Annotated in this window: 47 protein-coding genes, 4 tRNA genes and 1 other annotated feature; of the genes, 6 read left to right on the top strand and 45 right to left on the bottom strand. The window is 39.4% G+C overall.

Annotated features, from left to right (window positions below; translation table 11 throughout):
* Positions 1–387 precede the first annotated feature (387 nt).
* The 4 genes from AB1721_01465 to AB1721_01450 form a co-directional block, all read right to left on the bottom strand.
* Positions 388–675, bottom strand: coding sequence for a hypothetical protein (locus tag AB1721_01465; protein MEW5805380.1), 288 nt, complete (start codon positions 673–675; stop codon positions 388–390).
* A gap of 202 nt (positions 676–877) precedes the next feature.
* On the bottom strand, positions 878–1,096 hold the full coding sequence (locus AB1721_01460) for an NUDIX hydrolase (GenBank protein ID MEW5805379.1): 219 nt from the start codon (positions 1,094–1,096) through the stop codon (positions 878–880).
* Positions 1,097–1,101: 5 nt separating this feature from the next.
* Complete coding sequence (locus AB1721_01455) at positions 1,102–1,992, bottom strand: M15 family metallopeptidase (protein MEW5805378.1); 891 nt, start codon at positions 1,990–1,992, stop codon at positions 1,102–1,104.
* A 269-nt stretch (positions 1,993–2,261) separates the two neighbouring features.
* The gene (locus AB1721_01450; protein MEW5805377.1) at positions 2,262–3,068 is read right to left on the bottom strand and encodes an L-threonylcarbamoyladenylate synthase; all 807 of its coding nucleotides are present in this window, start codon (positions 3,066–3,068) and stop codon (positions 2,262–2,264) included.
* Positions 3,069–3,423: 355 nt separating this feature from the next.
* Here AB1721_01450 and AB1721_01445 point away from each other — a divergent pair, with 355 nt between their 5' ends.
* Entirely contained in the window at positions 3,424–3,606 is a 183-nt protein-coding gene (locus AB1721_01445; GenBank protein ID MEW5805376.1) for a hypothetical protein, read from the top strand.
* Between the two features lie 235 nt (positions 3,607–3,841).
* Here AB1721_01445 and AB1721_01440 read toward each other — a convergent pair whose 3' ends face one another.
* From AB1721_01440 to AB1721_01410, 7 genes are all read right to left on the bottom strand, one after another.
* Complete coding sequence (locus AB1721_01440) at positions 3,842–4,546, bottom strand: hypothetical protein (GenBank protein MEW5805375.1); 705 nt, start codon at positions 4,544–4,546, stop codon at positions 3,842–3,844.
* Between the two features lie 8 nt (positions 4,547–4,554).
* Positions 4,555–5,028, bottom strand: coding sequence for a hypothetical protein (locus AB1721_01435; protein MEW5805374.1), 474 nt, complete (start codon positions 5,026–5,028; stop codon positions 4,555–4,557).
* 12 nt (positions 5,029–5,040) lie between these two features.
* Positions 5,041–6,522 (bottom strand): PQQ-binding-like beta-propeller repeat protein, encoded by a 1,482-nt coding sequence (locus AB1721_01430; protein MEW5805373.1) that lies wholly within the window; start codon positions 6,520–6,522, stop codon positions 5,041–5,043.
* Between the two features lie 50 nt (positions 6,523–6,572).
* Positions 6,573–6,854 carry a DUF134 domain-containing protein gene (locus tag AB1721_01425; GenBank protein MEW5805372.1) on the bottom strand — a complete coding sequence of 94 codons (282 nt, stop codon included), beginning with the start codon at positions 6,852–6,854 and terminating at the stop codon, positions 6,573–6,575.
* Between the two features lie 81 nt (positions 6,855–6,935).
* The gene (locus AB1721_01420) at positions 6,936–7,169 is read right to left on the bottom strand and encodes a DUF5320 domain-containing protein (protein MEW5805371.1); all 234 of its coding nucleotides are present in this window, start codon (positions 7,167–7,169) and stop codon (positions 6,936–6,938) included.
* A 271-nt stretch (positions 7,170–7,440) separates the two neighbouring features.
* Complete coding sequence (locus AB1721_01415; GenBank protein MEW5805370.1) at positions 7,441–9,276, bottom strand: cation-translocating P-type ATPase; 1,836 nt, start codon at positions 9,274–9,276, stop codon at positions 7,441–7,443.
* A 105-nt stretch (positions 9,277–9,381) separates the two neighbouring features.
* Positions 9,382–9,453 (bottom strand) — tRNA-Asn (locus tag AB1721_01410).
* A 253-nt stretch (positions 9,454–9,706) separates the two neighbouring features.
* Here AB1721_01410 and AB1721_01405 point away from each other — a divergent pair.
* Both AB1721_01405 and AB1721_01400 read left to right on the top strand, forming a co-directional pair.
* A complete protein-coding gene (locus tag AB1721_01405; protein MEW5805369.1) occupies positions 9,707–11,800 on the top strand; it encodes a cohesin domain-containing protein in 2,094 nt (697 codons plus the stop codon).
* A gap of 2 nt (positions 11,801–11,802) precedes the next feature.
* Complete coding sequence (locus AB1721_01400) at positions 11,803–14,502, top strand: HAD-IC family P-type ATPase (protein ID MEW5805368.1); 2,700 nt, start codon at positions 11,803–11,805, stop codon at positions 14,500–14,502.
* A gap of 54 nt (positions 14,503–14,556) precedes the next feature.
* On the opposite strand, the gene AB1721_01395 is transcribed toward AB1721_01400, so the two are convergent.
* From AB1721_01395 to AB1721_01385, 3 genes are all read right to left on the bottom strand, one after another.
* Positions 14,557–15,915 (bottom strand): sigma-70 family RNA polymerase sigma factor, encoded by a 1,359-nt coding sequence (locus AB1721_01395; protein ID MEW5805367.1) that lies wholly within the window; start codon positions 15,913–15,915, stop codon positions 14,557–14,559.
* A 27-nt stretch (positions 15,916–15,942) separates the two neighbouring features.
* Positions 15,943–17,730, bottom strand: coding sequence for a DNA primase (dnaG, locus tag AB1721_01390; GenBank protein ID MEW5805366.1), 1,788 nt, complete (start codon positions 17,728–17,730; stop codon positions 15,943–15,945).
* A gap of 243 nt (positions 17,731–17,973) precedes the next feature.
* Positions 17,974–18,117, bottom strand: a complete 144-nt coding sequence (locus AB1721_01385) for a hypothetical protein (GenBank protein ID MEW5805365.1) — start codon at positions 18,115–18,117, stop codon at positions 17,974–17,976.
* 85 nt (positions 18,118–18,202) lie between these two features.
* On the opposite strand from AB1721_01385, the gene AB1721_01380 reads away from it, so the two are divergent.
* Complete coding sequence (locus AB1721_01380) at positions 18,203–19,165, top strand: hypothetical protein (GenBank protein ID MEW5805364.1); 963 nt, start codon at positions 18,203–18,205, stop codon at positions 19,163–19,165.
* A 111-nt stretch (positions 19,166–19,276) separates the two neighbouring features.
* Here the strand turns inward: AB1721_01380 and AB1721_01375 are convergent, their stop codons facing one another.
* From AB1721_01375 to AB1721_01340, 8 genes are all read right to left on the bottom strand, one after another.
* A complete protein-coding gene (locus AB1721_01375) occupies positions 19,277–20,107 on the bottom strand; it encodes a DUF1189 family protein (protein ID MEW5805363.1) in 831 nt (276 codons plus the stop codon).
* 148 nt (positions 20,108–20,255) lie between these two features.
* A tRNA-Ser gene (locus AB1721_01370) sits at positions 20,256–20,342 on the bottom strand.
* A gap of 6 nt (positions 20,343–20,348) precedes the next feature.
* Positions 20,349–20,987 (bottom strand): GGDEF domain-containing protein, encoded by a 639-nt coding sequence (locus AB1721_01365; protein MEW5805362.1) that lies wholly within the window; start codon positions 20,985–20,987, stop codon positions 20,349–20,351.
* A 5-nt stretch (positions 20,988–20,992) separates the two neighbouring features.
* Positions 20,993–21,925 carry a M48 family metallopeptidase gene (locus tag AB1721_01360; GenBank protein ID MEW5805361.1) on the bottom strand — a complete coding sequence of 311 codons (933 nt, stop codon included), beginning with the start codon at positions 21,923–21,925 and terminating at the stop codon, positions 20,993–20,995.
* Positions 21,926–22,044: 119 nt separating this feature from the next.
* Positions 22,045–22,590 carry a LemA family protein gene (locus AB1721_01355; protein MEW5805360.1) on the bottom strand — a complete coding sequence of 182 codons (546 nt, stop codon included), beginning with the start codon at positions 22,588–22,590 and terminating at the stop codon, positions 22,045–22,047.
* Positions 22,591–22,977: 387 nt separating this feature from the next.
* Positions 22,978–23,259, bottom strand: coding sequence for a winged helix-turn-helix domain-containing protein (locus AB1721_01350; protein ID MEW5805359.1), 282 nt, complete (start codon positions 23,257–23,259; stop codon positions 22,978–22,980).
* Positions 23,260–23,319: 60 nt separating this feature from the next.
* A complete protein-coding gene (locus AB1721_01345) occupies positions 23,320–24,171 on the bottom strand; it encodes a glycosyltransferase (GenBank protein MEW5805358.1) in 852 nt (283 codons plus the stop codon).
* Positions 24,164–25,819 (bottom strand): glycosyltransferase, encoded by a 1,656-nt coding sequence (locus tag AB1721_01340; GenBank protein MEW5805357.1) that lies wholly within the window; start codon positions 25,817–25,819, stop codon positions 24,164–24,166. Before AB1721_01340 ends, AB1721_01345 begins: the two co-directional genes overlap by 8 nt.
* A 39-nt stretch (positions 25,820–25,858) precedes the next feature.
* On the opposite strand from AB1721_01340, the gene asnB reads away from it, so the two are divergent.
* Positions 25,859–27,634: an asparagine synthase (glutamine-hydrolyzing) gene (asnB, locus tag AB1721_01335; protein MEW5805356.1), complete on the top strand. Its 1,776-nt coding sequence runs from the start codon at positions 25,859–25,861 to the stop codon at positions 27,632–27,634.
* On the opposite strand, the gene AB1721_01330 is transcribed toward asnB, so the two are convergent.
* From AB1721_01330 to AB1721_01290, 9 genes are all read right to left on the bottom strand, one after another.
* Positions 27,631–28,869: a glycosyltransferase family 4 protein gene (locus tag AB1721_01330; protein ID MEW5805355.1), complete on the bottom strand. Its 1,239-nt coding sequence runs from the start codon at positions 28,867–28,869 to the stop codon at positions 27,631–27,633. The genes asnB and AB1721_01330 overlap by 4 nt on opposite strands.
* Positions 28,870–29,544: a methyltransferase domain-containing protein gene (locus tag AB1721_01325; GenBank protein MEW5805354.1), complete on the bottom strand. Its 675-nt coding sequence runs from the start codon at positions 29,542–29,544 to the stop codon at positions 28,870–28,872.
* Positions 29,541–30,614, bottom strand: a complete 1,074-nt coding sequence (locus AB1721_01320; protein MEW5805353.1) for a glycosyltransferase — start codon at positions 30,612–30,614, stop codon at positions 29,541–29,543. Before AB1721_01320 ends, AB1721_01325 begins: the two co-directional genes overlap by 4 nt.
* Positions 30,611–31,387 carry a glycosyltransferase gene (locus AB1721_01315; protein MEW5805352.1) on the bottom strand — a complete coding sequence of 259 codons (777 nt, stop codon included), beginning with the start codon at positions 31,385–31,387 and terminating at the stop codon, positions 30,611–30,613. The genes AB1721_01320 and AB1721_01315 overlap by 4 nt, the downstream gene beginning before the upstream one ends.
* Before the next feature lie 15 nt (positions 31,388–31,402).
* Positions 31,403–32,107 carry a class I SAM-dependent methyltransferase gene (locus AB1721_01310; GenBank protein MEW5805351.1) on the bottom strand — a complete coding sequence of 235 codons (705 nt, stop codon included), beginning with the start codon at positions 32,105–32,107 and terminating at the stop codon, positions 31,403–31,405.
* 87 nt (positions 32,108–32,194) lie between these two features.
* Positions 32,195–33,109: an FkbM family methyltransferase gene (locus AB1721_01305; GenBank protein ID MEW5805350.1), complete on the bottom strand. Its 915-nt coding sequence runs from the start codon at positions 33,107–33,109 to the stop codon at positions 32,195–32,197.
* Positions 33,088–34,611 carry an oligosaccharide flippase family protein gene (locus AB1721_01300; protein MEW5805349.1) on the bottom strand — a complete coding sequence of 508 codons (1,524 nt, stop codon included), beginning with the start codon at positions 34,609–34,611 and terminating at the stop codon, positions 33,088–33,090. The genes AB1721_01305 and AB1721_01300 overlap by 22 nt, the downstream gene beginning before the upstream one ends.
* Positions 34,612–35,495: 884 nt before the next feature.
* Complete coding sequence (locus tag AB1721_01295) at positions 35,496–35,792, bottom strand: hypothetical protein (GenBank protein MEW5805348.1); 297 nt, start codon at positions 35,790–35,792, stop codon at positions 35,496–35,498.
* Between the two features lie 20 nt (positions 35,793–35,812).
* Positions 35,813–35,884 (bottom strand) — tRNA-Thr (locus AB1721_01290).
* Positions 35,885–36,178: 294 nt separating this feature from the next.
* Here AB1721_01290 and AB1721_01285 point away from each other — a divergent pair.
* Complete coding sequence (locus AB1721_01285) at positions 36,179–36,415, top strand: hypothetical protein (GenBank protein MEW5805347.1); 237 nt, start codon at positions 36,179–36,181, stop codon at positions 36,413–36,415.
* Positions 36,416–36,502: 87 nt separating this feature from the next.
* Here the strand turns inward: AB1721_01285 and murF are convergent, their stop codons facing one another.
* The 14 genes from murF to AB1721_01215 form a co-directional block, all read right to left on the bottom strand.
* On the bottom strand, positions 36,503–37,795 hold the full coding sequence (murF, locus tag AB1721_01280; protein MEW5805346.1) for a UDP-N-acetylmuramoyl-tripeptide--D-alanyl-D-alanine ligase: 1,293 nt from the start codon (positions 37,793–37,795) through the stop codon (positions 36,503–36,505).
* 19 nt (positions 37,796–37,814) lie between these two features.
* Positions 37,815–38,057 (bottom strand): GIY-YIG nuclease family protein, encoded by a 243-nt coding sequence (locus AB1721_01275; GenBank protein MEW5805345.1) that lies wholly within the window; start codon positions 38,055–38,057, stop codon positions 37,815–37,817.
* Between the two features lie 49 nt (positions 38,058–38,106).
* The gene (locus AB1721_01270) at positions 38,107–39,897 is read right to left on the bottom strand and encodes a penicillin-binding protein 2 (GenBank protein MEW5805344.1); all 1,791 of its coding nucleotides are present in this window, start codon (positions 39,895–39,897) and stop codon (positions 38,107–38,109) included.
* An 11-nt stretch (positions 39,898–39,908) separates the two neighbouring features.
* Entirely contained in the window at positions 39,909–40,310 is a 402-nt protein-coding gene (locus AB1721_01265) for a hypothetical protein (protein ID MEW5805343.1), read from the bottom strand.
* Positions 40,311–40,381: 71 nt separating this feature from the next.
* On the bottom strand, positions 40,382–41,260 hold the full coding sequence (rsmH, locus tag AB1721_01260) for a 16S rRNA (cytosine(1402)-N(4))-methyltransferase RsmH (GenBank protein MEW5805342.1): 879 nt from the start codon (positions 41,258–41,260) through the stop codon (positions 40,382–40,384).
* A 143-nt stretch (positions 41,261–41,403) separates the two neighbouring features.
* Positions 41,404–41,835, bottom strand: a complete 432-nt coding sequence (gene mraZ / locus AB1721_01255; GenBank protein ID MEW5805341.1) for a division/cell wall cluster transcriptional repressor MraZ — start codon at positions 41,833–41,835, stop codon at positions 41,404–41,406.
* 236 nt (positions 41,836–42,071) lie between these two features.
* Complete coding sequence (gene ychF, locus AB1721_01250; GenBank protein MEW5805340.1) at positions 42,072–43,175, bottom strand: redox-regulated ATPase YchF; 1,104 nt, start codon at positions 43,173–43,175, stop codon at positions 42,072–42,074.
* 39 nt (positions 43,176–43,214) lie between these two features.
* Positions 43,215–43,288 (bottom strand) — tRNA-Val (locus tag AB1721_01245).
* Between the two features lie 8 nt (positions 43,289–43,296).
* On the bottom strand, positions 43,297–44,487 hold the full coding sequence (locus AB1721_01240; GenBank protein MEW5805339.1) for a hypothetical protein: 1,191 nt from the start codon (positions 44,485–44,487) through the stop codon (positions 43,297–43,299).
* A 99-nt stretch (positions 44,488–44,586) separates the two neighbouring features.
* Complete coding sequence (locus AB1721_01235; protein ID MEW5805338.1) at positions 44,587–45,066, bottom strand: YbaK/EbsC family protein; 480 nt, start codon at positions 45,064–45,066, stop codon at positions 44,587–44,589.
* A gap of 7 nt (positions 45,067–45,073) precedes the next feature.
* Complete coding sequence (locus AB1721_01230) at positions 45,074–45,694, bottom strand: hypothetical protein (GenBank protein MEW5805337.1); 621 nt, start codon at positions 45,692–45,694, stop codon at positions 45,074–45,076.
* 82 nt (positions 45,695–45,776) lie between these two features.
* The gene (gene rplL / locus AB1721_01225; GenBank protein MEW5805336.1) at positions 45,777–46,154 is read right to left on the bottom strand and encodes a 50S ribosomal protein L7/L12; all 378 of its coding nucleotides are present in this window, start codon (positions 46,152–46,154) and stop codon (positions 45,777–45,779) included.
* A 92-nt stretch (positions 46,155–46,246) separates the two neighbouring features.
* Positions 46,247–46,792 (bottom strand): 50S ribosomal protein L10, encoded by a 546-nt coding sequence (rplJ, locus tag AB1721_01220; protein ID MEW5805335.1) that lies wholly within the window; start codon positions 46,790–46,792, stop codon positions 46,247–46,249.
* Between the two features lie 57 nt (positions 46,793–46,849).
* Positions 46,850–46,958, bottom strand: a sequence feature (ribosomal protein L10 leader region).
* Between the two features lie 240 nt (positions 46,959–47,198).
* A partial coding sequence (locus AB1721_01215) for a hypothetical protein (protein MEW5805334.1) occupies positions 47,199–47,697 on the bottom strand: 499 nt, incomplete at its 5' end.

The following is a 47,697-nucleotide window of genomic DNA, read 5'->3' as shown; positions in this document are numbered from 1 at the left end:
TGGGGGGGGGCGCCCCCGCCCCCCCCCCCCCCCCCCTCCTTCAGAAGGAGAAGAAGTGCTGAATAATTATAGCATAAATTAAACCAAATGGAAAACTCCGCCGAAGCGGAGTTCTCCAGTGTCTTCGGGTTCCGGGCCGAAGCCTTTCGCCTGAAGACGTTGTTAGTATAGCAAAGAATCTTTGTTTGTCAAGACCCGAATAATTATACATCTTGGCTGATTAATTGGTTTATTGTCTAACCGGGGATTGTTATTTTTTCTGTTTTTTATTTCTATTTAAATCCCGCGATCGCGGAATTTAAATAGAAATACCTGCATTGGCAAGTTAATCAACTTTATCTATGTATCTATCTACGGAAGTCGGACTTCCTAAATACTTCCTAAATATTATTTTTCTTGATTTTCAGTTTTTGCTTGGTTAATCTCTTTTTCTAAAGAATCAGCCAAACGCAGTAGTTTTAAGAGTTCTTGTTTTTCTTCTTCGCTAATATCATCCGGGCTATGACGCAAAGCTTGAAGCAAGCCGTCCTGCATCCGGTTCATTGATTCAGACATTTTGCCAAAAATCAATTCCGGCGGAATATTTTTTTTGCCTTGATACTTAATTACCCACCACCAATAAGTCAGCTTTACCTTTACTGCTGGCCAGAGCGAGTATTTTATAAAATCAATCATAATCTTTTAATTATTTAAATTTTCCTAAAGCTTTTTTAAAAAACTCTCTGTGCCCCTGGTAAAAATTCAAAGATTCAACTTCTTCCAGAGAAATAAACCTAATTTCTTGGCCTTCATAACAATGAATTGTTTGCTTTTCATCGCAGCGCGCCCAAAAAATTATTCTTTGAATCCGATCTCCCTTCTCGCTTAAATATTTATCCTAAACAAGCAGTTCCAGTTCCCCTTCTCTTACTTTATAACCGGTTTCTTCTTCTAATTCCCTTTTCGCCGCCTGCTTTAAAGACAAATCATTGCCGTCAACACTGCCGCCAACAGTGCACCAAGTGTTCGGCCCGATAATCTCGGGATTATTATCCCGATGCTGGGCCAAAACAAAACCCTTTGAATTTATTAAAATAACACCAACATACTGCCTCATAAATTTTAATCAAATATATTAATCAGATACCTGTCTATTTCCCGCTGGTCTAAATCGTAAAAATGCCTGTTTTGAGTATGAAGTTCGGTTGCCAGCATTACGCCAACAAAACGCCAATGCCATGGCTCAAAAACATAATAAGCGTTATTTTCCGGATAAGACAAGATAAAGCCGTATTTATAAGCATTGTTTAATAACCATTGGTAAGCCGGCGTTTTGGCAAAATCATAAAATTCCGCGCCCAGTTCCGGGGTGGTTAAATCAATTGCGGTGCCGAGCTGGTGCTCGGAATATCCTTGGTCAGCGGAAAACTGATTTGCTCCTGAACCATAAACCATTTTATAACTTGATTTCAAATTGGCTTGGTCGGCAAAAGACCGGTAGGCGGAAATTATTTTTATTGGCATTCCGTCAGAATCAGCCGCTTCAAGCATTTGATACAGATACGGCTTGGCTTGGCTGTGAATCTGATAAACTTCGTTCTGATTATAAGCGTATTTTTTATCAATGATTGAAAGCTGCTGGGGCAGATAATGCTCGTTCAAAAAATAAACCTTGGAATATTTTTTCAAAAGCTCTTCATCAAGCTGGTTTAATTTTTCCAAATCGCTGACCGTGCTCTGGATACCGGAGATTTGTTTAGCAAAAAACTGGTTTTTGCCTTGTTCTGATTTTAATAGATTGGTCAAGTTTTGATTGGCAATCTTAAGCTGAAAAACATCTTTCCCAAACCAATCGGCCAAGTTAGAAAAAGTCTGACTAACAAAAATCAATTTTTTATTGGTTCGCGCCAGCTCCTGATAAACAAGATAATACTGCCAAATTAAATAACTAAAAGCGCTTAAAATTATTACCAACAAAATCAAAACTATGGCCGGTTTAGGAATTTGCTTCATAATGAATAATTTTAGCATTTTTAATTAAAATCTAAAAAATGAGAACTAAAGGAGAACAGTTCTCCTTTATTTCTCATTAAAATGAAAACAGGCGCCCCGTGAGGCGCCTGATGTTTTAGGCGGCCGAACCAAGGAAAGGAGGTGAGACCCTTGATCCGGCCATGGAAAAATAATTGCGACAGCCAACTCAGCCCTTCCAACTGAATTGGCTGTCTATTAAATTGTGTTCTTATTATACTTTAAATCGTCAATAATAAAAGAGTTAGGCGCTATTTTGATAAATACAAAGGTAGCATTTTATAATCAGCACCTTTTCTCAAAACTTCAATTTTGCGATTACTGAATCTAATTAAAGTTGAGGGTTCTTTTGAATAAACTTTCTTTCCGGCATAATAAACAACCGAATTGCCAAAATATTTTCTTGCTTGGTTAATTGTTCCGGCTGGTTCTTTGTCTTCTAAGTTTGCGCTTGGCGCCACTACCGGTCCGGAGATCTTTAAAATCTTTAACAAAAATTTATCTTTGGGCAAACGAAAACTTAAACCGCTGGTTCCCCGATGAAGATAAAATAAACTTTCTTTTTTGTCTTTGTTTTTTATTGGCAAAATTATTGAAATTCTTCCGGGCCAGAGTTTTTTCAGAATTTTAAGTTCTTTTAGGCTTGGTTTAACTCCAAACAAACTAAGCTCTGCTAAATCCGAGATTAAGATAATCATTGGTTTGCCCGGAGATCTTTGCTTTAACTGATAAATTTTCTCAACTGTTTTCCTATTCAAAGCAGAACCGCAGATGCCGTAGATTGTGTCTGTTGGCATTACTGCAATAACGCCCTCTCTTAAAAGCAAACCCAGTTTTTTCCAACCCAACTTATGACCCCCAGAATAACCGCCAACTTCACTATTACTTTTAACCACTCGATGGCAAAAAACAGCTGGATTTTGATTCTGGGCCATAAAATTCCCCACTGCTCTGGCTGCTTTCTTATTCCCTGCCAATTTTGCCACTTGCTGATAACTTAAAAACTCCCCTTTAGGAATATTTTTTACAATCTTTAAAACTTTTTGCTTAAAATCCATAATTTGATTATATCAAAAACAAAAGGCGCCCAATGGGCGCCAGATATCTACTTTTCTATCTGAAAAATAGACTTTAATTGTCTTAATTTACCCCTGTGGACTACAAACATCTGATCGTAAACATACGCTATACACCCCCCATTAGCGCAATAGAGGTAGGATCGATACCCCACCCTAGAGATTTTCACTTTCTGGTTTGATAAAAAAAGTTTCTGCCCACATCGCGGGCAATTGGTATTACTTAATTCAGCCATCTTGGCCTCCTTTTTTAAATTTTTGATTTTCAACTATACCATATTGAAATTTCATTGTCCATAGGATATAGTTTTATTAAATCAATCAAAAGGAGGTTGCTGTGAGCAAAAAAGATGCCCCATTTGTTTTGGGGCTATCAATAATAATCATTGAAGCCATTTTTTGCCTGCTGTTTCCGCAGGCAAAATGGCTTTCGGGAATAGTCTTCCCGATCAGCATTGCAATCGGGTTGACTTTATTTTTTATTTCTATGGCGGGTCATGAAAATGACCCGGAAACATAAGGAGGAAAATATGTCTATAGAAGGGGTTGTAATCATTGCGGTTTTGACCTTCGCCCTTTGGCGAAGTGGGCTTCTAAAATTTATCTTAGAAGCCCGCAAAAAAATCCCCAAATACCCAAATGTAGTTCCACCCTGTCCAGAAAGTTGGAAAGAGGTGGAGTAAATCAAAGCTGTCCCGCTTGCGGGACAGCTTTTTAGTTTTTATTTTATTCCCTGAAAGATAAAACCCAATCACCTACTTTACTTCAAAACTCTTAGCAATGCTTTGGAACAAGTCCTGATATTCCTGCCATTTGCTTTTTGGCGTGTTAAAAGCAATGGTCCAAACATCATCTTGATTTCCTTTTATTATTATCATCAGCACCTTAAAATCAACCCCTTGCTGGTTCAGTTCTGCCTCAAGCGTATAAGCCTCGTAATTATTTATTTTTATTGCTTCCTGACTTTGGAAACTGATCTCGGGAATTACTTGGCCTAATTGGTTCTTTACGATCCCCGCATACTCTACCAAGGCTTGACCCTGCAGAACATCATACTGGACTGAATAATAAGTCTTAAAATTGATTTTCTTGACCGCTGGGTCAGCAATTTGCTCGTCAACATACGACACCATTGCTGATACCCCTGCAGGAGCGCCGGTTTCTTTCCAGCCATCAGGAATCAAAACGGAAAATCCGTTTTTAACAAGCATAATCTCTTGGTTTTTCTCTTCAACCTGGTTTTGAGATTCAGGGAGCGAAGATTTTCCTGTAACCACTTCGGATATTTCAGATGGTTCTGGTTTTCGGGACGCTTCTAGTGGCCCAACCGGCTCAACATTCTGAACTCGCTGTTCAGTTTCCCCCTCTGTTGGCGCTTTCGTTTTTTGAAAATAATAAACTCCCAAACCAGTTGCTAAAACAACCAGGCAAACAATTACAATTGCCAAATATTTAGACATAATAATATTTATTTTTCTGTCTCCGCATAAATCAAAAATCCGATTGCCAAAATAAATCCCAAAATCGCGGTAATCTTGAATTCCAGCATTGGGTTGTCTATCAGATAATACCCAAACAAAACCGCAATCAGCTGGTGAAGCGCGTTGGGCAGAGACAGCAAAGTAATAAAAATAACCAGATGCTTATCCCCGCTGACTTTAGCTTTTTTATCAACAACTCTTATCAGCCATTGGCAAAATTTTGCTATAAACAAGAATCCCAACAAAATAAACGGCAGTGAATAGAGATAATAGTTTTCATAAGCAGTATTGAAAACTCTGGAAAAGCCCAACGCCAAATCATGGACAACCGGATTAGCCTCTTTAACCCGCGGATAGTCAATCCAAAGATACGAATAAAAATAAGAGAAAGCCACAACCGCAGCCATTAAAAAATAAAAAAACCAAAAAGATTTTTGATTTACTCTGTCGCGAATTGGCATATCAATTACTTGTTAATTATTTTTTCGACCCCTCAAATATAAATAAATTATACCAAAAATGCTTATTAGCCCCGCAATAACCACGGCAACGCTCTGCCATTTTAATTTTTTCTCAAAATTGCTCCAAAAGTCAGCTGGTTTTGCTTGTTCTTGTTTCGGTCCAGACATCTCTGGTTCTAACTGTTCTGATTGCCCCGCTTGCTCAACTAATTCAGGTGTTTTTGATTCTTGATTGGGCTTAACTGCTTCAGCGCTCTTGGCCTTATCTGAAACTGCCAAAATAATCCCCTGATCAGAAAAACCTTCCATTGCCAGTGGATTTATGGCTATTAAAATCCCCTCTGCCAGTGCGGCTGAAAAACCGCCCCATTTTTCTTTCCAAATCAACTTACCGGTATTAGCATCCAGGCAGTAAAAATAATCGCCTGCGCCAAAATAAACTTTTTTATCTGCTAAAACCGGGGCTGAATTTGCTTCGCCTGGTTCAGTTGAAAATTCCCAAACAATATCTCCGGTATCCCGCTTCAGGGCAAAAAAATTCCCAGACCAGGTATTAACAAAAACCTTTCCATAGCCCACAGACGGAGCAGTGGTTATTCCAACTATATTGTCTGCACCAAAACCAATCTGTTTTTTCCAAACCAGCTTGCCATTATCAGCCGAAACCGCATAAAAATATCCGTTTTCAGAGCCAAAATAAACTATATTGTTTGATATTGCCGGAGTCCCATGAATCAAATTCAGTTTTCCGGATAAAAAATCAATCTCGTACCGCCAAACAACTTCACCGGTTTGATAATTAAGCGCATACAACCGGCTTGGGTTTTCATTGCTCCGGCTTGAGCCTTCGGTGCCAATATAAAGTAAACCGTTATAATAAGCCGGCGACGAATGAATCACCTCGGCTGAATCCAGATATTTTTGCCAGACAATTTTGCCGGTTTCTGAATTCAGTGCGTAAACTATTCCCGAATCATCGCCAATGAAAATTTTATTCTCAACAATTAGGGGGTAGGAATGGGAAACTGAACGATTAAGTTTTGTTTTCCACAAAAACTTTCCGGTTGCTTGATTAAGGGCGTAAATATAGCCCTGATCCATTGTCCGGAGGTTGTCGGTATTATTTACCGCAACAAAAATCTTTTCATTGCCAACAGCTAAAGCACCTGAAGGATAAAAATCAGCCGCTGAATCGCGATATTGCCAAAGCAATTTTCCGGTTTTTAGCTCTAAAGCCAAAACATAAGCTCCGGCAACAAAAACTTTACTTCCGCTTATCACTGGCGCGATCTGCCCGGCTTCAAATTCTTTTATTCCGTAATTTCCTAAATCTTTTCTGGTAATCTGCCAAAGAATCTTCGGCTTTGACGGCGCCGTTGAGTTTAGATAGCCGGTTCGCTCTGGATTAGCATGAAAAACCGGCCAAACAGCAAATACAGAATTGGCGATTGCTAAATTCAAGACAAAAATTAAAACAGCCGGCTTGAGTTTCATGACATTCATTACTATTATATCTTGCCTCCAAAAAATTCATATTTCAACCGCTATTCTATTTTCACTATCTTTATTGCTTTACCTTCTATCAGCGCTTTAGTGATTTTTTTGTAAGCCGAGGACAAAATTCTCTGAAAAGTGCTTTGGGAAGTATTCATCTTTTGAGCTGCTTCTTTTTGGTCTAAATCTTTGATATTTTTCAACCTCAAAGCTTCTACCTCTTCGGTAGTTAATTCGACCACCCCTAAAAACCTCATTGGCACCCCTTGGGGCTTGAAATAAGTTGCATTTGGGTTAAATCTAATTCTTCGACAAAGTCGCGGTCTGGGCATAAATTTATTTTATGGTAAACTAATGCTTGAAGAAGGCCTGCCCCGTCCATTCTTTGAAAGGACGGGGTTCCGCGCCTTCTTTTATTTATTCTGCTCCTTTTTTAAGCTGGCAATTTCCTCGCGAATAACAGTTAATTCTTCCTCAAGCAGTTGTTTTTCTTCTTCTAAAACAGAAAGTTCATTTTTAGGAGAGATGAACCTTCTGAATCCATAGCCATAACCCCAGCCACGCCCCCAGCCCAAGCCGCAGGGACCCATGCCCCAACCAGTGCCTGGTCCGAAACCCATAGGGCCAGTTCCGTCATATCTTGGCATAGTTTTGTCTTAAATAATTAATTATTATTTGGTAGCCCGACCTTTATTGCGCCTACCTATTATGAGTATATACCCAAAACTATGTTAGTGTCAAGAGCCCAAAAGCAAAACTCCCGTCTCGGGAGTTTTGCTTTTGGGCAGGATTTAGAACGAAAGGATGAAAACAATGTATTTCACACGTATCAGGTTTATTAGATTGCAGGATAATACCGAGCTTCATAAGGTTATCTTAGATTAAAAACGAAATTTTTCCAGCGCGCACCGCTACAATTTAGCGAATCAAACGACCGGAATTATACAAAATTAAGAGATCGGGTACGGCGTGGAAAAACGCGGCTTGTATGGGATTTAGCACATGCAAGAACGCAAGCGCCATGCCAAGACCGTGCGTGAGTCCAAGACCCAAGATTATGTTTTGCTTGATGGTACGGATAACGCGGCGCGATATTTCGTGCACTGAAACGACTTTGCTTAAATCGTTGGACATGAGCGCAATATCGGACGCCTCAATGGCTGGCTCCATACCCATCGCGCCCATGGCAATCCCGACATCGGCGGCTTTGAGAGCCGGCGCGTCATTCACACCGTCGCCGATCATTGCTACGCGATGACCCTGCTTCTGCAATTCCTGAATTTTCTTTAATTTAGCGTCCGGTAGAACTCCACCATAGGCCTCGCTAATTCCAAGTTTATTTGCCACTCGCTTTGCCACTTCATCGCGATCGCCGCTTAAAAGAATAATATTTTTCATGCCTCCCTCTTTGAAATGCTCAATGGTCGAAACGGCGTCGCCGCGCAGTTCATCGGCAACGCAAATCATGCCGCACAGCTTCTCGCCGCAGGCAAGATAAAAAGACGAGTGGAGCGCGTCTTCGTCTGCGCATTCAAGCATCGCGCCCACTTTAACGTTGCCGTGGTCTTTCGCTTCAATATAGTGCTTGCTGCCGAGCCGAATGTTTTGATTTTGATAGCGAACGGTCGCGCCGTGGCCTGGGATATACTCGTAATAATCGGGTTCTGGAACCGTTATTCCCTCCTCCTTTGCTTTTGCAAGCACGGCCGAGGCAAGAACATGCCCCGATCGCTTTTCAGCAATGGCGGCCATGCGGATCACATCTTTATCCGAGTGCTCCGCGTCAATCGTTTGGACAGAAATAACTTTCGGTTCGCCGATGGTGAGCGTCCCGGTCTTATCAAGTATCAATGTATCAACTTTTGCAAACCGTTCGAGCGCGAGCCCGCCTTTCACAATCACGCCTCTACGAAACGCTGACACGGTGCCGGCAAGAATGGCGAGCGGCGTAACGAGCGCAAGCTCAATCGGCGAGCCGAATACCAAAAACGTAATCACTAGTTTGATGTCCTTCGTGAACAGCCAGACGGCGCCGATAAAAAGAATAAGGAGCGGGGTGAGTATGTAGGCGACCTTATCGGCGAGAATTTGAATACCGGCCTTACGCTTTTCTGCATCTTCCATCAAGCGGCGAATGCGGCCAAACATGGTGTTTTCACCGACTTTTTCAGTTTCCACAATTACACTTCCGTTCTCCACAAATGTTCCTGAAAAAACCGGATCGCCCGCTCGCTTTGTTTTGACGGCGCTTTCGCCGGTAAGCGAGGCCTCATTAACCTCTGCCTTTCCATGAGCGACTCTGCCGTCAACCGGAATACTTGTTCCGGTTTTGACAACTACTCTCATTCCGATGCGAACTTCGCTTATCGGCAGTAATTTTTCCTCGTTATCTTGCTGGACTAAAACAGTATCGGGGACAAGCTTTAGCAAACTTTCAATTGCTCGCTCCGTTCGTTCTTCTACCAGTTCCTCAAAGTATTCCGCGACCAGGACGACGAGAAGCACAACCGTCATTGCCAGCTCTTCATCGCCAATCAGCGCAATGACTGCGGCCAGCACAAAAAATAACTCGCTGCCGAATTTTTTCTCTTTGAGAGATTTAAGCGCTTCCCAGGCAACCGGAGCCCACGCTAAGAGAAATGTGAGGAGCCGAAAAATATGATCAGGCTGTGTGAACGAAAAAAGAAAAAAGCCGACAACTGCGACGATATAAAGTAAGCGGTAAGGATGATATTTTCTTATATTGATTGGCATAGTTATTATTTCATTAAATCATCTGATTGTAATTGTAATTTTTCCAGTATGCCTGTGATAGGTTTTGTTATTTAATTTATGCCTTCTGGCGGTAAAACCACAAAGCTCCGGCGGCAGGATTCGAACCTGCGACCTGGGGATTAACAGTCCCTCGCGCTACCGCTGCGCCACGCCGGAATAATTTTTAGTTTAACAAAAAACCTAAGGTTTGAAAAGATTTGAGAAAAAATAATTTTTGCTATACTATAGGGTAAGGTGATACCAATCTACAAATTTTATGCTAATCAGCGAATTGCGAATAAAAATTAAAGCGATGCTAATCAGTAAATTCTGTGCCAACCCCGAAGGAGAAACTTTGTTTATTCACTGAAAAAGTTTGGGAATCGCGAATACAAATTGGCATCACTCATCCAAATAGCCTTAGGTATTTATGAATCTGCCCGGAATTTTACAAAAGCACAAAAGACCGATTATCTTTGCCTTGATGATTTTCTTGGCATTTTTTTTGTTTGGTTTATCAATTTATTCAAACCAAGTTTTGGGAGAATATAAAAAAGATAAATTAAGCCAGGCCGCTAACCAAATCACCCACCAGTTTAATCAAGACCTCGAATTGATTAATAATAAGATGGATAACTGCGCCTGTTCAGAGGAAATCATCCCGTTTATCCAGGGGGAAAACATTCCTGAACTGCTGAAATTTTTAGAAAAACAAAAACAGGATCTTGACATTGACGCGGTTTTGGTAACGGACGAACAAGGCATTGCTTTAACCAGAACTGAATACAAAAACATCCGAGGCGATTATATTTTCAGCACCACTCCTTGGGGCGAAGCAGTCAGTCGGGGAGAGAAAATTGTTGCGATTGAAAAAGGCAGTCCCCTGCCCTTGATCTTTGTTGCCGGCAAACAGATTGAAAAAAACGGCCAGATGATTGGGGCGATTTTTGTCGCTAAAATCATCAACCAAGAATATATTAGCGGGCTGAAAGAAAATTTTTTGCCCGGCGGCGAGATTATTCTCTACTCTCAAGAACAAGGGGTGTTAGCTTCAAGTTTTGAAACCGATAAAGAAAAAGCTTTGGCCCAATCTTTTTTCAATGCCGGCACAGATTGGTTTAACCAAAATCTGGAGAAAACCGCTCTGATAAAGATTGATAATGATAATTACTTGGCTAAAAATCTGATTTTCCCGGGGATCAACCACAGTCCGGGCGGATTAATCATTCTTCATCCTGAAATCCAGATCTGGGAAATTTTTGCCCTGGCTCTTGCCAGCACTTTGTTTTTCACCGGATTTCTAAGTGTTTTTGCCTTAATTTTAAAACAAGGACGGTTAAACAAAAAAATTTTTATCACAATTGCCTGCTTAAGCTTTATTTTTGGCGGAATCTGCTTTGGCACGGTTTATTTAATTAACAGCAAAACTCCGATTCAGGTAAAAAAATTAACCGAGACAGTTTACAACTCAACTCTTAAGCTTGAACCGGATTCAGGAATTTTCAACAAAGATTATGAGCATGAAATCAAAATCTTAGCCTCTTCCGGAGGTGAAACGGTCAATGCCTTTGAAATTAATCTTGATTTTGATCCGGAAATAATCAATCTTAAAGAAATAAAAACAGAAAACTCCATCTGCACTGACCAGCTTTTCCTGGAAAAAACAATTGACAACCAGAAGGGAAAAATAAGAATCTCCTGCATTATTCCTAATCCGGGTTTTAACCAGAACCAAGGCGAGTTAGCCAGTTTAGTAATCAAGCCAATAAAACAAGGGACTTATGAGTTAAAAATAACCGAAGAGTCCAGAGTTTTAGCTAATGACGGCTTAGGCACTGATGTGCTTCGGGCCAGCCAAAGCGGCAGTTACCGGATTGTTGATTCAGGAGAAAAAATTCCAGAGATTTTAGTTTTTTCCGATACTCATCCCAACAATAGTCTTTGGTACCGCTCAAGGGAAATTCACCTTTCTTGGATAGAGCCAAACAAAAACTACCGATCTTTTGCCTGGACTTTTAACCGCGAACCAGATTATGTTCCGGACAAAAACTTCTGGGCCGAGAAAAAATCAGTCAACGCCATTGTATTTAACGACGGAATTTATTATTTCCATATTGCCGGAATAAAAAACAACCAGCTTGGCCCGGTCTCGCATTACCAAGTAAAGATAGACTCAACTCCGCCAGAGCCAATAAAAATAAACACCAGCGAAAAAACAATCAAGCTTGGCGAACTGCTTAGAGTTGAGTTTGAAACCAAAGATACCGCAAGCGGCATTGAGTCTTATTATGTCAAAATAAATAACAACGCCTTTTTCCCGGCCCGATCGCCTTTGTTTGTTATCCTTGACAAACTTGGCAACAATACCATCGCTGTCCGGGCTTTTGACCGGGCAAACAACTTCCGCGATTCAGAAATCATTATCCAGACCACTGAAAAAAATATTTTCCAAAAAATCATTAAAAATTCATCAGAAACAATTCTCAACCTGACTGCCAATCTGGGACAGATTGTTTTCAAATAAAAATGGACAGAGGAACAATTAATCAACGCTTTTGGGCAAAAGAACCCAAAGAAACAATTGAAATTTTACAAAGCTCGGAAAAAGACGGCTTAAGCCAAGACCAAGCCAAAGAGCGCCAGTTAATTTTCGGGCCCAACATCCTTGAAAAAGGAAAACAGCTTTCAAAAACCGAGATATTTTTAAACCAGCTAAAGAGCCCGCTGATTTTTATTCTGATTGTCAGCGGCGGCGCGACTGCAATCTTAAAAGATTATTTAGACACTTTATTCATTCTTTTGGCGGTTTTAATCAACTCAATCCTTGGTTTTTACCAAGAAAATAAGGCTGAAGAAACGCTGGAAAAACTAAAAACTTATATCAAAGAAAATATCCGGGTTCTGCGGGATAAAAAAGAAACAGAGATAGACAGCCAAAATATTGTTCCCGGAGAAATTATTTATTTGACTGCCGGCAAAAGAGTTCCGGCTGACGCCCGGCTAATCTCAGCTAATGACTTGCAGATTGACGAATCTGTTCTGACCGGCGAATCCCTGCCCCAAGAAAAACAAACCGAAAGCTTAAAGATTGACATTCCTTTATCAGAAAGAACCAATATGGTTTTCGGCGGCACTTTAGTGGTTGAAGGCGCTGGCAAGGCAATTATCACCGCCACTGGCAAGGATTCTGAATTCGGCAAACTTGCTTCTTTAGTTTCTGAAGCCAAAGATACGGATACGCCGCTCCAAAAAACAATCAAAAGATTTTCCTGGACGATCACCGGCTTTTTAATTGTTTTGATTTTAGGAATATTCTGGATCGGCGCTGTCAAGGGCTATTCTTTATTTGAAATGTTCTTGACTTCAGTGGCGATTGCAATTAGCTCAATCCCCGAGGGTTTACCGATTGCCATGACAATAATTTTAGCTGTTGGGGTTGAGCAATTAGCCAAGAAAAAAGGCGTGGTGAAAAAATTAATTGCCGCAGAAGCCCTAAGCGCGACCACCACAATTCTGACAGACAAAACCGGCACTTTAACCCAGGCAAAAATGACGATTACCGGAATCTGGAGCTTAGCCGATTTAATCTCTAAAAAACTAACCGCGAAAACCCAGGCCCTGTCAAGACTGTCAGACGAACAGAAAAAAATTATCAAGATCTCTTTGCTTAATACTGATGTCCTGATTGTCAATCCGGAAGAAAAACCGGAAAATTGGCAGATTGCCGGCAAGGCGCTGGAAACCAGTCTGGTTAAACAAGCCGGCGAATGGAAAATCTTATTTGGTGAAGAAAAAAACCTGCACCAGCCGTTTACGATTCTGCCCTTTAACTCCAAAGACAAATACTCGGCTTCTATTATCAAAGACAGTGGCGGGTTCCATTCTTTGGTTGGCAAAAGGCAAAAAGGCAACTTTCTCACGATTATGGGAGCGCCGGAAATCCTTTTGTCAATGGCAGAATTAAGCGCCGAAGACTATCAAGCAGTTCTGGGGAAAATTAACCAGCTTGCCCGGAGCGGAAAAAGAATTCTTGCGGTAGGATTCAAACAACTCAACCAAAATCTGCCCACTAATAAAGCCGAAGCCCTAAAGAACTTAAATCAAATTGAGTTCTTAGGGATTATCTGTTTTTCTGACCCCCTGCGGGAAGATGTTTTGGAAGCAATAGAAAAAGTCAAACAGATGGGATTAAAAGCTGTAATTGTCACCGGCGACCACCAGGGCACAGCTATGGCAATTGCCAAAGAGCTGGGTTTTGAAATAAAAGAAAACAATGTTCTTGACGGAAGCGCAATCAGCCGGCTTTCTGACGAAGAGCTGGAGAAAATTCTGCCCCAGATAAGGGTTTTTGCCCGGGTAACACCTGAAGACAAATTAAGAATTATCAATGCCTACAGAAAAAGCCGGGAAATTATTGCGATGACCGGAGATGGAGTCAATGACGCCCCGGCTTTAAAACAAGCAGATGTTGGCATTGCCGTTGGCTCGGGCACTGATGTAACCAAAAGTGTCGCAGACTTGATTCTTTTAGACGACAGCTTTAAAACCATTGTCACCGCAATTGAAGAAGGCCGGAAGATGCTTTTAAACATTAAAAAAGTGATTGTTTATCTTTTGTCTGATTCTTTAGAGGAAGTTTTTTTAATCGGCGGCAGTTTGCTGATGAGCCTGCCTTTGCCGATTAATGCCCTGCAGATTCTTTTTGTTAATTTTTTTGCTGACAGTTTCCCAGCTCTGGCTTTTGCTTTTGAAAATGGTGTTGATGACCACAAGAAAAGAATTAAACAGCATCAGATTTTGGACAAAGAAGTAAAGACCTTGATTTTTTTCATCGGCGCCAGCATCAGCTTGGGTTTATTTTTAGTCTACTGGTGGCTTCTAAAAACCGGGGTGGAATTGTCCCTTGTCAAAACAATTGTCTTTATCACTTTTTCCATCAACAGCCTGATTGTCGCTTTTTCTTTCCGGAGTTTAGAAAAAAATATTTTTCACTATAACCCGTTTTCCAACAGATACCTTAATTGGGGAGCCGGTTTGGGCATTGTTTTGACTTTATCAGCAGTTTATCTGCCGCCATCCCAAAAAGTTTTAGAAACTGCCCCTCTGCCCTTAATCTGGCTAACAGCTCCGTTTGGGTTTGGTTTATTCAGCATCTTTATTATTGAAGCAGTCAAATTTTTATTTGCCAAAAAAATAAACGTCGACAAGCCTAAACAAACGGATTAAAAAACAAGCTTATAAAAGCTTGTTTTTTTGTTTTGCGAATTAATTTACCGCGGCTTATTCTTCTCTAATCTTCTTGATCTCTTCATGCTCGCGCATTCTCTCCAAAGCTTTGGCTTCAATTTGCCGAACTCGTTCTCGAGTAATGTTAAACTCCCGGCCCACTTCTTCCAAGGTGTGAATGGCGCCGTCAGTCAAGCCAAATCTTAGCTCAACAATCTTTCTTTCCCTTTCAGTTAAATCGCTCAAAATCCCCCGAAGCTTTTCTTTAACTATCTTGGAAAATGTTAATTCCTCCGGACTGGGCGCGGTTTCGTCTTTAATAAACTCGCCAATCAGGGTGCTTTGGTCATCCTGTTCAACCGGTCGGTCCAAAGAAACCGCGTCTTGGTCAATCTTAATCAAATGGTGCATTTTGGCCACTTCCTCACCCATCTCGGCGGCAATCTCTTCCGGCAAAGGCTCGCGTCCCAATTCCAGCTGGAGCCGCCGCTTGACTTTTTTAAACTTAGACAGAGTTTCAACCATATGAACCGGAATTCTGATTGTCCGTCCGTAATCGGCAATCGCCCGGGTAATTGCTTGCCTAATCCACCAAGTCGCGTAAGTGGAAAATTTAAACCCGCGGCGATAATCAAATTTATCAACCGCCCGGGACAAACCAATGTTGCCCTCCTGAATCAAGTCAAGCAAAGACAGATTAGATGTCCGATTAGCGTGCTTTTTAGCGATTGAAACGACTAAGCGCAAATTGGAATTAATCAAGCGCTGGCGAGCTTCTTCATCGTCCTTTTCCGCCCGACGGGCTAATTCTTTTTCTTCGTCTGCGGTTAAAAGCGGAATTCGGCCAATCTCCTGAAGATAAACCTGAACCGAATCAGGCAAACGGTCAAAGTTATCAAAATAAATCGCCTTATTAATTTCCTCGTCAGAAACAGTCTCTCCGGGGAAATCAAGCAGATTTTTTGAACCGATTAAATTAATATTTGAAGAGAAAAGCCGTTCATAAAGATTTTCAACCAAATCAATATTTGTTTCCAGTTCAGGCACCGTGGTCATTATTTCCTCTTCAGTAATAAAACCCCGAGATTTGCCCTTTTTCAAAAGCGCCTCTATCTTCTCAACAATTTCCTTATTTTGAGGAGTTGTCCTTCTCGGTCTGGTTTTGCCAGATTTGGTCCGGCTTAAGCTGGTTTGTTTTTTTGCGGTTTTGGGCCTTGAAGCCGTCTTTTTTGCACTCCTTGTTCTAATTTTGGCTTTTGGTTTTTTTGCCGCTGCCTGTTTTTTCTTATAGGGCCTGACAAAAGAAGCAATCTTTTTAGTTGCTTTGGGCTTTTGCCTTTTCACCGGCTTTTTTATTTTCTTTACTGGTTTTCGCCCCCGTTTAGGCCGAGGAGCTTTTTTCAACTTAATCATTTATTTATTTTCTAACTGTCAGCTAAATTATACCACATTCTCAACCTCAACCTCGCTTAACTTTTTTGTCAATTCGATCAGCTCTTTAACCAATAATTCGGCTCGGCCCAAATTGCTTCCGGATTCTGCTTCTTTGATCGCCAGAGAAACTTCGGCAATCAAAGAATGAAGTTTGGCTTTTTTCAGTTCCAACAAAGATTTTTTAATCTCTTGTTCCGGAGAAAATTTTTCCGGGAAAAGCGAAGCCTCATAATCAGCCAGCAGAATCAAGTAATCAAGCAAACTCTGGTCAAGCTCTTCGGGGAAACTTTGGTTTTTAATTTTATCCCGGCCAAGCCCAACAATTAACCGAGCAAATTCCTGAAGCCGGAAAGGAAAATAATCAATTGCGCTTTCCAATTCCGGCGCTAATTCCGGAAATTGCAAAACCAAACCAAGAATTTTTTCCGCCAATCTTTCCCAGCGGGACTTAATAAAAAGCGATTCGCCAACTGCCGGTAACGATTCGTCGCTGTCCGGAACTGCTTCTAAAACAGAGTTGGTTTGGGAAAATTCTTCAAAAAGCATCTTTTCCGGAACTTTGACTTTTAAACTTAATTTATTCAGCCACTCGGTCTGCTCAACCGGATTTTTTAACAGTTTTATTCTGGGCAAAAGATAAGCAACCGCTTTTTTCTTGGTTTCAATTGAGTCGGTTTCTGCTTCGGAAAAAATTTTTTCAAAATAATATTCCATTACCTGTTTGGCAGAATTTATCACTTCAGCAACCTTTTCCGGATATTCTTTAGCATAATCAGCTAAATCTTTGCCTTTTGCTAAGCTTAAAATTTCTAAATTAAATCCGGCTTGGAAAGCCAGCCCAATTGACCGGTCTGTGGCCAATTCACCGGCCCGATCCATATCAAAACTTAAAATCAGGTTCTGGCAAAAGCGCTTTAAATTCTTTAACTGAAATTCGGAAAGCGCGGTGCCGGAAACAGCAATTACGTTTTTCAATCCCTCTTGCCAGGCCATTAAAACATCTAAGTTGCCCTCAACCAAAACCGCTTGGTCTTTATTTTTTATCTCGTCTTTGGTTTGAAAAAACCCGTATAAAACTTTGTTTTTCTGATAAACCAAAGTTTCCGGGGTGTTAATGTACTTGGCCGCTTCTGTTTCGGCGTTGTTGGGTAAAATCCTGGCAGTAAAACCAATAATCCGGCCGTTAAAATCATGGATCGGAAACATAATCCTGTTCCTGAACCGGTCATAAAGCTCTTGCTTTTCTGAGCGAACCGCCAAACCAGCCTGTTCAATCTCATTATCTTGAAAACCGAGCTGGCGAAGATGAAGATATAAATTCTTCCAGCTCTTAGCGGGCGGGCCGGGCGCAAAACCCAATTGAAAAAAATTAATCGTCTGGTTTTTCAAACCCCGATCGTTCAGATACTTGACCGCTTCAGGGGTTTTAACCAAACTCCGGCGATAAAACTTGCTTGCCTCTGCCAAAATGTCTAAAACTTTGTTTTTTAAGCTTAACAGCTTAGGGTCTTGTTTTTGTAAAACAATTCCCGCTTTGTCGGCTAAAAACCTTAACGCTTCAGCAAACTCCATTCTCTCCATCTCCATCACAAACTTCATCAAATCTCCGCCCTTTTGGCAGCCAAAGCAATACCAAACTTGTTTGTCCGGGGAAACAAAAAAAGACGGGGTTTTTTCTTTATGAAACGGACAAAGCCCGCGCAAGCTCTTGCCCGAAGGGCTTAAATTAACATAACTCCGAATATAATCAACTAAATCAAGCCGGCTTTTGATTTCATCCAAAGGTGTGGTCATAAACAAAGAATTATAAATTATGAATTAAGATAGATTTTAGATTATAGATTGTTGATTTTAGAAAAGCCATCTTCCAAAATCTAAAATCTGAAGTCATTAGTAGATATTAATAATAATTAGTAAATTAGTAGGGTTCTATTGGTAATTATGCTTCTATTATAACTTGATTTTAATAAGGTTGCTATATTTAGTTATCTATAAAAACCCCGCGCTAAAAGCGCGGGTTTGTTTTCGGGTTCTGGGCTACCAGCCCAGAACCCGAGCCAGATCCCAGCCATTGTCGGCCAGGACCCGTAATGTTGTGTAGATTAATCCCCCTAAAAGAATAAAAATCAGGAGCCAGTCTAAGACTGACTCCAAAAAATTCTTGATTTTATTTTTTTCCATTTTTTCTCCTTTTTTATATCTTAAATTATGCCATAAATTAAATATTTTGCAACTTCAAGCTGAATTAGGTATAATAATAAAAATTATGCTCAACTCGCCTGCTTTAGAAAAATCATCAGTTTTAGAATCGCTTGATTTTGAGAAAATCAAACAGATTTTGATTGCGATTGAACAAAATATCCTTGACAACCTTCCCGGCGCGACCCAAGAACAGATTAACTGGCTTAAGCAAGAAATAAACAACTACAAAACACTTAAAAAAGTTCAAAAAGCGATAAGAAAAAATGAACGCCTTTCCCAAAATAACTTGTCTGTTTTAGAAAAAGCCGACTTGAATCCAGAAACTATTCCTTATGAAAACTGTCTCGTTATTTTAGAGTTTTTACAAGCAATTTTAGCTGTAGCTGAATATACCACTCAAGCCATTGAAGAGAATTGGCCGCAAAAAAACAAAGAGAGAGAAAAGCCGTCGTTGGAATTCATTGAAAAGGGCACTCGAGCTAATCTTCAGTTTATTGATTTTTTCCTTAAAGCTAAAAGGCATTTTAATTTAAGCCCAGAACAATTATTTGATTTTTATTTTCGGATTTTTGGCTACTCAAGATCATCCGATGGCTTAAGCCAAGAATTAAAAATAGTTGGTTTAGATTCTTTCCCGCCGGGAATTTTGGCTGCTTTAAGAGCGCTTGTTTATTTAGAAAATGAGAGACCGGATGAAACCTTTTATACCCCGACAATACAACAAGATATGTATTATGGCGTTGATTTAGTCTCTGAAAAAAGAGATGAGGCGGGCAATACTTTGGGCATGTCTCTTTATCAGATTAAAGGCAGAAACAAAGGTAAGGAAGCAGATGTTTTTGATTTGTCAAACGACGAAGATAGAAAAAAACTGGACCAGGCAATCGCTGAATTGCCCGATTGGGACCAAGAGCATCATCGAAAAGTTTTAGACAACCTGTTGTATTACCAGAAAGAACTCCAGCAAAAAACCGATTATCCGGTCAGAGCTTATTGGGTTGAAGTTTTGATGCCAAAACAAAAATAAACATCTGTTTTGCTTTGACTGAAAATTAAATTTGTTTAAAATTAAAATAAAACAAATCTTTTTTATTTTTATTTTACCTTAACTTTCAGAAACAATTTCTGGTAATATTCCTTATTCTGTTGTTTGAGGTTTTAGATTTACAAAAGTCAAACCTAAAGCCAATAAGCTATAAACAAACGGCACTCTAATCCAGAAAACTAAACTGATTAACTGCCAAACCATTGACAGGGTAATCAAATGTAAACCAAACTGGTAGGCTTTGGCGTAATTAATTTTTAAATCCTTGAGCTTGGCAATTGCCCAAACCAACAAAGCCAAAATTAAAAGCCAAAATAAATTCCAGATTCCAATCAACCAAAAACCGATAAAAACAACCGGGATCAGCCAGTTTAAAGCCAAATTCACCACTGGCTGGACTTGACTAAGAAAGTCTTCTACTGTTCGTTGGTTAAGAACAAAATCCGGCAGTTCTTCTAACGGCAGAATCCGAACTCCGGCTTGCTCATCAACAAAAACAACACTGTCCCTGGTTAGCCAAGCCAAGGACTGATATTCTTCAAACTTAGACAGGCTAAACTCATTAAATGTATCAATCACCAGAAAATTTTCAAACTGGTAATCTTCATTTTCAAGCTCTTTTTTAAAGCTGGCCGGAAGTTCAAGAAAATATGGCTCAACCACATTACTGACCACTTGACCGTTCTTAAAATAAAGCGCTAACTCTGCCGGATAATAATCCCTTAAACCCAAGAAAACCTCGTTAAAAAAAACTTTAACTTTGGGCAAACCGAAAAAAGCAAACCCTAATGTAGCCAAGAAAGCTAAGATTAGAAAAAACTTTAAAAAATATTTTAGCGAATAAGAAAACGGCTTCTGCAAAAGTTCTTGGTAATAAACCGGATTATAAACGCTGTTTTTGATCTCCAAAATGAAATTTTTCATATTTTTTAGTTAATTGTTTTATTATAACATTTACTATTTATTTTCCCCCAACTGGCGGAAAGGGCGGGATTCGCCACTGACATACGTCGTGGCGCCCCGCCAGACCTGCCGTGTCGCATGACGCGATGGCTGAGATCAACTATTGCTGCGGAAAGGGCGGGATTCGAACCCGCGGTGCCCTTTCGGACACTCAGTCTTTCCAGGACTGCCGATTAAACCACTCTCGCACCTTTCCGTTTATTTATTTTGACTTCTGTCTTTTTCCGCCAAAGGCGGGCCCGCCTTTGGCGGAGCCCTTTGACTTCTCTTTGTACATCTCTTTATCCGCTTCGGCAATCAGTTTTTTCAAATCAAAAACTAATCTTGGCTTTCTTGTCTCGTCATAAACAGAAGCAACGCCAAAGCTGGCTGAAACAGGATTTTTTTCAACGCCGCAAACATCAAATGCCCTGCCGATTAAATCATTACTAATCTTTTTAACCACTGCTTCGGCGTCTTGTTTATCTGCTCCAATCAGGGCGATAACAAACTCATCTCCAGACCATCGGCCAACCGCGTCAACACCGCGGACATTTTTGAAAAGAAGTTTGCCAAAAGCAATAAGCAATTCATCCCCGCATTGATGCCCAAATCTGTCATTTATCTGTTTAAACTTGTTTAAATCAGCAAAAACAATGGAGAGATTGCCAATTTTTAATTTCCGCTCTTTGCCGAACCCGGAAAACTCACTTTCCAACGCTTTAATAAAATCACTAATCGCGTTTATAAAACCGCGCCGATTATAAAGACCGGTCAGCTCATCATAATGAGCCAGCTTTTTCAAGCGGCTGATTTCCTTTTCTAAATCTTTAATTTTTCTGTCTGGGTCCGGCTTATTCATAATTTTTATTGGCTCATTTTTTCTAAGACTGAAATTCTCTGCTTAATCGGCGGATGAGTGGAAAAAAGATTAACATGCCAAGGCGTGTCCGGCAACTCCCCGCCAACTCCCTTGGCATCTTCTTTAAACGGACTGGCGATATACAGATGACTGGTAGCTGAATGAGCAAATCGCGGCTGAACATTGGTTAGAGCGATTTTTCTCAAAGCATCAGCCAGCCCCTTAGGATAACGGGTGATCAAAACCGCGTCAGCATCAGCCAAAAACTCCCTTTTTCTGGAAATTGCCAGTTGAATTAAGGAACCGACAATCGGCGCTAAAATCATCATTATCAAACCAATAATCGCGATTAAACCGCTTTGCTGGCGGCTGTCGCTGTCCCGGGAAGAACGACCAAGGCCCCAAAACCGCATTCTTAAAAACCAATCGCTTAATAAACTGACTATTCCAACCAAAACCACGACAATCGTCATTAATAAAATATCTCGATTTCCAACATGCGACAATTCGTGGGCAATCACGCCTTCAACTTCTGATTTATCTAAAATCTCTAATAAGCCGCGATTAACAGCCACAACCGCATTTTTGGGATTCCGGCCAGCGGCAAAAGCATTAGGCGACGGATCGTCAATCACATAGAGTTTTGGCATCGGCAGGCCCGCGGCAATGGCTAAATTTTCCACAATCCGGTAAAGCTCGGGAAAGTCTGATTTTTTAGCAATCTCTCTGGCGCCGGCCAAGCGCAAAACAATCTTATCAGAAAACCAATAACTGAAAAATGCGGAAAAAACACTAAACAAAACTGCAAAAATCAAGATTCCTGGCGAGTTGTAATAATAGCTGAAAAACCAGCCCAAACCAATAATCAAACCCAGAAACAAAGTTATTAAGATCCAGGTCTTAAAAGTGTTGCTAGAAACTTGCTTGTAAACAACCATAACTGTTAAAAATTCCTAAATCCTAATTTCTAAATCTCAAATAAATTCAAATAACCTAAGCGCCAAGCTTAAATCCCTGATGTTCTAAAATCTAAAATCTGTAATCTAAAATCTATTTATTAGAATTTGACCTGGATAGGTTCTTTTTCCGCTTCGGTTTTGGTTTCAAACATTTCTGACTGCTTAAATCTGAAAATGCCGGCTAAAATATTTCCGGGGAAGCTCTGAATGGCGGTATTGAAATCTCTGACCGCGCCGTTATAAAACCTTCTTGCTGACTGAATCTTGTCTTCGGTATCAACCAGCTCTCTTTGAAGCTCTAAAAAGTTCTGATTGGCTTTTAACTCTGGATAAGCTTCAGAAACCGCAAATAAAGACTTCAAGGTTTCGGAAAAATAATTTTCCGCTTCAGCTTTTTCTGCCAGTCCTTTAGCGCCCATGGCCATTGACCGGGCTTGGCTGACTTTGTCAAAAACATCTTTTTCATGCTTGGCATAACCCTTAACTGTTTCAACCAGGTTCGGCACTAAATCATAACGGCGCTTTAACTGAACCTCAATATCCGCAAACGCCTCCTGAACCCGGTTCCGCATCCGAATAAAGCTGTTATAAGCCATAATTACTGCCAGAGCAATAATCCCCAAAATAATCAAAATTGTTGTCATATTAGTTTTATTTCAATAAATTAATTTACAGTCTATCTTAGCATAATTTCTAAGAAAAATAAAAAAGGGGCAAATGCCTCTTCCCTCTATTTTTCAATAAACTCCCCCGAGATATTTTTTTCTTGCAATAGGCACATCTTACGCGGAGACAATTTTTGAATTTTTGATTCCAAAAATTGTCTTTACCCACCGCCCCCCATTTATAATCGCACCTTAACTGGCGCAGACGCCAAGCGCAAACAACGATCATAAAAACAGGAATCATATAGAAAATAACCAGCGTCGCAATTTTCAAGATTATTTCCACGGGAACCTCGCACAACAATCACAAGCTAAAATCTAAAAAACTCTTTGCTTAACAATCAACCTCAATAATCAATCACTAAACTATTCTAATTTTCTTAAGAAAACTAGAATAGTTTGGCCCCGGGGAGTAAGTTTGTGCCGGACGCTGACTCCGTCTGATCTTTTCATTACTAGGCCGGCAATCGCTAATCTCCTGATATGTTCAGCCGCAGTTTTATAATTGATATTCAGCTCTCTAGTGATTTCATCAACAGAAAGTTCTGGCTGTTTGGCTAAAAGCTCCATCATCTGGATCCTCCGATGATTGGCAAAGCCTTTAACAATTCTTTCTGTTTGGCGAAAATTTTTTATCTCCTCTGCCATATAAATTTATTATATCACTATTCTCAATTTCTTAAGAAATTGAGAATAGTTAATAGACAACTAATTACTCTTATATTTTTTTATTGCCCAGTATTTTAAGCGCAAAAACGGGATAAAGCCGAGCAGGCCATACAAAATAAACCGAACCCAGCTTCGGAAAAAACCAAAGAAAAAGTTCGGATAATCCTTGCGAAACTGCCAAACAAGTAAAATATCGTGCCAAAACTGCTTTAATTTGTATTTTGAGCTAATCGCGCCGGGCCGAATCATAAACTTAATCCCATAAATCGGCAGATTGTGAAACTTCCCGAACTGACCCAGCTTAAGCCAGAGATAATAATCTTCCACATGCAAAGTTTTTTCTGTTTCTGGATAATTGCCGACTTTTTCCACAGCGGATTTCCTAAACATTACTGATGAGTGAGAAAAACAGTTTTTCGCCAAAATTCTTTTTCTAATTTCTTTATCTGTCTCTGGATTTAAAAATCTAAATAGTTCTCTTCCCTGTTCATCAACAACAATTGTGCCAGTACCAACTAAGACATAATCAGAGTTTTTATCTAAAAACTCAACTTGTTTTACTAACTTGTTTTCATCAAACCATTCGTCATCATCATCAATCCGGGCAATATACTCGCCTGCTGCTTCAGCTAATCCCCGATTCAAAGCTTTCTGAATCCCAAGATTTTTTTCAGTTCTTAGATATTTAACCCTATCATTGCGCTCGGAAAACCTTTTGACAATCTCCTGAATTAAAAAATCACCTTTCTCGTTCTTTCTCGTTGAACCATCGTCAATCACTAACAATTCCCAATCTTCAAAAGATTGGGCCAAAACGCTTTGAATCGCTTTGGCAAGATATTTCTCGCCATTATAAGTGGGCAGTAAAATTGAGACTTTTGGTTTACGCATTTTGCTCTTGGTACTCAACAAAAGACGCCTCTAATTTTTTCGCCTGATCCAGATACCATTGATAGAACCGCTGTTTAGAGATTTCCCGGTGGTTGTCCATCTGAACCTGTCTGAAAAAATCCGCTAGAACCGAATGGTCATTGAATAATCTCCTGATGTAAGACAGATAACTGTCACCAACGTCATTGATTTCTTTGTGAGAAATGCTCAATGCCCGACTACTCAGAGCAAAATGCATCACTAGATTACAAACATTTTGGCCAAAAATGCCGTCCTGAGGCGTGATGCCGAGAAAATTAATGATCGGCAGAGCGAACTTCGGACCAAGCCGGTTGGCGTCAATAAAATAGTTCGCCCGAACGCCGTTATCAGCCTGCGGAAAATCAAAATATAACCATCTATATCTGCCAAAAACCTTGTTAATAGTCTTATCTAAAATCCAGTTCAGGCAGCTCTGAAAACGTCTAAAACCGACTTTTTCAGAAACCACTTTAGCGTCAGCGGCACGCATAATTCGGAAAAAATTATTAATACAAGTGAAGTTGTCATTGTCAAACAGCCCAAAATCAGGCAGATAATCTTCTTTATTTTTCCAGTTTTCCGGAAGTTTTTTCGTGTAACCCAAGGACAGACAAGTGTCTGAACCGACTGAACTGGCATTGTATTTTTCAAGAAGCCAGATCGGATAAGCCAGCCAGTTTTTGCTCATCGGAAACAGATCAGCGTCAATCATGCAGACAAACTGTTCGGTAACTAATTTTAATCCTTCATCAAGTACTTGACCGACATCGGGAATATTAAAGTTTTTTCTTTTAATCTGGGCAACAACAATATTCGGGTCCTTTCCGTATTGTTTTATAATTTTTTCAAAAGAACCATCTTGCGAATTATCATCAATAATATAAATGTGTTGTTTGATTTTAGGATTAGCCATTTTTCTAATCTGATTGACACAGATTTTCAAAAACTCCATTGATTCAGAATGAGGAATCAAAATTCCGCAGTCTTTTATTGGCTCGAATTTGTCAATCACCAATCCCAAAACTCTAATCTCGGAAAACTCGGCCAAAGGTTTTTGACGATAATGCCGCTGCCGTGGATCAGCTGAAGACATAATATCTTTTGGTTTTTCCGGCAGCTTAATCCCAAGATAATCAAGAATCTCTTTAAGTTTTTCATTACTGACACCAAGCTTGTCTGAAACATCCATGGTCAAAACCACCCGTTCAGAAGAAACCCGAATCATTTCCTGCAAAGCTTTCAACGGATCCGGCATCTCTTCTATAGCACTAATAGAAAAGGAATAACGAAACTCATTATTTTTAAACGGCATTTGCATCGCATTGCCGATGACCAGCTTCTCTTTTGGCCACAAACCTTTATGTAAAGGATGATTAAGCTGGTTCAGATCTCTAATATCCAGAGAAATCGCCTTGAGAAAATGTTTAAACAAAACAAACGGATAAGTCCCGCCGACATCAAGACTGGGTTCAGTTTGAGGAAGATTAAGAAGCACGAACGGATATTCCCAAATCCTTTGCCAAAAACCTTTGGGCAAACGATTTTCAAAATTCCAGGAACGAAAATACGGCAACTCCAGATCGCCGTAATTCGCCCATCTGATCTTGGAAACTTTAAAGCTTTTCATTGTTCTTAATTATACAATAATTTGCTATGATAGAAACATATGTGCGGTATTGCTGGAAAAATTTACTTTGACGAAAAAACTCGGGTCTCTGAAGAAGAGCTTAGAAAAATGACTCGGGCCATTGCTCATCGGGGCCCTGATGATGAAGGTTTTTACATAAAAAATAATGTCGGCTTAGGCAATCGCCGATTAGCGATTATCGATCTCTCTCCTAAGGGTCATCAGCCGATGTCTGATAAAAACAAAAAAACCTGGATTACTTTTAATGGCGAAATCTACAATTATAAAGAAATCAGACAAATGCTTGCTAGTAAAGGAGTAAAGTTTTATTCGCAAACAGACACCGAAGCGATTATTTATCTTTATCAGTATTACAAAGAAAACTGTGTCCAGTATTTGCGCGGCATGTTTGCTTTTGCTATTTGGAACGAGGAAGAAAAAAAGCTGTTCTTAGCAAGAGACAGATTTGGCGAAAAACCAATCAAATACTCTCTTAATGACAAAATGTTTATTTTTGGTTCAGAATTAAAAGCAATTTTTACTGACCCAATAATAAAAAAAGAAATAGATAAGGAAGCAATCGAAAACTTTCTTAACTTTCAATATTGCCCCTCACCAATGACCGGATTCAAAAATATCTTCAAGCTACCGCCAGGACACTATCTAATTCTTAAAGATAAGAAAATAACCGTTCAAAGATACTGGCAGCCTAATTATCAACCCAAATTTAACCAAAGCGAAAATGAAATTGTTTCAAGAACCAAAGAGTTAATCAGAGAAGCGGTTAGATACCAGATGATCGCCGATGTCCCGGTTGGCGCCGCTCTTTCCGGAGGCATTGACTCAAGCATTATTACTGGCTTAATGAGCCAGGAGTCATCTCTACCAATTGAAACTTTTTCCATTGGCTTTAATAGCCCGACTGACGAGTTAGAATACGCTAGAATAGTCGCCAAAAAATTCAAAACTAAACATCATGAATTTATTGTTAAGCCGAATCTAATTGAAACCCTTGAAAAAATTATTGCTGCTTACGAAGAACCATTTGTAGATAGTTCTATCTTGCCAACCTGGTTCTTAGCCGAAACAATTAAGCCCTATGTTAAGGTAGTTTTAACTGGCGAAGGCGGAGATGAAAACTTTGTCGGTTATAACAAATATAATCTGGCAAAGAAGTTTGCTTTCTTTAAAAAAATCAATTTTCCGACACAACTTATTCCGCTCAGAAGCTGGAGAAAAATACTTAATCCCAAAAACGAGTCGGATTTCTTGCTCCATTTGATTAATATCTTTCCCGGGAAGCTTAATAATGCCGCTAAGCAAACAATGGCAAAAATCTTTGAGCAAGCAGAAACTGCTAACAATATTTTAGAAAAGATCTCTTATTTTGATTTCACCAGTTATCTGCCAGATGATTTGACTACTAAATCAGATATCGCGATGATGGCTCATTCAGTTGAGTCTCGCTGTCCTTTTCTTGACCACAAACTAGTTGAATATACCATTAAAATCCCCTTTTCCCTAAAACTTAAAAACGATAATAATAAATATCTTTTGGAAAAAGCTTTCCAAGATTTGCTTCCAAATGAAATTTTAAATCGCGGCAAACAGGGATTCGGGCTGCCGTTAAGCTTTTGGTTTTCTCAACCAAAAATAGTTAAATACGCAAAATCAGTTCTAACTAAAAAAGAATTTTCAAACAGAAAAATTATTGAAAAAGATAAACTAAAAGCTCTTTTTTCCGATCCCCCAAAAAATGCTTACCAAATTTGGATTCTAATGCTTTTAGAACTTTGGTTTGAAAAATATTTTTAAATAGACTGAAGCAAAGAATTATATTTTTCCACTACCCTGCTCCAGGTGTAGTCATTTTGCCATTCTGAAAACGCTTTCTCAGTTATCTTTTTTCTCTCTTCCGGATGATCAAGATAGAAATTTGCTTTTTTTGCCATTTCTTCTGGAGTTTTAATAATCTCTAAATAATCCTGATGATCTCTAACATTACCAACCTCACGGGTAATAAACAAAGTTTTTGAGGCAAACGACTCGTACATCACCAAAGGCGCACATTCAAGCTCAGAACCAAATAAAAAAACATCAGCGTTTTTATAAGCTGAAAGCACAAGTTCTCGCGAGCTGCCATCAATAACTAAAATATTCTTATTAAACTTGTCTGCCAGAACACAATCTAGATAACAACCAACGAAAAAATGCCCAATTTTTCTCAAACCGTAGCCGCCAGGAATCTGACCAATAATTAAAAGGGTTGTGTCCTGACGCCGCATTTTCTTAAAAGCATCAATCACAAAACTATGACCTTTGGCTAAATAATGATTGGCCACAGTAATGGCTAGATACTTTGTTTTAATCCCGAACTTTTCTCTAATTTTAAAATTATCCCCACTTAAAAACTCTTCTTTAGAAGCACCATTGGAAATAATAATCGCTTTATCAGTTAGGCCACGTTGATCACCGAAAATTTTGTCTTGATAATTAGCAGAAGTATAAACAATCCTGTCATAGTTTTTCAAAGCCGGAACATAAAACGCCTCATAATAATTAAGATAACTCTGCTGAAGATTCAATGAAGATGAGCCCAGTAAAACCTTAATTCTCTTATAAAAACTTTTAATCAACTGGCGCAAACCTGAAAAAGAAAAACTAATTTTGTAACTCTCGGGCAATTTAAGCATTGACACTCCTGGAGTGCTCAAAATTTTTTTCGCCTTGATTTTGGGCCCCAATTCTAAGGCGATATCAGTAGTCCAAACGTTCGCGGCAAAGTTCACTATTACATCAAAATCACCCGATAAAAGAAATTTGCGATATTTATCAATTTCTCCAGAAATCCCCTCAACCGAATTACCAAAGATTTTAAAAGGAATTATCTTAACTCCATTGATAATTTCTGGGCGATTTTCAGCATAACCAGTGGCAACATAAACTTCGTGACTAAGTTTAACTAGTCCTTCAGCAATTTGCTTAACTTGCTCAGCAATGCCGCCGCCGCCATAAGCTCGATAAAACTCAACTGTTAAAAGAATCCGCATCTACTCAAAAATTTGCTTAAGCCAAACTTCTAAAATCTCTTTTTCTTTACCGATTAAAGACATTGATAAAATCTCTCGCACTACTTCATATTCATTAATTTTTTTAGTTGACTTAACAGCTTTCACCTCAATATTATCCAATCTATCAGCTAGACCGGGTAAAAACTTAATAAACTTAACTGCTCGATCAGGAAACCGAGCTGAAGTAAAGTAAACAATTTTTTTGAATTGAATTCTCTCAAAACCAAATTTAGTTAAAACAAACCTAAACTTCTCTTCACCCCACCAGTCTCGATGAATCGCCCAATCCGCTTCATGAGAACCAAAAAGATGCCTGCCAATCTTAAATTTTTCTTTTAAACCGGCTTTAACAAATCTTTTTGCCGCGGTTTCAAAATCTGGTGTTTCAATCCAAAGCAAGCCGCCGTGTTTAAGCCAGCGCCGCCACTGTAACAATAACTTCAACGCTTCTTGACGAGTAAAATGCTCAAAAAGATGATGATTCCTAATCTCGTCAACCGAGTTTTCAGGATAAACCAAGCTCCGGATATCAGCATGAAGATCAGCTTTAGCTTTTATAACCGGTTGGTTTTCTGACGGCAGATCAATATTCAGATAACCCTCTAAATACCTTTCCCCACAGCCAAGATGAAGTTTTAATGATTTTTCTGTCATTTTAAACCGATTTTTTGAAAAATTTCATCAAATCTTTTTTCATAAGTATGGTCGCGTAAAGTTCGCTGATAACCAGCTGAAGCAATTACTTCTCGTTCTTTATCATTTTTTAAATAATACCTGATTTTCTCAATTAAATCATTAGTATCTTTAAAGACGACAATCTCTTTACCGTCCTGATAATATTCTTCTAAATTATCTGCCTGGCCGGTCAACAAAAACCCGCCGCAACCGGGAACCTCAAAGTTTCTGCCTTTAATCTGTTCCCTTACCCCCTTTAAAGTTAGCTTAAGATTATTCATAATCTCGACTAGAGATTGAGGAAGAATCAATTTACCCGAACGTTTTAAAAAGAGATGAGCTAAGCCTTTTAATGAATGAATCCCAACCGAAGAATTGCCTAAATTAAGATTAATCTTGCTAACAGCAAAAATCCTAATCATCTCTTCTTGAGAAACTTTGCCTTTAGGCCAACCAAAACCAAAACAATCCACAGAAAAACCGGATTTTTCTATTTTAGCAATTACTGCTTTTCGATTGCCGTGCGGCTGACCAACGAAAGAAACCTCATAGCGGTAATCAGTAATCGGCAATTGATCAACTGGCTTATACAAAAAATGATTGCAAGCCCATTGGGATTTAATTACATTGTGATAGCCAATCTTCTTATATTTCTCTGGCGCTTTTGAATCAGTTGTCGCCACCCAATTAAAACAATTAGCCCAGTATCGTGAATAATTATCAAACCGCCAATGGTCATCAGTCATCCAGACTAAGGTCTGAGTTTTGCCGGACCGAGAAATTCGTTTAATTGTCTCTTTATCAAACTCTTCAGTAAAAAGAACAAAAAAAGTCAGGTCGGGCCTCTGTTCATCAATTAACCGTTCCAGTTCTTGATTCATCTCTCCCCTGCCCTTTTCAAGCAGAATCTCGTCATAAGGAAAATAGATTACTTCGTGTTTGCCATGATCCATCTTCACCAAAGTATCATAAAAATTATAATGCTCAAAACTAAACCCCCTCTTCGGGTTTAAATAATCATATTTAAAAACTGCGTAAAGAATCTTCATTTTATAAACAACAAAGTTTTTAAATTAACTAGGATCATTCGAACCACTAACCCAAAAAGATTTTGCAAGTATATTTCTTTATCACTCAAGAGTTTAAGATAGATATAGATTAACGAAAGGAGGGTTTTTCTTTTATTCTTTGAAGAATAACCGGAATCAACCCGAAATCTAACTAAAACCATATTCACAAAACCAAAATTAAACTTTAAAATAGCGGTTCTCAACCAATACTCATAGTCTCTTGCTCTCTTTAACCTCTCGTTTTGAGGTCCTACTGTCTCAATTAAAGATCTTTTAAGAACAACAGACGAGTTGACAATAAAATTATTCTTGATTAGCTCTTTTAAAACCTCTCGACCAGTAAAAAACTCCACAAGATCAGAAAACTTTTTTCCAGATAGCCTGCCTTCACCAAAATATTCTGCATCAGAATAACAGAGATCTAAATTTTTCTCTCTAATCTCTTTTAATTGCTTTTCAAGTTTTTCTCTTACCCAAAGATCGTCAGCATCTAAAAAAGCAACAAACTCGCCCCTAGATTCCTGAATTCCAAGGTTACAAGCGTTTCCCTGGCCTGCATTTTTTTGATAAAAATATCTAATTTTATTCGGATATTTTTTCAAATATCCTTCAACAATTCCCCTAGTATTATCAGTTGAACCATCGTCAACAACAATAACCTCAATTTCCTGATAAGATTGAGACAAAACCGAATCAATTGCTTGAGGGAGATAGTTGCCGTGATTAAAAGTAGGGATAATCACATTGACCATTGTTTTGTTGTTTATTTAACTTTCTTTCTCTGCTAAAACAAAGAATCCAACAGTAAAATCTTCTAAAAAATATTTCTCGTCTTTAGAATAAAGAAATCTGGGAATAAAAAATCGAAAGACAAACCTAATCAACCAACGGCGAGGATCGAATTTCTTATAACCAGCCGATTTAATTAACCAATCATAAACTCGACCCGATTCTTGGACAAAGTGCTTTAGAAATCCTCCATTGGGTTTAATCTTAATAATCTTTAACCCACTTTCGGGCAAAAATTTTCGATAAAAAAATGGGGTAAAACCGCCATAAAAATGATAGGGTTTTTGATGAAGACCGGACCCGAGCGGTGCAGTAATTAAAATCTTACCACCCTTCTTTAATATTCTAGCTATCTCTTTTATCGCCTTGATTGGCTCGGGAACATGTTCTAAAACTTCGGTACATAAAACAAAATCAAAAGATTGATCAGACACAGGAATTGCGGTAATGTCACTAACATAATCAATCTTTGCATAATGCCAGTCTTCTCTTAAAAAACTCTCTTCATCTCCTTGATACCGCTTAAAATCTTGGGTTTGATACTGACAATGTTCAAATAATTTAGAATAACGACCGGTTCCCACACCCACATCTAAAACTCGCGCCCCCCTGGGCACTGTCTTTGCTATCCGAGCAACATAGGCATCACGATTATACTGATTAAAATCTAGACAATTCACCATAATTTATCATTCTTAATATCCCCCTCTTTTAACTTTATTTGTTTAAGTATTATCAAGAGCGTCTACTAACCTTAAGCAATTTATTTTTTAATTTTGCTCTCGATAAACCGCAATTAAATTCTCATAAGGTAAATCAGTTTTACTTTTTTCGAAAGGAATCGGGTTCGCTTTAGAGTCCAAAGAAAACAACTGATAACCAAGCTCTTTAAGTAAAGCCATTGCTTCCTGATCGCTTTGTTCGTAACGGTCTCTAATAACCTCTATGCTTACAATTGGATGAAATTTAGTTAAAACCTCTTTAGCGCCGCGTAAAACAAAGGGCTCGGCCCGCTCGACATCTATCTTGATAAAGTCAAGCCGAGTCAGTTTATTTGCCTGACGATAATCATCAAGACTAATTGTTTTAACCTTAAGCCGATGTTTCAAACGAACTAATTCCGGAGTTAGTTTCTCTACCACAGCTATCGGAAGATAGGTGTTCATTGAACTGGCAGTGGAACCTAAATCAGTAAACTCAATCTCGCCGGTTTTTTCCCAACAAGCTAACTGATTAACAAAAAAATTAGTCTTATTATCGATATTTTTCCTTAGAAACAGAAAAGTTCGCGGTGTCGGTTCAAAAGCGTGAACCCGGCCATTCCCGCCAACTAGCTTGCCTGCTAATAAAGAATAAAAACCAAGATGGGCGCCAACATCAAAAAAGATGCCGCCGCTTGGCAGATTATTAATAAGAAATTTCATCAATCTAATCTCTGGTTCTGAGTTTAAAAAAGACCACTGGAAAATCGAGAGGGGATCCGGTAAAAAAACGAACATTGATTCGCCCCAAAAAGTAGCTGTTTTAAACGGAAAAACCAACCGGTTGCCTGTTGAGTTGAAAAAACGAGCAATCAAAGACCGAAAAAGAGTAAAAAGCGGTTTTTGGAATAATCTCTGCCATCGCGATTGCTGAGAAAAAGCAATCGCTTTTTCTAACTTTTTTAAGAGTTCTTCTCTCTCCATAATTTTAAATAGTTTCTGATTAATTCTCGATCTTCCGGCTCAAAAAATCCAAAAACAAAATATAACCCAATTATACCAGCAAAGCTGACAATCATTAACAAAAGCGTTTGCCAGAGATTGTTCGCCCAGCTTAATAAATAAAACCTAGCCAGCAAAACGAGGATTGCACTGACAAATAAAAGTTTCAAAATCAAGCCAAAATAAAACCGAAAACTGCCACTCAGGTTTAATTCTTTTCTCTCAAAAAGAAAAACAAACAAAATCACCGGCATTAAAGCCAATAAATAAGCTAAAGCCGCGCCAGTTAAGCCAAAATTAGGAACCAAAAAAGCCAGCAAAACGATATTAACCAAAGCCATTGAACCGGAAAAAACCGCTAAAAGCTTTGATTTGCCTGTACCGAGATAAAAGTTATTCAGAATCGTATAAATGCTCATTAAAATATAGGTCGGGACAAAATAATACAAAAGCGCCGCACTTTTGTCAGCAATTTCTTTGCCAACCCAAAAATATAACAGCTGGTAGCCAAAAACCAATAAAACCACTCCGGATAAAACCGAGAAAATTATTCCGATTCTCATTGCCCGGCGAAAGCTCTGATTAAATTTCTGTTTATCGCCTTGATAAAATAAATCCGAAGCCACCGGGAAAAGCGTCATTGCGCCGCTGCTGGAAACCGCATGAATTTTCTGGGCTAAATTGTTCGGAACCGCGTAAAAACCAACTGCGGCATTGCCCAAAATCCGGGAAATAAAAAACCTGTCTATCTGAAGCAAAGAGTTGCCGGCAAAACCATTAATAAAATTGTACAAGCTGAATTTCAATTTTCGGAAAAACTCGGTTCGGTAAAACTCCAGTTTAAGCTTCAGTTCTGGCAAAACTTTTTTAATCAAAACAAAATAGCCGAATAAACTGATAACCGCGCTAAAAAAATGAGACGCCAAAAGCCAGGTTAAGCTCGGCCGGAAAAAAGCAAAGCCAATCAAAAATGCATTTAAAACCGTGTTTTGGATAAAAGTGATTTTGCCCAAAATATCAAATCTTTGGATTGATATGGAAATAACAAAAAATAAGGAATTAATCGTGGCAAAAACAAAATAAATCCCGGCAAACCAAAAACCAAACTGGGTTTGGCGAATAAACTCGGTTCTGATGCTAAAAACAAAATCAGCTAAAAAAGACAAACCTATCAGCACTAAAAAACCGATTAAACCGATTGCCAGCCAAAAAGAAAAAAAGCTATTAACCAGCTTGACCTTTTTTTCTTTTTCTTGATTAACCGTGTATTCAATAAACGAGCTGGCAAAGCCAGAACCCATATTAAGATCAAGCAAAGACAAAAACGAAACAATAGTCAAAATTAAAATATAGACCCCGTAATTTTCAATTCCAATCTGCTTCAGCAGCAACGGAGTGACGAAAAAATTCAACAGCGTTACCCAGCCAAGATTAAACACCTGCCAAAGCGCGTTTTTAAAAGTTCTTTGGGAAAGCGAGTCCATATTGAAAATTCCTAATTTCCAATTTCTAATTTCCAATGAATCATAAATACTCAAGAATTATGAAACTAATTTAAATTTTAACAGAAAACCAACTCAAAATGAAAGAGAAAAACTATATAAAGACTTTCAACACGGTGTGAGGATCCCGCAAGGGATCCAACAAAACAAGACAATTTTTCTGGCTTTGCCAGATCTCGTCGTAGCTGCGCCAGATCTCGCAAGCGAGACGAAGCGAGATAATTTCCAACAAAAATTATGAATTATCTAAATTTTAACAGAAAACGGCTTTAAAAACAGCCGGCCTACGACATCGCAAGTCTAATCTAAGGACTTGCGATGTCCTTAGATTAATACGATGTCCTTAGATTAATAAAATAAACAAGGGCCGAGCAAAGCTCGGCCCAAAAACTAGTCCCACCTTGGCATTGGTTCCGGAGGCAAAGTCCCCTTAATTCCTCTGTATTTCCACCGATAAAAAATTCTTCTGAAAAAACTTTGAATCTTCGTAATCATTATTCCTCCTTAAACTTAGAATAAAACATTCCAACATTCTTGAGAATATTGGAATGTTTCTAAGAACAAACCTTTAATTTATAACACAGAATAAAAAAACTTCAACTAATAAAAAGCCCCTCATCGCTTAAGCGGTGAGGGGCACGAACGATATCTTGCTAATGCCCGTTTTTGCCGTTGCCGCGGCAGGGCTTGCCGCGGTCTTCTTTGTTTCTTCTTTTCCTTTCTTTTTCTTTTTTTTGTGGGGCATTATCTTTTTTGCCCATTTCTTTCTCCTCTTATAAAAAATTTCCTGTTTTAAAAACAGGATTTTATAAGATAACAAAAATCAACAATTAAGTCAATCTCTTACGACATCGCAAGTCGTAAGATTAAAAGTAATCTTCTATGTCGCGAAAAGCCCTATTATCGTCATTATCCGGTCTTTGATTCGGAGAGTTATGCCTAGTATCTGGTATTCTTTTAGCTCCCCTTAAACTTCTGCCGCATTGGCTACAAGAATCTACCCCGGTGCAAGGATTAATTGCTCCGCAAAACCGACATTGTCTTGCCCGGCCTTCTTTTTCTATTTTAATCGGTTCTTTCTTAAATTCTTCTTGCCAATATTTCTCTTGCTCTTCTAAAGAGGCGTTGGGATTTATTTTTTCTGGTGGTCTTTTTTTAAACATTGTTTTTTTGTTTAATTTTGAGCCGGAGAGAGGAGTCGAACCCCCAACCTTCGCTTTACAAAAGCGCTGCTCTGCCATTGAGCTACTCCGGCTTGAGCAAGAACAAACGAGTAAAATGATTGCTCTTCCACCTCGACTTGCTCGGCTTGTTCCACCTCGCTTCGCTCGGAACAACCCTCGACTTGCTCGGCTTGTTCCATTGTCCGCCAGAGGCGGATCCGCCCTTGGCGGAAGCTACTCCGGCTTAAACCATATTAAACTGCTTTGGTCTAATCCAATGATAACTATTTTATCAAATTTATTAAACCCAGCCAATGATTTGACTTTTTTGATAATTCGTGCTAAAAAGAGAAAATTCTAATCTACCCTAAAAAAGGAGGTGTAAGATGAAAATTTTTATCCAGTCCTTAACAGGGCTAGTGGATGTTTTAGTCCTGTTGGGCTATAAAACAATCACAGGCGTCTGCCAAGGTGGCGCCTGCTCCTTTTCCAAAGGAGATATTACCTTGATGGTCCCAGAGTTTTTGCTACTCTGGGGGCCGCTAATTGTGCTAAACACCATTGGCGTCGGAACATTTTTGTTCTGCCGCCAAGGAGATGAAGCAATGATCAAACGCCTCTGATTTTTATGCCTCCCGCATTTGCGGGAGGCGAAGTTTTTAATATCCCGACATCGCAAGGCCTAAGGACTTGCGATGTCCTTAAATTATCTATTTCCACGGTTTGTCTTGACGGACTAACAGCTCTTTGGCTTTCTCTGGTTCAGCCATAATCTCTTCAATAACCAGCTCCATTCGCATTCCTTGCGAGCCCTTAACCAGAACTAAATCTCCGGACTGAATTACCTCCTTTAATTTTTCTGCTGCTTGAGTTGATTTCTCAAACCAAAAAATTTTATTTTTATCAAATTCACTAGCTAAAGCCGCTTCATAAGCAATCTTCATTCGCTGGCCAACAAAAAACAAATGCTCGCAGAATTTAGCGATTTTTTTGCCAACTTCCCGGTGAACTTCGAGCGCGTACTGGCCAATCTCTAACATATCGCCTAAAACCGCGATTTTTCTTTTTGCGGACAGATTTTGAAAAGTTTCAATCGCCCGATTCATTGCTTCTGGCGCGGCATTATAAGAATCGTCCAAAATCATTGAGTTTTTTATTCCGCTGATTAAACGCATTCTGCCTTTTTCCTGCTGGTAATTTCCCACTGCTTTACCAAGCTCAATTATGTTGAGATCAAAAGCAATGCCAGCAGCAAAAGCCGCGGCAATCGCATAAGCAGCCGGCTTGCCCAAACTTTGTTTGAGCCAGATTGGCACAACGCTGCCCCGATGCTCAATCCGAAAGAAAATTCCGTCCGGAATCTTAAATCCATCGCCGGCAATCTTGGTTTTGACTTCAAAATCAGTAATCCTAATATCAGCGCCGGGATTAAATCCAAAAGAAATTATTTTGGCCTTAGTTCTGTTTTTCAACTCCCAAACATCAGGGTCATCAAAGTTCAACGCAGCGAAATCAGCATCAGACAAACACTTGATAATCTCGGTTTTCTCGCTAATGAGCTGGTCTTTGCCCTTTGGATAGTTTTCCACATGAACCGGCACTGAACCAATTGCCGTAATAATCGCTAATTTTGGCTTGGCAATCTTAACTAATTTCTTAATGTCTCCCGGACTATCCGCGCCCATCTCAACAACAATAAAATGAGGATAGTTTTTGTTATTAAAAATAAGCAGTTTTAAGCCAAGCCAAAGGTTTTTCAGCCAGAGCCAAAGATTATTTTTTGCTTCAACCCCGCCAAAAAAAGCCAGGGGTAAGCCAACTTCGGTATTAAGATTTTTTTCGCTTTTCCGGGCCGGAAAGTATTGGGACAAAACCAAATAAACCGCTTCCTTAGTTGAGGTTTTGCCAACCGAACCAGTAATGGCAATAATTTTCGGCTCATACTTCCGAATAATTGCTCGGGTTAAAAATCTTAACAATGCGGTAATAAGTTTTCGTTTCATCCCCGTACTGAAGTTTCAATTAATTTTTCAACAGATTAATATTATTGTTATGCCAATATTGTTTAAGCCTTAATTTAAGGGTTTGTTCACCCTTGCTGGTTTTTAAATAATTTTCTCGTCTTTTAGCATCATCTTTATTAAGGCGGGCTTCATAATAAATGCAGTTCCAAGGACCCCTGATTTTTGTTGAAAAATTAAGACCTTTTTCTAAATTAATAGTATAACCAATATATAAATTATCATCTTTCAAGTTTTTTAGCATATAAACATAGTAGAACATAACCTGTTGAAACTCTAGTGCGGGGTCATAATTAATTTAGTTCTTCTGGCGCATCGGGCGGAATCGCATAATAATCCAGAACAAACTTCATAATCTTTCTAAATAAAGGCACTGCAGTGGCTTCAGCGTAACGGACTCCTTTGGGGTCTTCAATCCGAGTCAAAATCACAAATCTTGGTTCAGAAACCGGGCCAAAACCGGCAAAGCTGTGATTAACCTGATCTGAATAGCCCCGGCCATCTTCTCGGGGAATCTCGCCGGTGCCGGTTTTGCCGGCAATCCGATAGCCCTTAATTTGAGCCAGCTTCCCTGAACCATGTTCTCCGGAAATAACGCTTTCTAAAAGCGGGATTGCTTGAGCAATCACACCTGGGCTGATTGTCTGCCTAATTGGAGTTGGTTCGGTAACAATAATTTTGCCATTGTCTTTTTTTATTTCCTTAACCACAAATGGCTTCATCATCAAACCATTATTGGCAAAAGCGGCAAACTCTTGAATAAACTTAATCGGCGTAACCGCAACCCCCTGGCCAAAAGAAGCAGTAGCAAAGTTAATGCTTCTGCCTTCGGGCGGATAAAAATTGCTGAATGAAGAGTTAATCTCTTGAGGCAAATCAATTCCGGTTTTTCCCTCAAAGCCCAAACGGTTAATGATAAAATCACGAAAAAAAGTGTTGCCGATCGCGGTTTGGATAAAAACAGCGCCAAGGTTATAAGAGCGCTGAAGGAACAAAGCCATTGAAACATATTTGTTGGGCGCCGAGTTGCCGGCGTTCCTGATTATCCGACCGTCTATCTTTATTTCGCCGCCATCAAAATAAGTTGTTTCCGGAGTAATCTTGCCGCTGGAAAGTCCGGCCGCCAAAGTAAAGGGTTTAAAAACCGAACCGGGTTCATAGCGCAGAGACACGGCGCTGTTCAGAAAAACCGACAAATCTTTTTCTTGGGGATAATAATTCGGGTCAAAAGAGGGATAATTAGCCAAAGCAATAATCTCGCCGGTCTTGGGATCGACCACGATCGCATTGCCGCTTTTGGCTGACCATTTTTCCACTTCCTCTTTTAACAGCCTTTCTGTTTCTTTCTGGATAATCGGCTCAATCGTCAAAACCAAATCGTCGCCATTTTTAATATAAATATTGTTCAAGCCCAGAAAAGAACCTTTTTGAATAGTTTGGCTGATTTCCTCTGCAGACGGGCCGCTGCCAGAGAGTTTCTCATTGAAGCCAAGCTCCAAACCATATCTGCCGGCAATCTCGTTCTTATCATCAAAGCCGACAAAACCAATAATGTGGCTGGCGAAATCTCCCAAGGGATAATATCTTGATTTTTCATCCTCAATAATCAACCCCTTAAAGCCACGTTCTTGGATTGCCGCAATTGTCTCCTCCGAGATATTTTTTGCAATCAGCTCGTAAGGATCATCTTTTTTCTGAAGTTTTTTTAACACTTCTTCATAAGGAAGATTAAGCTGGCCAGCCAAAAAATCAGCTGCCTGTTCCGGGTCAATCTCAATATCTTTGGGGCTGACGGCTAAATTATAAATGTGCTTATTAACTGCCAGATGATGAAGATTGCCATCCTTATCTCGGGCAAGAATCTCTCCCCTTTCCGGACCAAGATTGAGAGAATAAAACTGCTGGGCTAAAGCTTTGTTTTTCCAATAATCGTAATTCGCCACCTGAAACCGATAGAACCGAACAGTTAAGAGATTAATCACAACAAAAAATAAACCAGCAACAACATAAATCCGAACCGGAAAAGAACGGAGCAAAAGTATATTTTTAAAGCTCTTAGTAAATTTTGATTGAATTTTTTTCACTGGCTAAAAAATTATTGGGCCGCTGAAATCAAGCCCGCGTTTTCTTGAACCAGATAACTGATTGAAACCGGACGGCCCAGTTCTATTACTTTAGCATAATTTTGCAAAGACTCTGGGGAAAACAAAGCCGCCTGCCGGAGCTCTAACTTCTCTTTAACCAGTTTATTATTTTCTAAAATTTGTGAAAGATGCTGAATTCTAAAAGAAAGCAAAACCGAATCAATCGCCATAAAGCAAAAACCGACAAAGCTAATCAATGAAACTCCAAGCATTAGAAGAAAAACCCTTTTCTCCGAGACAAGCCCAAAAGAGTGTTTTAAAAACCTTAACCGGCTGATTCTCTGGCGCCGCGAACGAAGCTGGGAATCAGAAGTAAAGATTAATTGTCTTTGGTTTGGAGTAATGACTGTCATCTTTGTTAATTGTTAAATTGTTAAATTGTTTCATTGTTCTAAACAATGCGGCAATGCAGCCATGTAACAATTTATATTTTTTCTATTGCTCTTAATTTAGCTGAACGGGCAGAAGGGTTTTGCCGAATCTCTTGGTCATCCGGGACCACTGGCTTTTTGGTTAGAATTCTGAAATTTCCTTTTTGATTAAGGCCTTTAAAAAACTGCTTAACCATTCTGTCCTCCAGAGAGTGATAGCTGACAACTACCAACCGGCCCTTGGGATTTAATGCCTCAATTGCTTGAGGCAAGGCTTTGGCCAAATTTTCCAGTTCGCGATTCGCCGCAATCCTTAAAGCTTGAAATGCTTTTGTCGCCGGATGAATTCGACCGCGCCGGCCAACTGCTTTTTCTATAACTTCAGCTAATTCTTTGCTTGTTTGGATTTTTTTCTCTTTCCGATAAGCAACAATGGCTTGAGCGATTTTTTTAGCCAACCGCTCCTGGCCGAACTCTCTGAAAATTTTTTCCAGCTCCAATCCAGGATAATAATTAACTATTTCATAAACAGTTAAATCCGGTTCTTCTGAATAACTCATAATCAACGGCTCGTCTTGCTGGAAAGAAAACCCCCGGCCAGATTTTTTCAGCAAAAAAGCGGATAAACCCAAATCCATCACTATGCCATCAACTTTTTCTGTTCTTAACTGATGCAGAATTTCTTCCAGTTCGGCAAAATTCCCAACTGCCAGAATTAACCGTTTGGCCGCTATTGCTGAAGAAAAATTTTGTTTTAAGATCTCGATTGCTTGCCGATTCCAGTCTAAGCCGATTGCTTTTGCCCCGGAACTCAAAATTTCTCTAAGATAACCGCCTTCACCTGCGGTTGCGTCAAGATAAATCTTCCCCGGCTCTGGAGCTAAAAATTTTATTACTTGTTTTAAAAGAACAGGAACGTGAACTGCGTTCATAAAATCACAATTTCTAATTCCTAATTTCTAAAATTAGATTTTAGAATAATTTTCAATTTACAATTTACAATTTTCAATGAATTTTCAATGTTCCAATATCCATAATTCATAATTCAGCTAACGAAGCCATAAAGCCAATGAAGCTAAATGCCGAGTTCAGATAGTTTTTCCGCTATCTCTGAAGAGTCGTGTTCAATCCTGTTTTTATACTCCAGCCATTTTTTCTCATCCCAAACCTCTAAGCGATTGAAGACTCCGGCAACAACAACCTTTTTATCCAAGCCAGCGTATTGCCTTAAATAATCAGGAATCAAAATCCGGCCTTGAGAATCAAGTTCAACATCAAAAGCGCCGGAAAACATTAATCTGGCAAAAGCCCGAGAGTTTGATTGAGTCAAAGGCGTGGCAGCAATTTTTTCTGAAAGCTTTTGCCACTCGTCTTTAGCCAAGATAAACAAGCAAGTATCAAGACCGCGAGTTACCACTGCGCCGTTCAACAAATTTGGCCTGAACTTAGCCGGCACTGTAACTCTGCCTTTTTGGTCTAAATTGTGCTGATACTCGCCAATAAGCATAACTTTAGCAAAATTTCTAATTACTAATTTCCAATTTTCAATTATTAATTACTAATTCTTGTCTTATGAAGTTATCCACAGTTCACCCCACTTATCCACATATTTATCCACAATCTCCCACTTCTGATATATATTTTAGTATTATTGACCCACTTGTCAAACAAAAAAGCTGTGGATAACCCACAGCTCCCCGAAAAGGAGGTTGAAAGTTAGAAACGGTAATTGGAAATTTCTTGTTAGGCCCCGTGCCTAATAATCAACACATCCCCCTCTTGAACAAGATACTCCTTGCCTTCAGTCTTTATCCAACCCTTTTCTCTGGCTTTTTGCCAGCCGCCAGCTTCTATCAATTTTTTCCAGTTTATCACATCGGCTCGGATAAAATTTTTTTCAAAATCAGTATGAATGGCTCCAGCGGCTTGAGGCGCTTTTGCGCCCTGTTTGATTGTCCAAGCGCGGACTTCTTTTTCTCCGGCGGTTAAAAATGTCATCAACCCTAAAGTTGAAAACGCCTTTTTTATCAGCCGATCCAAACTTGTGCTTTCCAGGCCCAATGAGACCAGATATTCTTTTTGCTCTGATTCAGATAAATCAGCTAATTCGGCTTCGGTCTTGGCGCTAATTGCCACAACTTGCTCCGGCTCTAACTGAAAAATTAAAGCATATCGTTCTTCCAATTGAGCGGCGTTTTTCAAGTCCGCCTCACCAACATTCAAAGCAACCAAAATTGGCTTGGCAGTCAAAAGATGAAATTCTCTTGAAATCTTTTTTTCTTCTTCGTTTAATTCAATTTCCCTTGCCGGGACCTCTTTTTCTAATCCCTGTTTCAACTTTAAAACCGCTTGCCAACGCTGTTTTAATTCTTTGTCCGGCGTGTTGCCCGGATCTTTTTGCTTTTCCAAAGTCTGTAGATCTGCCAGCAGAAGCTCGGTCTCAATCACTTGAAAATCTTTTTCCGGATCAACGCTTCCCTCTTTAATAATATTCTCGTCTTGAAAAGCCCGAACCACATGGCAAACCGCATCAACTTCCCGAATATGCGATAAAAATTTATTGCCCAGGCCAGCTCCCTGGTGGGCGCCGGCAATTAAGCCGGCAATATCAACAAACTCAACCACAGCCGGCACTGCTGGCGGTAGACAATCTAAGCTTTCAGAATTCCTGATTAATTCAGCTAATTTTATTAACCGTTCATCCGGCACCGGCACAATGCCAACATTCGGCTCAATTGTCGCAAAAGGAAAATTCGCCACAAAGGCAGCTTGTTTTTTCAAAAGCGCATTAAATAATGTTGATTTGCCAACATTGGGCAAACCGACGATACCGATAGATAAAGACATAAAGTAAAAGAATTATGAATCAAAAATAATGAAAACTTGTGGACTCGCGCAGATTCGAACTGCGGGCCTCTTGAATGTGAATCAAGCGCTCTAACCAACTGAGCTACGAGTCCGAATTGGATTATAAAACAACTTCCAGCGCTGGCAAACCATTTTTTGCCAATGCTTTTTTCAAATCTTTGACAAATTTCTTTTGAATTTTTGGGTTATCCGGCCGGGGATAAGTAATAAATCCTCCCCCTAAATTACGTTTTAATTCTTGAAGAGAGATTGAGGCAACCTGCTCCCCGTCAGGATTATATAAATGGATAACAGTGTCTTCGCCAGCAGGAGCTAAAACTCTTAGATTATGCCCCTGTACTCGACCATTCAAAGAAAACAATTCTTGAAAAAATCCAATCTTTTTTAATTTTTCCGGAAACTGTGGGAGAACTGTTCTACCTTCTCTCTGTGGGAGAACTGTTCTCCTTTGGAATTTGAATTGGTTTGGCTGCTTTCTAACTATCCCTCTTCTTTTTTGATTGCCAAACCGCAACTCGCCCGCCCACTTAACCGCTGAGGGGTCAATACCGATCTTAAATTCCTTATTCAGAACAGCAAGCAACTCTTGAACTAAAATAGTTTGGAACTGCTCCTCTGTTTCAACCTCTGCTCTTGAAGTAAAAACCAGATCAGGTATATGAGTCTTTTTTAATTGCGATTTTAAGTCTTGAAAACTAATCTCGGTCCTACTGTTCTCGCCCAGCAAAACCAGATACAACTCTGAATCACGATAGCCAATCAATAATTTATTCCAACCCAATTTCTCTTTTGAGTTATAATAAAACAAACGTTTAGCAAACTCGGATTGAATAGAGAAAACCCCGGTTTTCCGTCCCCAATCTTTTTCCTGCTCGCTTCTATTTTCCTCAATCTCTCCCCTTTTATCAACTTGTTCTTCAACCGGCTTAAAATCTTGACCTAGATTTTTCGGCCTGAACCTTGGGTCAAGCACAGTTTTGCCAGCCCAAGACCCAACTTTTAACATCTCTCTCGCAGAGTCAAGTTCTGCTGTTAAACGCTTTAACTGCGTTCCCGTCAACCCATCTAATCCCCCTATTCCGATAGCATAGCCAAGCTGTTTTAACAAATCTTCAACAGGAACTTTATATTTTTTCTCTATGTTTACAAGTTTTATTTTTACCCCGCGCCGCAAAGGAGCAGGGGTTGGTTCAGCTCTTTGTTTTTCCCTTTTTGTCCCGCGGTAAACCTCGACAGCATCTTTATAGCCAAATGGTTCCCGGGGAATTTCTGGTTTTTTATTAAAATTCATTTTAAATCATTAATATTTTTATTAGTAAAACACCTTTAAACCGCAATTATCTAATTATAAAACATTTTGCTAATTCTGTAAAATTATAATAAGCCAAATTCATTCAGCAATATCAATAATCTCAAATTCAGCAATTTTCTGATAATCGCTGAACCTCATTTTAATAGTTTTATAGTGAACTCCGGGGTTGAAGTTAATAAACTGATTTTCTGTTAGGGATTTATCCACATAAGTTTTCAAACCCACTAAGTTGCCCAAAGGGAAACAAGCGCCGATTTCACAGCCCATTGCTGAAACAACTTCCTCTGGTTTAGCAAAACGGAACTCCGAGATTTTAAACAAATTTTTAACCTTTTTTGAGCTTAATCTCCTGTCCCCGGGCAAAACCAACAAAACAAAATTGTTGTTAATCTTAACTACCAACGATTTAGCTCCATCGGCCATAGCTTCTCCTCTGATCCGAGCGGCCTGCTCGGTGGTATAAACCGGTTCGTGTTCAAATTCCTGAAAATTGATTTGATTTTTATTTAGAAAATCAAGTATTAGAAGATAGGGGTTTTTAAATTCTTTCATCGTCATTTTCTTTCTAAATAAGATTCAATTCCTTCCCAGCAAAATAAAAAAGTATAAACATAAAAACAAACACAACGGTCAAAAACAAAACATAGTTCCTCGCCGGCAGACTTTTGCCTTTAGAGTTGATTGGCCCCAATTTAGAAAAAAAAGTTTTCTCTGCCAAGCGGACTGCCTGCCTTAATCTTTTCTCCAAAATTTTAAAATCTAACAACTCTGCTTGTTTGGTTTTCTGCCGATCAAGAACAAAAAATAACAAGTTCAAAACGCCCAAACCGAAAACAATCGCGCCAAAATTAAACAAAGACCAATAATCAAACCGGTCAGCAAAAAACAAAAGTGAGGCCTCGTCAACAACAAAACCAATGCCCAAACCGGTTAAGAATGAGCTCAAAGCATTAACCTCTTTTGAAAGCAGATAGAAAACCAGGGCAACAAACAAAGGAAACAGGCCAAAATAAAGATAATGATGGTAATGGGTATCCTGAATCACCACCCTGACCGGTTTGTTTAAAACAAAAGAAGTAAAAAAAATAAAGATTCGGGCAATAAAAACCGCCAGAATATAACCGAGAATTACCAACCAAAGGTTTTCTTTACTGAAAAATTTCAATTTATTTTCGGTTTTAGCCATTTTTATATTTTATAACACAAAAACAGGTTTTTAAAAACCTGTTTTTGAACCATCGCTATTTTTAGACACCAAGAAACAGCAACTACTTCAGCTCAACACTTGCTCCGGCTTCTTCTAACTGTTTTTTGATATTTTCAGCTTCTTCTTTGGTTGCTCCTTGCTTAACCGGCTTTGGCGCCGCATCAACCAAATCTTTTGCTTCTTTCAAGCCAAGACCGGTAATATCGCGGATTGCTTTAATCACCTGAATTTTTTGTTCACCAGCCGCGGCCAAAACTACCTCAAAGCTGGTTTTCTCTTCACCGGCTGCGGCATTAACTTCGCCGCCAGCCGCCGGAGCGGCTACTGCCATGGCTTGGGCCTTAACCCCGAATTTTTCTTCTAACTGCTTAACTAAATCAGCTAGTTCCAAAACAGTTAAACCCTCAATTTCTTTGATAATTTTTTCTAACTTTTCCATAAGATTACGAATTTACTAATTATTACAAATATACAAATTTTTGATCGACCCCATTTTGATTCTAAAATTTTGAATCCTCAAATCTAAAATCTTTAACTTTTTGTTTTTTCAACTTCTTTCAAGGTCATTAAAAATTGGACCAAAACCTGATTAAGGGTTTGGGCAAATCCGGAGATCGGTGAAATCAACAAATTGACTGTTTGGCCATACAAAACTTCTCTGGTGGGGATTTTAGCCAGCCGGTTTGCTTGCTCTTTATCCAAAAAAGCTTTTTCAAAAAACCCGGCCAGCAAAGATAAACTGTTTTTCAGCTTTATCTTCGGATTGTTCTCTTTAATAAACTCGCTGATTGCCTTAACAACTTTAAGCTCATTGTCTTTTGAATAAACCACTCCAACTGAACCGGAATATTGATCTAACCCGGAAAGCTCCAACCCGCTTTGGCGCAGAGCTATCTGGAGAAGATTTTTCTTAACCATCAGATAACTCGCTCCAAGTTCCAACAATGTATTTCTTAACTGGGTAAGTTCTTGAGTTTTAACATTAGCCAAATCAACAAAGTAAAGATAAGGATAATCTTTAAATATCTTGGTTAACTCTTTGACTGTTTGCTCTTTTTTGTTCCTTGTTATTGCCATAGCAAAAAATTTCTAATTACCAATTTCTAATCTCTAAACAACTCCTCTTTATAATTTAATTATAATTAAAAATTCTGCGTTGCCGCAGATAAAGTAAAAAATCTCTCCTCGGCAGGCAATTTTAATCTTCCGAACCTGCTGTCTGCGGAACTAAAATAGTATAGCAAAGATATAAAAAAAATCAACCCAAACCGGCCCGGCTTGTTCTTGTCCCGTTGGGCGGGACAAGAACAACAGACCAACAACTTTTTACCTCCCTAAACAATTAAGGATTAATCCATTACTCCAAATATTTGGAATCACAGATTGAATAATTTAGCAGAAACAAAATAAAAGTCAAGAATCTGTTAAGCTAAGAATCAAAATTAAACTAAAAGCCCGACGCAAAACGTCGGGCTCTTGACCCCTAATAATAGATCGGGCAATTTTGCCCTGGCGGGACGATTATCCCGCTCGGGCAAACATAAATAGGAATCACCGCCGGCAGAACAAACTCTGCCGAGGCGATTTCCTTTAAAAGGCCAAGCAAAAATGCGTACTTGGCCTTTAAAGCCTGGGCCGCGGTTACGGCCGGCAAAGACCGACCTGCTGCGGGGGCCAGGATTTTATTGTGAAATTCCCGGCCGGCCTTTAATAAGGCCTGGCCCTGGCCGCCCGGGAGTAGCCCTATCCGGTACTCCAACTCTTTGAGTACCAGAGGTAATTGTTCCGCCCCAACTTGATTGGGGGGCGGAAAAGCCCCTGCCTCCAAGACAGGGGGCGTGGGCCCTTCAAGCCCCACTTGAAACTTGAAGGGCGGCACTTCTGCCTGCGGCGCACCTGCGCCGCAGGCAGAAGTTGCCAAAGCTATTAAAAAAAGAAGAGTAATTATCTTTTTCATTTTGTGCCCACCTCCTTGGAGGGCA

The organism is Patescibacteria group bacterium (genome assembly GCA_040753135.1).
GTDB lineage: Bacteria > Patescibacteriota > Minisyncoccia > UBA6257 > Brennerbacteraceae > JBFMGR01.
This window is presented reverse-complemented; position numbering and strand designations above follow the sequence as displayed.

Coding starts and splice junctions, on each gene's coding strand:
- AB1721_01365 (MEW5805362.1), bottom strand. CDS start 20,987: ATGAATAAGCCGGACCCAGACAGAAAAATTAAAGATTTAGAAAAGGAA.
- AB1721_01340 (MEW5805357.1), bottom strand. CDS start 25,819: ATGAAAAGCTTTAAAGTTTCCAAGATCAGATGGGCGAATTACGGCGAT.
- AB1721_01450 (MEW5805377.1), bottom strand. CDS start 3,068: ATGGATTTTAAGCAAAAAGTTTTAAAGATTGTAAAAAATATTCCTAAA.
- AB1721_01375 (MEW5805363.1), bottom strand. CDS start 20,107: ATGAAAAATTTCATTTTGGAGATCAAAAACAGCGTTTATAATCCGGTT.
- AB1721_01275 (MEW5805345.1), bottom strand. CDS start 38,057: ATGCTAAAAAACTTGAAAGATGATAATTTATATATTGGTTATACTATT.
- ychF (MEW5805340.1), bottom strand. CDS start 43,175: ATGTCTTTATCTATCGGTATCGTCGGTTTGCCCAATGTTGGCAAATCA.
- AB1721_01300 (MEW5805349.1), bottom strand. CDS start 34,611: ATGGACTCGCTTTCCCAAAGAACTTTTAAAAACGCGCTTTGGCAGGTG.
- rplL (MEW5805336.1), bottom strand. CDS start 46,154: ATGGAAAAGTTAGAAAAAATTATCAAAGAAATTGAGGGTTTAACTGTT.
- AB1721_01430 (MEW5805373.1), bottom strand. CDS start 6,522: ATGAAACTCAAGCCGGCTGTTTTAATTTTTGTCTTGAATTTAGCAATC.
- AB1721_01415 (MEW5805370.1), bottom strand. CDS start 9,276: ATGCCAATCAATATAAGAAAATATCATCCTTACCGCTTACTTTATATC.
- asnB (MEW5805356.1), top strand. CDS start 25,859: ATGTGCGGTATTGCTGGAAAAATTTACTTTGACGAAAAAACTCGGGTC.
- AB1721_01425 (MEW5805372.1), bottom strand. CDS start 6,854: ATGCCCAGACCGCGACTTTGTCGAAGAATTAGATTTAACCCAAATGCA.
- AB1721_01405 (MEW5805369.1), top strand. CDS start 9,707: ATGAATCTGCCCGGAATTTTACAAAAGCACAAAAGACCGATTATCTTT.
- AB1721_01330 (MEW5805355.1), bottom strand. CDS start 28,869: ATGCGGATTCTTTTAACAGTTGAGTTTTATCGAGCTTATGGCGGCGGC.
- AB1721_01320 (MEW5805353.1), bottom strand. CDS start 30,614: ATGAAGATTCTTTACGCAGTTTTTAAATATGATTATTTAAACCCGAAG.
- AB1721_01355 (MEW5805360.1), bottom strand. CDS start 22,590: ATGACAACAATTTTGATTATTTTGGGGATTATTGCTCTGGCAGTAATT.
- AB1721_01380 (MEW5805364.1), top strand. CDS start 18,203: ATGCTCAACTCGCCTGCTTTAGAAAAATCATCAGTTTTAGAATCGCTT.
- AB1721_01440 (MEW5805375.1), bottom strand. CDS start 4,546: ATGTCTAAATATTTGGCAATTGTAATTGTTTGCCTGGTTGTTTTAGCA.
- AB1721_01460 (MEW5805379.1), bottom strand. CDS start 1,096: ATGAGGCAGTATGTTGGTGTTATTTTAATAAATTCAAAGGGTTTTGTT.
- murF (MEW5805346.1), bottom strand. CDS start 37,795: ATGAAACGAAAACTTATTACCGCATTGTTAAGATTTTTAACCCGAGCA.
- AB1721_01345 (MEW5805358.1), bottom strand. CDS start 24,171: ATGCGTAAACCAAAAGTCTCAATTTTACTGCCCACTTATAATGGCGAG.
- AB1721_01265 (MEW5805343.1), bottom strand. CDS start 40,310: ATGACAGTCATTACTCCAAACCAAAGACAATTAATCTTTACTTCTGAT.
- rplJ (MEW5805335.1), bottom strand. CDS start 46,792: ATGGCAATAACAAGGAACAAAAAAGAGCAAACAGTCAAAGAGTTAACC.
- AB1721_01465 (MEW5805380.1), bottom strand. CDS start 675: ATGATTGATTTTATAAAATACTCGCTCTGGCCAGCAGTAAAGGTAAAG.
- AB1721_01435 (MEW5805374.1), bottom strand. CDS start 5,028: ATGCCAATTCGCGACAGAGTAAATCAAAAATCTTTTTGGTTTTTTTAT.
- AB1721_01315 (MEW5805352.1), bottom strand. CDS start 31,387: ATGGTCAATGTGATTATCCCTACTTTTAATCACGGCAACTATCTCCCT.
- dnaG (MEW5805366.1), bottom strand. CDS start 17,730: ATGACCACACCTTTGGATGAAATCAAAAGCCGGCTTGATTTAGTTGAT.
- AB1721_01385 (MEW5805365.1), bottom strand. CDS start 18,117: ATGGAAAAAAATAAAATCAAGAATTTTTTGGAGTCAGTCTTAGACTGG.
- AB1721_01325 (MEW5805354.1), bottom strand. CDS start 29,544: ATGACAGAAAAATCATTAAAACTTCATCTTGGCTGTGGGGAAAGGTAT.
- AB1721_01350 (MEW5805359.1), bottom strand. CDS start 23,259: ATGGCAGAGGAGATAAAAAATTTTCGCCAAACAGAAAGAATTGTTAAA.
- AB1721_01230 (MEW5805337.1), bottom strand. CDS start 45,694: ATGGCTAAAACCGAAAATAAATTGAAATTTTTCAGTAAAGAAAACCTT.
- AB1721_01295 (MEW5805348.1), bottom strand. CDS start 35,792: ATGTTTAAAAAAAGACCACCAGAAAAAATAAATCCCAACGCCTCTTTA.
- AB1721_01400 (MEW5805368.1), top strand. CDS start 11,803: ATGGACAGAGGAACAATTAATCAACGCTTTTGGGCAAAAGAACCCAAA.
- AB1721_01285 (MEW5805347.1), top strand. CDS start 36,179: ATGAAAATTTTTATCCAGTCCTTAACAGGGCTAGTGGATGTTTTAGTC.
- rsmH (MEW5805342.1), bottom strand. CDS start 41,260: ATGAACGCAGTTCACGTTCCTGTTCTTTTAAAACAAGTAATAAAATTT.
- AB1721_01395 (MEW5805367.1), bottom strand. CDS start 15,915: ATGATTAAGTTGAAAAAAGCTCCTCGGCCTAAACGGGGGCGAAAACCA.
- AB1721_01240 (MEW5805339.1), bottom strand. CDS start 44,487: ATGAATTTTAATAAAAAACCAGAAATTCCCCGGGAACCATTTGGCTAT.
- AB1721_01310 (MEW5805351.1), bottom strand. CDS start 32,107: ATGGTGAATTGTCTAGATTTTAATCAGTATAATCGTGATGCCTATGTT.
- AB1721_01420 (MEW5805371.1), bottom strand. CDS start 7,169: ATGCCAAGATATGACGGAACTGGCCCTATGGGTTTCGGACCAGGCACT.
- AB1721_01235 (MEW5805338.1), bottom strand. CDS start 45,066: ATGACGATGAAAGAATTTAAAAACCCCTATCTTCTAATACTTGATTTT.
- mraZ (MEW5805341.1), bottom strand. CDS start 41,835: ATGCTTATTGGCGAGTATCAGCACAATTTAGACCAAAAAGGCAGAGTT.
- AB1721_01360 (MEW5805361.1), bottom strand. CDS start 21,925: ATGGTTGTTTACAAGCAAGTTTCTAGCAACACTTTTAAGACCTGGATC.
- AB1721_01305 (MEW5805350.1), bottom strand. CDS start 33,109: ATGGAGAGAGAAGAACTCTTAAAAAAGTTAGAAAAAGCGATTGCTTTT.
- AB1721_01455 (MEW5805378.1), bottom strand. CDS start 1,992: ATGAAGCAAATTCCTAAACCGGCCATAGTTTTGATTTTGTTGGTAATA.